Source organism: Nocardia sp. 852002-51101_SCH5132738 (assembly GCF_001665695.1).
GTDB classification, from domain to species: domain Bacteria; phylum Actinomycetota; class Actinomycetes; order Mycobacteriales; family Mycobacteriaceae; genus Nocardia; species Nocardia nova.
In genome coordinates, this window is record NZ_LZML01000024.1 from 115,344 (window position 1) to 173,014 (window position 57,671).

General features: G+C 68.8%; 53 protein-coding genes (2 of these 53 cut by a window edge). 29 read left to right on the forward strand and 24 right to left on the reverse strand.

From position 1 onward, the window contains the following. A protein-coding gene (locus A5789_RS03635; protein WP_064902663.1) for an amino acid permease crosses the window boundary here: on the forward strand, positions 1–1,370 show its 3' portion. Its footprint begins 100 nt before the window's first position; 1,370 of the gene's 1,470 nt are visible here — the last part of the coding sequence; its start codon lies beyond the left edge, outside the window; it ends in the stop codon at positions 1,368–1,370. 40 nt (positions 1,371–1,410) lie between these two features. Here the strand turns inward: A5789_RS03635 and A5789_RS03640 are convergent, their stop codons facing one another. Continuing rightward, entirely contained in the window at positions 1,411–1,824 is a 414-nt protein-coding gene (locus A5789_RS03640) for a DUF3291 domain-containing protein (RefSeq protein ID WP_063013358.1), read from the reverse strand. A gap of 100 nt (positions 1,825–1,924) precedes the next feature. Beyond that, positions 1,925–2,728 (reverse strand): ABC transporter ATP-binding protein, encoded by an 804-nt coding sequence (locus A5789_RS03645; RefSeq protein ID WP_064902662.1) that lies wholly within the window; start codon positions 2,726–2,728, stop codon positions 1,925–1,927. 245 nt (positions 2,729–2,973) lie between these two features. On the opposite strand from A5789_RS03645, the gene A5789_RS03650 reads away from it, so the two are divergent. Then, entirely contained in the window at positions 2,974–4,986 is a 2,013-nt protein-coding gene (locus tag A5789_RS03650; protein ID WP_082940440.1) for an MFS transporter, read from the forward strand. Between the two features lie 97 nt (positions 4,987–5,083). Here A5789_RS03650 and A5789_RS03655 read toward each other — a convergent pair whose 3' ends face one another. After that, positions 5,084–5,782 (reverse strand): haloacid dehalogenase type II, encoded by a 699-nt coding sequence (locus A5789_RS03655; RefSeq protein WP_063013416.1) that lies wholly within the window; start codon positions 5,780–5,782, stop codon positions 5,084–5,086. 169 nt (positions 5,783–5,951) lie between these two features. Between A5789_RS03655 and A5789_RS03660 the strand changes: the two genes are divergently transcribed. Together A5789_RS03660 and A5789_RS03665 are read left to right on the forward strand one after the other, a co-directional pair. After that, positions 5,952–6,671, forward strand: coding sequence for a hypothetical protein (locus tag A5789_RS03660; RefSeq protein ID WP_064902661.1), 720 nt, complete (start codon positions 5,952–5,954; stop codon positions 6,669–6,671). Positions 6,672–6,808: 137 nt separating this feature from the next. Beyond that, a complete protein-coding gene (locus tag A5789_RS03665) occupies positions 6,809–7,399 on the forward strand; it encodes a hypothetical protein (RefSeq protein WP_063013352.1) in 591 nt (196 codons plus the stop codon). On the opposite strand, the gene A5789_RS03670 is transcribed toward A5789_RS03665, so the two are convergent. Beyond that, entirely contained in the window at positions 7,396–9,066 is a 1,671-nt protein-coding gene (locus tag A5789_RS03670; protein ID WP_064902660.1) for an FAD-binding dehydrogenase, read from the reverse strand. The genes A5789_RS03665 and A5789_RS03670 overlap by 4 nt on opposite strands. 126 nt (positions 9,067–9,192) lie before the next feature. Here A5789_RS03670 and A5789_RS03675 point away from each other — a divergent pair, with 126 nt between their 5' ends. Then, positions 9,193–10,482, forward strand: coding sequence for a winged helix-turn-helix domain-containing protein (locus A5789_RS03675; RefSeq protein ID WP_064902659.1), 1,290 nt, complete (start codon positions 9,193–9,195; stop codon positions 10,480–10,482). Here A5789_RS03675 and A5789_RS03680 read toward each other — a convergent pair. Then, positions 10,460–11,500: a bile acid:sodium symporter family protein gene (locus A5789_RS03680; protein WP_082856951.1), complete on the reverse strand. Its 1,041-nt coding sequence runs from the start codon at positions 11,498–11,500 to the stop codon at positions 10,460–10,462. The two genes, A5789_RS03675 and A5789_RS03680, sit on opposite strands and share 23 nt — an antisense overlap. Positions 11,501–11,571: 71 nt before the next feature. Between A5789_RS03680 and A5789_RS03685 the strand changes: the two genes are divergently transcribed. The 8 genes from A5789_RS03685 to tpiA all read left to right on the forward strand — a co-directional run bounded on the left by A5789_RS03685 (position 11,572) and on the right by tpiA (position 21,238). Further along, entirely contained in the window at positions 11,572–12,426 is an 855-nt protein-coding gene (locus A5789_RS03685; RefSeq protein WP_063013346.1) for a LysR family transcriptional regulator, read from the forward strand. Between the two features lie 86 nt (positions 12,427–12,512). Beyond that, entirely contained in the window at positions 12,513–14,633 is a 2,121-nt protein-coding gene (gene uvrC / locus A5789_RS03690; protein ID WP_063013345.1) for an excinuclease ABC subunit UvrC, read from the forward strand. A gap of 104 nt (positions 14,634–14,737) precedes the next feature. Beyond that, positions 14,738–15,679, forward strand: a complete 942-nt coding sequence (gene rapZ, locus A5789_RS03695) for an RNase adapter RapZ (RefSeq protein WP_051042714.1) — start codon at positions 14,738–14,740, stop codon at positions 15,677–15,679. Next, on the forward strand, positions 15,676–16,764 hold the full coding sequence (gene yvcK / locus A5789_RS03700; RefSeq protein ID WP_063013342.1) for a uridine diphosphate-N-acetylglucosamine-binding protein YvcK: 1,089 nt from the start codon (positions 15,676–15,678) through the stop codon (positions 16,762–16,764). Before rapZ ends, yvcK begins: the two co-directional genes overlap by 4 nt. Beyond that, positions 16,755–17,738, forward strand: a complete 984-nt coding sequence (whiA, locus tag A5789_RS03705) for a DNA-binding protein WhiA (protein ID WP_030514031.1) — start codon at positions 16,755–16,757, stop codon at positions 17,736–17,738. Before yvcK ends, whiA begins: the two co-directional genes overlap by 10 nt. Positions 17,739–18,205: 467 nt before the next feature. Beyond that, entirely contained in the window at positions 18,206–19,225 is a 1,020-nt protein-coding gene (gap, locus tag A5789_RS03710; RefSeq protein WP_030514032.1) for a type I glyceraldehyde-3-phosphate dehydrogenase, read from the forward strand. Positions 19,226–19,229: 4 nt separating this feature from the next. Next, positions 19,230–20,450, forward strand: a complete 1,221-nt coding sequence (gene pgk / locus A5789_RS03715) for a phosphoglycerate kinase (protein WP_030514033.1) — start codon at positions 19,230–19,232, stop codon at positions 20,448–20,450. 2 nt (positions 20,451–20,452) lie between these two features. Next, the gene (gene tpiA / locus A5789_RS03720; protein ID WP_030514034.1) at positions 20,453–21,238 is read left to right on the forward strand and encodes a triose-phosphate isomerase; all 786 of its coding nucleotides are present in this window, start codon (positions 20,453–20,455) and stop codon (positions 21,236–21,238) included. Positions 21,239–21,332: 94 nt separating this feature from the next. On the opposite strand, the gene A5789_RS03725 is transcribed toward tpiA, so the two are convergent. After that, entirely contained in the window at positions 21,333–22,175 is an 843-nt protein-coding gene (locus A5789_RS03725) for an SAM-dependent methyltransferase (protein ID WP_063013332.1), read from the reverse strand. Between the two features lie 110 nt (positions 22,176–22,285). Here A5789_RS03725 and A5789_RS03730 point away from each other — a divergent pair, with 110 nt between their 5' ends. Beyond that, positions 22,286–23,461: a cytochrome P450 gene (locus tag A5789_RS03730; RefSeq protein WP_064902658.1), complete on the forward strand. Its 1,176-nt coding sequence runs from the start codon at positions 22,286–22,288 to the stop codon at positions 23,459–23,461. Positions 23,462–23,474: 13 nt separating this feature from the next. Here A5789_RS03730 and A5789_RS35280 read toward each other — a convergent pair whose 3' ends face one another. From A5789_RS35280 to A5789_RS03750, 3 genes are all read right to left on the reverse strand, one after another. After that, complete coding sequence (locus tag A5789_RS35280; protein ID WP_369817500.1) at positions 23,475–25,907, reverse strand: thiamine pyrophosphate-dependent enzyme; 2,433 nt, start codon at positions 25,905–25,907, stop codon at positions 23,475–23,477. Positions 25,908–26,041: 134 nt separating this feature from the next. Next, complete coding sequence (locus tag A5789_RS03745) at positions 26,042–26,722, reverse strand: FMN reductase (protein ID WP_030514038.1); 681 nt, start codon at positions 26,720–26,722, stop codon at positions 26,042–26,044. 51 nt (positions 26,723–26,773) lie between these two features. After that, positions 26,774–27,913: an LLM class flavin-dependent oxidoreductase gene (locus A5789_RS03750; RefSeq protein ID WP_063013330.1), complete on the reverse strand. Its 1,140-nt coding sequence runs from the start codon at positions 27,911–27,913 to the stop codon at positions 26,774–26,776. 166 nt (positions 27,914–28,079) lie between these two features. On the opposite strand from A5789_RS03750, the gene A5789_RS03755 reads away from it, so the two are divergent. From A5789_RS03755 to secG, 4 genes are read left to right on the forward strand one after another with little or no spacing between them, the layout of a single operon-like run. Next, on the forward strand, positions 28,080–28,709 hold the full coding sequence (locus tag A5789_RS03755) for a TetR/AcrR family transcriptional regulator (RefSeq protein ID WP_064902657.1): 630 nt from the start codon (positions 28,080–28,082) through the stop codon (positions 28,707–28,709). Positions 28,710–28,711: 2 nt separating this feature from the next. Beyond that, on the forward strand, positions 28,712–29,896 hold the full coding sequence (locus tag A5789_RS03760; RefSeq protein WP_063013328.1) for an NADH:flavin oxidoreductase: 1,185 nt from the start codon (positions 28,712–28,714) through the stop codon (positions 29,894–29,896). 32 nt (positions 29,897–29,928) lie between these two features. Then, a complete protein-coding gene (locus A5789_RS03765) occupies positions 29,929–30,675 on the forward strand; it encodes an SDR family oxidoreductase (protein WP_030518416.1) in 747 nt (248 codons plus the stop codon). A 20-nt stretch (positions 30,676–30,695) separates the two neighbouring features. After that, positions 30,696–30,929 (forward strand): preprotein translocase subunit SecG, encoded by a 234-nt coding sequence (gene secG, locus A5789_RS03770; protein ID WP_030518417.1) that lies wholly within the window; start codon positions 30,696–30,698, stop codon positions 30,927–30,929. Here secG and A5789_RS03775 read toward each other — a convergent pair. After that, positions 30,916–32,067, reverse strand: a complete 1,152-nt coding sequence (locus A5789_RS03775; RefSeq protein WP_227462762.1) for a YbfB/YjiJ family MFS transporter — start codon at positions 32,065–32,067, stop codon at positions 30,916–30,918. The genes secG and A5789_RS03775 overlap by 14 nt on opposite strands. On the opposite strand from A5789_RS03775, the gene A5789_RS03780 reads away from it, so the two are divergent. Continuing rightward, complete coding sequence (locus tag A5789_RS03780) at positions 32,060–32,980, forward strand: LysR family transcriptional regulator (protein WP_231956626.1); 921 nt, start codon at positions 32,060–32,062, stop codon at positions 32,978–32,980. The genes A5789_RS03775 and A5789_RS03780 overlap by 8 nt on opposite strands. Positions 32,981–33,013: 33 nt before the next feature. Here the strand turns inward: A5789_RS03780 and A5789_RS03785 are convergent, their stop codons facing one another. Both A5789_RS03785 and A5789_RS03790 read right to left on the reverse strand, forming a co-directional pair. Continuing rightward, complete coding sequence (locus A5789_RS03785; protein ID WP_064902654.1) at positions 33,014–33,505, reverse strand: flavin reductase family protein; 492 nt, start codon at positions 33,503–33,505, stop codon at positions 33,014–33,016. A 67-nt stretch (positions 33,506–33,572) separates the two neighbouring features. Next, positions 33,573–34,409: an SDR family NAD(P)-dependent oxidoreductase gene (locus A5789_RS03790; protein ID WP_064902653.1), complete on the reverse strand. Its 837-nt coding sequence runs from the start codon at positions 34,407–34,409 to the stop codon at positions 33,573–33,575. Positions 34,410–34,463: 54 nt separating this feature from the next. Here A5789_RS03790 and A5789_RS03795 point away from each other — a divergent pair, with 54 nt between their 5' ends. Beyond that, the gene (locus A5789_RS03795; RefSeq protein ID WP_064902652.1) at positions 34,464–35,456 is read left to right on the forward strand and encodes an alpha/beta fold hydrolase; all 993 of its coding nucleotides are present in this window, start codon (positions 34,464–34,466) and stop codon (positions 35,454–35,456) included. A 184-nt stretch (positions 35,457–35,640) separates the two neighbouring features. Here the strand turns inward: A5789_RS03795 and pgl are convergent, their stop codons facing one another. The 5 genes from pgl to tkt are packed head-to-tail and all read right to left on the reverse strand — an operon-like array spanning position 35,641 to position 42,116. Next, complete coding sequence (gene pgl / locus A5789_RS03800; RefSeq protein WP_064902651.1) at positions 35,641–36,372, reverse strand: 6-phosphogluconolactonase; 732 nt, start codon at positions 36,370–36,372, stop codon at positions 35,641–35,643. Beyond that, positions 36,365–37,273 (reverse strand): glucose-6-phosphate dehydrogenase assembly protein OpcA, encoded by a 909-nt coding sequence (gene opcA, locus A5789_RS03805; protein WP_174554966.1) that lies wholly within the window; start codon positions 37,271–37,273, stop codon positions 36,365–36,367. The genes pgl and opcA overlap by 8 nt, the downstream gene beginning before the upstream one ends. After that, positions 37,270–38,832, reverse strand: coding sequence for a glucose-6-phosphate dehydrogenase (gene zwf / locus A5789_RS03810; protein ID WP_063013310.1), 1,563 nt, complete (start codon positions 38,830–38,832; stop codon positions 37,270–37,272). Before zwf ends, opcA begins: the two co-directional genes overlap by 4 nt. Before the next feature lie 5 nt (positions 38,833–38,837). Further along, complete coding sequence (gene tal, locus A5789_RS03815) at positions 38,838–39,968, reverse strand: transaldolase (protein ID WP_063013308.1); 1,131 nt, start codon at positions 39,966–39,968, stop codon at positions 38,838–38,840. Positions 39,969–39,971: 3 nt separating this feature from the next. Continuing rightward, positions 39,972–42,116 (reverse strand): transketolase, encoded by a 2,145-nt coding sequence (gene tkt, locus A5789_RS03820; protein WP_063013306.1) that lies wholly within the window; start codon positions 42,114–42,116, stop codon positions 39,972–39,974. A gap of 438 nt (positions 42,117–42,554) precedes the next feature. Here tkt and A5789_RS03825 point away from each other — a divergent pair, with 438 nt between their 5' ends. Next, a complete protein-coding gene (locus A5789_RS03825) occupies positions 42,555–43,541 on the forward strand; it encodes a heme o synthase (protein WP_030518428.1) in 987 nt (328 codons plus the stop codon). A gap of 170 nt (positions 43,542–43,711) precedes the next feature. On the opposite strand, the gene A5789_RS03830 is transcribed toward A5789_RS03825, so the two are convergent. After that, positions 43,712–44,866, reverse strand: coding sequence for a hypothetical protein (locus tag A5789_RS03830; protein ID WP_064902649.1), 1,155 nt, complete (start codon positions 44,864–44,866; stop codon positions 43,712–43,714). Positions 44,867–45,150: 284 nt separating this feature from the next. On the opposite strand from A5789_RS03830, the gene A5789_RS03835 reads away from it, so the two are divergent. After that, positions 45,151–45,735, forward strand: a complete 585-nt coding sequence (locus A5789_RS03835; RefSeq protein ID WP_146098661.1) for a TetR/AcrR family transcriptional regulator — start codon at positions 45,151–45,153, stop codon at positions 45,733–45,735. A gap of 4 nt (positions 45,736–45,739) precedes the next feature. Here the strand turns inward: A5789_RS03835 and A5789_RS03840 are convergent, their stop codons facing one another. Further along, on the reverse strand, positions 45,740–46,705 hold the full coding sequence (locus A5789_RS03840) for a quinone oxidoreductase (protein WP_064902648.1): 966 nt from the start codon (positions 46,703–46,705) through the stop codon (positions 45,740–45,742). An 82-nt stretch (positions 46,706–46,787) separates the two neighbouring features. Here A5789_RS03840 and A5789_RS03845 point away from each other — a divergent pair, with 82 nt between their 5' ends. Genes A5789_RS03845 through A5789_RS03855 form a run of 3 tightly spaced genes read left to right on the forward strand, consistent with a single transcriptional unit; the run spans position 46,788 to position 48,817 of the window. Further along, positions 46,788–47,138, forward strand: a complete 351-nt coding sequence (locus A5789_RS03845; RefSeq protein WP_064902647.1) for a hypothetical protein — start codon at positions 46,788–46,790, stop codon at positions 47,136–47,138. A gap of 1 nt (position 47,139) precedes the next feature. Next, the gene (locus tag A5789_RS03850; protein ID WP_064902646.1) at positions 47,140–47,919 is read left to right on the forward strand and encodes a transporter substrate-binding domain-containing protein; all 780 of its coding nucleotides are present in this window, start codon (positions 47,140–47,142) and stop codon (positions 47,917–47,919) included. A gap of 25 nt (positions 47,920–47,944) precedes the next feature. Next, complete coding sequence (locus tag A5789_RS03855; protein WP_064902645.1) at positions 47,945–48,817, forward strand: SAM-dependent methyltransferase; 873 nt, start codon at positions 47,945–47,947, stop codon at positions 48,815–48,817. A gap of 6 nt (positions 48,818–48,823) precedes the next feature. On the opposite strand, the gene A5789_RS03860 is transcribed toward A5789_RS03855, so the two are convergent. Then, positions 48,824–49,042: a zinc ribbon domain-containing protein gene (locus tag A5789_RS03860; RefSeq protein WP_030518435.1), complete on the reverse strand. Its 219-nt coding sequence runs from the start codon at positions 49,040–49,042 to the stop codon at positions 48,824–48,826. Positions 49,043–49,251: 209 nt separating this feature from the next. Here A5789_RS03860 and A5789_RS03865 point away from each other — a divergent pair, with 209 nt between their 5' ends. Further along, complete coding sequence (locus tag A5789_RS03865) at positions 49,252–50,304, forward strand: ecdysteroid 22-kinase family protein (protein ID WP_227462761.1); 1,053 nt, start codon at positions 49,252–49,254, stop codon at positions 50,302–50,304. A gap of 66 nt (positions 50,305–50,370) precedes the next feature. Here the strand turns inward: A5789_RS03865 and A5789_RS03870 are convergent, their stop codons facing one another. From A5789_RS03870 to mptB, 4 genes are all read right to left on the reverse strand, one after another. Beyond that, complete coding sequence (locus A5789_RS03870) at positions 50,371–51,345, reverse strand: heme A synthase (protein ID WP_064902643.1); 975 nt, start codon at positions 51,343–51,345, stop codon at positions 50,371–50,373. Positions 51,346–51,434: 89 nt separating this feature from the next. Then, the gene (locus A5789_RS03875; RefSeq protein ID WP_063013293.1) at positions 51,435–52,223 is read right to left on the reverse strand and encodes an ABC transporter permease; all 789 of its coding nucleotides are present in this window, start codon (positions 52,221–52,223) and stop codon (positions 51,435–51,437) included. Continuing rightward, on the reverse strand, positions 52,220–53,152 hold the full coding sequence (locus tag A5789_RS03880) for an ABC transporter ATP-binding protein (protein ID WP_063013291.1): 933 nt from the start codon (positions 53,150–53,152) through the stop codon (positions 52,220–52,222). Before A5789_RS03880 ends, A5789_RS03875 begins: the two co-directional genes overlap by 4 nt. Then, positions 53,149–54,846: a polyprenol phosphomannose-dependent alpha 1,6 mannosyltransferase MptB gene (mptB, locus tag A5789_RS03885; RefSeq protein WP_063013336.1), complete on the reverse strand. Its 1,698-nt coding sequence runs from the start codon at positions 54,844–54,846 to the stop codon at positions 53,149–53,151. The genes A5789_RS03880 and mptB overlap by 4 nt, the downstream gene beginning before the upstream one ends. 163 nt (positions 54,847–55,009) lie before the next feature. Here mptB and A5789_RS03890 point away from each other — a divergent pair, with 163 nt between their 5' ends. The 3 genes in view from A5789_RS03890 to sufD are tightly spaced (each overlapping or abutting the next) and all read left to right on the forward strand, a layout consistent with a single transcriptional unit that may run on beyond the window. Beyond that, the gene (locus A5789_RS03890) at positions 55,010–55,834 is read left to right on the forward strand and encodes a metalloregulator ArsR/SmtB family transcription factor (RefSeq protein WP_082940442.1); all 825 of its coding nucleotides are present in this window, start codon (positions 55,010–55,012) and stop codon (positions 55,832–55,834) included. Further along, a complete protein-coding gene (sufB, locus tag A5789_RS03895) occupies positions 55,831–57,291 on the forward strand; it encodes a Fe-S cluster assembly protein SufB (protein WP_063013289.1) in 1,461 nt (486 codons plus the stop codon). The genes A5789_RS03890 and sufB overlap by 4 nt, the downstream gene beginning before the upstream one ends. Further along, positions 57,291–57,671, forward strand: partial view of a Fe-S cluster assembly protein SufD gene (sufD, locus tag A5789_RS03900; protein ID WP_063013288.1) — the 5' portion only. 813 nt of this gene lie beyond the right edge of the window; only the first 381 of its 1,194 coding nucleotides appear in the window; its start codon is at positions 57,291–57,293; its stop codon lies off the right edge, out of view. The genes sufB and sufD overlap by 1 nt, the downstream gene beginning before the upstream one ends.

Genomic DNA, 57,671 nt, shown 5'->3' on the forward strand with positions numbered 1-57,671 from the left:
CCATCGGCACCGGCCTGTTCCTCGGCGCCGGCGGACGGCTGGCCCATGCGGGGCCGGGACTGTTTCTCGTGTACGCGGTATGCGGTGTCTTCGTCTTCTTCATCCTGCGGGCGCTGGGCGAATTGGTCCTGCACCGGCCCTCGTCGGGGTCGTTCGTCTCCTATGCGCGCGAGTTCTACGGGGAGAAGGCGGCTTTCGTCGCCGGCTGGACCTATTTCCTGAACTGGTCGATGACCGGCATCGTCGACACCACCGCGATCGCCACCTATCTGCACTACTGGGGCGCGTTCGGCGCGATCCCGCAGTGGGTGCTGGCGCTGATCGCGTTGTGCCTGGTGCTGAGCGTGAACCTGATCTCGGTCAAATGGTTCGGTGAACTCGAGTTCTGGGCGGCGCTGATCAAGGTCGTCGCCCTGGTGTCGTTCCTGATCATCGGTATCGTCTTCCTCGGCGGGCGATTCCGGGTCGACGGGGCCGCGACGGGTCTCGGATTGGTCGCACACTCCGGTGGCTGGTTCCCGACCGGGGTGCTGCCGCTGGTGACGGTCGCCTCGGGCGTGGTGTTCGCCTATGCCGCGGTGGAAATGGTCGGCACCGCGGCGGGGGAGACCGAGAATCCGCAGCAGATCATGCCGCGCGCCATCAACTCGGTGATCCTGCGTATCGCGGTGTTCTATGTCGGCTCGCTGATCCTGCTGGCGCTGCTGCTGCCCTACACCGCCTACCACGCCGACGAGAGCCCGTTCGTCACCTTCTTCACCAAACTGGGTGTGCCGCATGCCGGTTCGGTGATGAACCTGGTCGTGCTCACCGCGGCCTTCTCGAGTCTCAACGCGGGTCTGTATTCGACCGGACGCATTCTGCGCTCGATGGCGGTCAACGGCAGCGCCCCGCGTTTCACCGCGCGGATGAACAGCCGCGGTGTGCCCTACGGCGGCATCGTGCTGACCAGTCTGATCGCCCTGGTCGGCATCTGGCTCAACTACATCGTGCCGGCGCGCGCGTTCGAGATCGTGCTCAACATCGCGTCACTGGGCATCCTGTCCTCGTGGGCGACGATCGTGCTGTGCCAGTTGGCGCTGTACCGGCGCTGGCGGCGCGGTGAGCTGGAACGGCCCGCGTTCCGCATGTTCGGCGCCCCCTATACCGGCATCGCGACCCTGGTGTTCCTGGCCGCGATGCTGGTGCTGATGGCCTTCGACCACCCCGTCGGCACCTGGACGGTGGCGAGTCTGGTGATCCTGATCCCGGCGCTGATCATCGGCTGGTTCGCCGCCCGCTCGCGAGTACTGGAGGTGGCGCGGCTGCGGGAACCGCCCGAGGACGAGCAGCCGGCCAAGCGCTCGGAATCGGTCCCCGTCGACGACTGACCGGCCCTCGGACCGTGCCGCCGATCCGAGGCCCGTACGGTCACAACGAGGTTGTGCTGCTTCGCTTTTCGCGCTCCTCGGCGATGCGGCGCTGCGCCTCGGACCATTCGATCGGCAGGTCGGCGGCCGGGACGGACCAGAAGACGAACGTCGATTCGCGCATCACCGTGCGGGCGCGCACGATGGCCGAGGCGTGCGGATCGGTCCGGGCGTAGGCGCTGATCGCCGCCTGGTCCGTCCAGGCCGACAGAGTCCAGAACGTGCGGCGGGTGAGATCGGCCTTCAGGGCGATGCCGAGTGCGCCGGGGGAGCGGCGGGCCTGGCGCCGCAGCACGATCGAGGTCGCGAGGAATCCGGGGACGTGCCGCAGTGACCGGACTTCGAGCCGCGAGGCCATGATCTGGACGGTATCGGTGGTGGGCCGCTCGACGGTGACCCAGGGCAGTGTGGGCATGGCGGTGAACTTTCGACGAGTCGGAGTGTGGTGCTGTCGCCTGCCCAACATCGCACGCTCACGCAATCTTGTCAATGACAAGATTGCGAGGTGAGCCGGCTCAGGCGCGCACGCTGCGCTCCGCACGCACATGCCAGCGGCCGTCCTCGGTGCGGGTCAGCCGGATGGGATGGTCGAAACAGGTGCTGATATTGCTGCTGGTCAGCACCTCGTCCACCGGTCCGCTCGCGACGCAGCGTCCCGCACGCAGCAACAGCACGTGGGTGGTGGCCGGGGGCAACTCCTCGAGGTGATGGGTGACCAGAACCGACGCCAGTTCGGGATGGGTGGCCTGCAGCAGATCGATGCGGTCGATGAGCTGTTCCCGGCCGCCGACGTCGAGTCCGGTGGCCGGTTCGTCGAGCAGGAGCAGCCGCGGTTCGGCGATCAGCGCCCGGGCGATGAGCGCGCGGCCGCGCTCGCCTTGGGACAGCGTGGGCCAGCGAGCGTCGCGGCGATGGGTCAGTCCCATCAGTTCGATGAGCCGATCCGCCTCGGCCTCCTGTTCCGGCGTCGGTGACCAGCGCTGCTTGATGTCGGCGGTATTGGTCAGCCCGGTCACGACCACCTCGTGCGCGGTGAGCGGGTAGGGCGGATTGTGCCGGGGGTCGACATGGCCGATGGCGGTACGCAATTCGCGCATATCCACCCGCCCCAGCCGATGGCCCAGGACGTGCACACTGCCGTGGGTGGGGTGTTCGAACGCCCCCAGCATCTTCAGCAGCGTGGTCTTGCCGGCGCCGTTGGGGCCCAGCAGTGCCCAATGCTCGCCGGCGCGCACGGTGAGCGACACCGCGGACAGGATCGGATTGCGGTTGCGCACGAAATCTACGGCGTCCACCTGCAGGATGGGGGAGTCGACCATGTGCCCACGGTAGCAAACTCCTCAGACAAGCTGATAGGTCGCGAAGCGCACACGGAACGCCGCGAATATCGGGCAACCGTGGACCGGTCGGTTTGTGCCACAATCGGGTCGGTCGGTTCGATCGAGTTGCCGGAAAAGTGATGTGGATCACGATTGGCCGCTACCCTTTTCCCACCCGGTGCTCGTGCGGAATCACAAGAGATCATCCCGCGACGAGATGCCGTGGCCAGAAAGGCATCTCGACCATGAGCTCGACCTCGACAGCAGCCGCTCCCACCCTGCTCACCGGATTGTGGCGGCGAAAACTACCGCACTATCCCGACACTCCCGCCCGCTCCTGGTACCTGACGCTCGTGGTGATCACCTCGGTCGTGCTGTACTACCAGCTCTTCGTCGCGGGCGCGGTCGGCAATCAGCTGATCGCGTACTTCCACCTCTCGTTCGCCTATTTCGTGTGGATCTTCATCATCGGCGCGGCCTTCGGCGCCGCGGCCTCGGTGGCGGCGGGCCTGCTCGACCGCTGGGGACGAGCCAATATCGTGGCCTACGGGGTGGTGATCTGTTCGCTGCTCACCCTGTTCGCGCTTCCGGCGACGACCACGAAGATGGCCTATCTCGTCGTCTACTGCGTGGTGAGCGTGGTCGAAGGCGCGGTGCTAGTGGCCACCCCCGCGTTGATCCGGGACTTCTCACCGCAGCTGGGCCGTGCCTCGGCGATGGGATTCTGGACCCTGGGGCCGGTGATCGGCGCACTCGTCACCAGCGAGATCACCGCCCGCACCCTCGACAGTCATCCGGACTGGCAGTTCCACTACCGCCTGTGCGGTGTGATCAGCTGTGCGGTCGCCGTGGTCGCGGTGATCGGATTGCGCGAACTGAGTCCGCGCCTGCGCGATCAGGTGATGGTGAGCTTGCGGGATCGGGCGCTGGTCGAGGCGCGGGCCAAGGGCCTGGACGTCGAGGCGCTCGAACACGGGCAGTGGCGGCAGATGATGCGGGTCGACGTGGTCGGCTCCGCCCTGGCCATCAGCATCTTCCTGGCATTCTTCTACACCATCGTGTCGTTCCTGCCGGTGTATCTGGCGACCAACTTCGGTTTCACACCGGCCCAGGCCAATGCACTGGGTAACTGGTACTGGATCGCGAACGCGGTGGCGCTGGTGGTGACCGGCATCGTGTCGGACATCCTCAAGGTGCGCAAACCGTTCATGATCCTCGGCGCCCTGATCAGCATCGCGGGGCTGTACGTCTTCCTGGGCTACACCGATCATCCCGATACCGGGTACTACTCGTTCGCGGGGGTGATGACGGTCATCGCGGTCGGCGGCGGCATCGCCTACGCCACCTGGATGGCGAGTTTCACCGAAACCGTGGAGCGCCGCAATCCGGCCGCGACCGCGGTCGGGCTGGCCGTGTGGGGCGGTGTGCTGCGCACGGTGGTGACCTTCACGCTGTTCGGTCTGCTGATGGTGGTCGACGCGGCCGGACCGCTGGTCAACAATGGTCCGCGATTGCAGGAGATCCAGGCGCAGCACGGAGCGCAGCTGGCGACCATCCAGACCGTCGGCGCCGAGACCATGACGCAACTCGGTCGCAATCCCGCCGATCCCGCCGCCCAGATGGCCGCGCTGACCAAGCTGACCGGCGCGTCACCCGCCGACATCCAGGCCACCATCGCGTTGAACGCGCGCTATCCGCAGGAGCTGGCGACACTGCAGGCCGTGGATCCGGCCACGCTCGGTGCTCTGGCGGTGAATCCGAACGACGCGCGGGCCGCGGGCGCCGCGGTCGGTCAGGTGGCGGCGAAATTCGGCATCAGCCCCGCCGAAGCGGTGGGGCGGCTGACCGCGACCCAGCAGATTCCGCGCGATCAGCTCGCGGTCGCCAGTACCGTCGGTCCGAAACTCGTGACCGCGCAAGCGCAGTTGCAGGCGGTGGCCACCGTGCCGGCCGATGATCTGGCCTATGTGGCCGAACACGGCGCCGAGGTGAAGCAGGCGGCCGCCGACTCGCCGGTGCAGTGGCGGCAGTGGTGGTGGATCTGCCTGATCGCGCAGGTGCTGTTCCTGCCCTTCGTCTTCCTGATGGCCGGGCGCTGGAGTCCGAAGCGGGCCGCCGCCGATGCCGCCGAACACGACCTGCGCGTGCGACAGGAACTGGTGGCGCTGGCGGAAACCGAGGCCGGGAAGGAGGCCTCTGCAGCGGAATCGGCGGCGGGGGAAGTGGCGCCGCCTGCCGAGCCGGCGCCTGCGGGGTAGTTCCGCGACGTGAATCGAGGTCCGGAACGCGCCTGCCGCCCGTTCCGGACCTCGAGTTCGCCCATCGGCACAGGCGGATGGCTTCGATCGCCGCGGTTCAGCATCCCAGCTGGTCGGCCAGGTCCTCGAAATCGGTTGCGTTGATATCGAATTCGTCGCTGAACGCGGTGTCGGCCAGGGCCGGATCGCCGAACTCGAGCGGCCGCGCGACGAAGGCGGTGCGGAAGCCCAGGGCGGCCGCGGCCCGGATGTCGTACTTGTGGCTCGCGACCATCATGATCTCGCCCGGCTGCGCGCCGAGATAGTGCGCGGCCATGCGGTAGGTGCGGGGATCGGGTTTGTGCGCACCTGCCATCTCGGCCGTGAACACGGCGTGCCACGGGAAATCGCAGTGCCGGGTGATGCCGACGACCGCGTCGACGTCGGCATTCGACAACGTCGCGAGGGTGTAGCGGCGTCGCAGCCGGGTCAGGCCGGGCACCGCGTCCGGCCACGGGTCCAGGCGCTTCCAGGCGGAATTCAGTTCGGCGCGGGCATCGGAGGGCGCATCCATACCGCGCTCGGTGAGGAGTTCGTCGAGTGCCGCGCGATAGATCGAATCGACACTCACCCAGTGGTCACCGACCGCGGCGGTGCCGCGGAAATACGCTGCGCGCCAATCGTTCACGAACGCCGACCAGTCCCGGCCGGGATAGCGCTGCCCGAGCGTCGCCGCAGCCGCCGCGACCACGGTGGAGTGAAAATCGGTGGCGGTGCCCTGTACGTCGAACAGCAGCGCCTTCGGCCGGTCGTTCATGATCGCGATGGTAGCGGCGGTCGTCCGGCGAGCCGCGCGGCCGGGCGGCGCGATCGCCCTCGTCGTGTGATCTGGATAACATTTGTTCCGGGGGTCGACGTCGGAGACGTGGGTCCGCGCCGCGGAGAGTGGTGCCGTCGGTGCGCGAGCCTCGGATGGGAGCGAGATCATGCAGACCCGTACCGATGAGATAGCCGATCGGATCTACCGGATATCCACCTTCGTGCCCGAGGTCGGGCCGACCGGGTTCAGCTTCAACCAATTCCTGATCGTCGACGAGGAGCCGCTGCTTTTCCATTGCGGCATGCGCGCGCTGTTCCCGCTGGTGAGCGAGCAGATCTCTGCGATCGTGCCGGTGGAACGGCTGCGCTGGATCACCTTCGGCCACGTCGAGGCCGACGAATGCGGGGCGATGAATCTGTTCCTGGCCGCCGCGCCGCACGCGCAGGTGGCGCACGGAATTCTCGGTTGTCAGGTGTCGATCGACGATCTGGCCGACCGGCCGCCGCGCCCGCTGGCCGACGGTGAGGTCATCGAACTGGGTGAGCGGCGCGTCCGCCACATCGACACTCCGCACGCACCGCACAACTGGGAGTCGCGGGTGCTCTACGAGGAGACCACGGGCGTGCTGTTCTGCGGTGATCTCATGACCCAGGTGGGCGACGGGCCCGCACTCACCGAATCCGATGTGGTCGGTCCGGCCGTACTCGCCGAGGACGTCTTCCGAGCCACGTCACTGGGCCCCGCGGTCCCGGCCGCCCTGTACCGACTGGCGGAGTTGAATCCGGCGACGCTGGCGGTGATGCACGGCTCCAGCTTCGCCGGCGACGGCGCCGCCGCACTGCGGGCACTGGCCGCGGATTACGAGAGACGCTTGCTTCCAGCCTGATCGGTTCCGCGCCGGATCGGAGCGACCGAAGGCCGCGCACGGGTGTACGCGACCGCGACACCGGGTATGCCGAAGGCGCGCCGAGCGGCGGGTGTGGCCCTAGACTCGGCACACACATTCGACGGAGGTGATCGGCGGTGCATCCCCAGGATCCGCGTGAGCAGCACACCACGCGGTACGAAAGCGGTTATCAGCCGGGCGGCTATCAGGACCCCGCCTACCGGCAGGATCCCGCTTACTACCAGCAGGATCCCGCTTATCAGCCCTACCGGGCGCCGGGTGGGCAGCAGCCCGCGCCGCGGCGGCGGCCCGAGGTCAACGTGGGCATGTTCGCGGGCGGGGTACTCGCCACCGCGATCGTGACCGCGCTGGCGGCCTGGCTGTGCGCGTGGATCATCGACGTCATCGCCACCCGCGCCACCGAGAGCGGCAAGTTCGGGGTCTGGAACCCGATGGCCGAGCAGGGGTACTGGTTCGCGGTGGTGGCCTTCTTCTGCGCCCTGCTCGCCGGCGTGCTCTGGTATCTGCTGCATCTGGGCACGCCGTCGCCGGATATGTTCTTCGCCTGGATCGTCGGGATTCTCATCGCCGCGGCGGTGGTCATCCCGCTGACGCTGTCCAGCGACATCTGGGTGGGAGTGACCACCGCCATCGAGCATCTGGTGATCGGCCTGCCGATCTTCAGCCTGACCCGCACCGTCGGGGCGAAGAGCCTGGAACGGCCTTAACGCGGCAGCCGGGCCATCGCGAGCCCGGCCGCGCGGCCGGAGAAGATGCACCCGCCGAGGAAGGTGCCTTCCAGGGCGTTGTAGCCGTGGACGCCGCCGCCGCCGAAGCCGGCGACCTCCCCCGCGGCATACAGGCCGGGGAAGGGGGAGCCGTCGGAGCGGATCACCTGCGAGTCCAGATTGGTCTGCAATCCGCCCAGCGTCTTGCGGGTCAGCACGTTGAGCCGTACCGCGATCAGCGGACCGTGTGAAGGATCGAGAATCCGATGCGGCGCCGCGACCCGGCCCAGTTTGTCGCCGAGTGAGCGACGCGCGTTGGCGATCGCCATCAGCTGCGCGTCCTTGCTGTATTTGTTGTCCAGTTCGCGGTCGCGGGCGACGATCTGGTGTTCCAGCGCGGCGACGTCCAGTTGCGGGCCGCGCGCGATCTCGTTCATGCCGCGCACGAGTTCGGGCAGGGTGTCGGCAACCACGAAGTCCACGCCGTGCCGCTTGAACGCCTCGACCGGGCCGGGCGCGCCCTTGGCGGCGCGGCTCTTGAGCGTGAGTTTGAGGTCCTTACCGGTGATGTCGGGATTCTGCTCGGAACCGGAGAGGGCGAATTCCTTCTCGATGATCGACTGGGTGAGTACGAACCACGAGTAGTCGTAGCCGGTGTCCAGGATCGCCTTCATCGTGGCATTGGTGTCGAAACCGGGGAAACACGGTGCGGGCAAACGCTTTCCGTTCGCGTCGAACCACAACGACGACGGGCCCGGAATGATGCGGATGGCGTGATCGGGCCAGATCGGATCCCAGTTGTGAATGCCCTCGGTGTAGTGCCACATCCGGTCGCGGTTCACGATTCGCCCGCCGGCCGATTCGGAGATCGCGAGCATGCGGCCGTCGACATGGGCGGGCACGCCGGAGATCATGGTCTGCGGGCAGGGGCCGAGCCGTTCGGTGGGCCAGTTCTTCCGGATCAGTTCGTGGTTGTGGCCGATGCCGCCGGAGGACACCAGGACCGCCGGGGCGCGGAATTCGAACTCGCCCACCGTCGTTCGCGACGAGGCCACGCCACGGTCCAGTTCGCTCGGTTCCAGGACGCTACCTCGCACGCCCACCACCGCGTCGTCCTCCACAATCAGATCGTCGACCCGGTGCCGGAACGCGAATTCCACCAGCCCGCGCTGCTCGGCGGCCAGTACCGGTTCCAGGAAGACGCGCAGCACCTCCGGGCCGGTACCCCAGGTGAGGTGGAAGCGCGGCACCGAATTGCCGTGCCCGTCGGCGGTGGCGCCGCCGCGCTCGGCCCAGCCGACCAGGGGCGTGACCCGCAACCCCAGATCGTGCAGGTACCGACGCTTTTCTCCGGCGGCGAACTCGACGTAGGCGCGTGCCCACCGGCGCGCCCAGTGGTCTTCGTCGTCGCGATCGAATCCGGCCGAACCCAGCCAGTCCTGCCAGGCCAGCGCGAAGGAGTCCTTGATGCCGAGGCGTCGCTGCTCGGGACTGTCGACGAGGAACAGTCCACCCAGCGACCAGAAAGCCTGCCCGCCGAGATTGTTGCGATTCTCCTGGTCGAGAACCAGTACCCGCCGTCCTGCCCGGGTCAGTTCATAGGTGGCCACCAGTCCGGCCAGCCCGGCTCCGACGACGATGACATCCGGCTGTTGTGACGGCGCCACGGGTACTCCTCCGCGTTCGGGCGATTTGGATACATTCGTGTATCGAACGTGTTCAAGGTAGCAGATTCGAGCCGTCGCGAGCCCGGCTCCGCCATATCTGTCGGTGGCCCATGGCAGATTCGGTGCGTGCGCACCATCACCTCCGCCGCGGCCCGCCGGGCCGCACTCGCCGCCCAGGGATTCGCCACCACCGACCGCGACCGGACGGACGGTGCGGGAGGTCCGTCGACGCGCCGCGCGGTGCTCGGAGTCGTCCGCAATACCAAACTGCTGCAATTGGATTCGGTCGCCGCGGTGGTCCGCGCGCATTACGCGCCGGTGTTCGCCCGGATCGGCGCCTACGATCGTTCGCTGCTCGACGAGGCGATATGGGATCACAGCGCGCGGCGGCCGCGGCGGCTCGTGGAGTACTGGGCACACGAGGCGGCGCTGATTCCGGTGGAGGATTGGCCGCTGCTGCGATGGCGGATGGCCGGGTACGCCCACGGCCGCTGGGGTGGGGCGCGCCGGGTGCTCGACGAGCATCCCGACCTGCCCGGGCGGGTGCTGAGCGTGATCGACCAGGTCGGCGCGTGCAGCGCGGCGGAGGTGGAACGCCGGCTCGAGTTGAATCGCCCTCGGCGCAAGGATCATTGGGGCTGGAACCACAGCGACACCAAGGTGGTGTGCGAGATGTTGTTCGCCACCGGGGAGCTCTCGGTGGACAAGCGCGTGGGTTTTCAGCGGCATTACGACCTCACCGAGCGGGTGCTGCCGCCCGAGGTCGTCGCCCGCCGCATCGACGAACCGGATGCGGTGCGCGAACTGGTCCTCCGGGCCGCCGAGGCCTTGGGTGTGGCCACCGAGACCGATCTGCGCGACTACTACCGGCTGCATCGGCGGCAATGTGAACCCGCGCTGGCCGAGCTGGTCGACGCGGGAGAGCTCGAGCCGGTGCGGGCGGACGGCTGGGACAAGCCGGCTTATCTGCGTACCGGGACGCGGATCCCGCGGCGGGTCGAGGGCGCCGCACTGCTGTGCCCGTTCGACCCGCTGATCTTCTTCCGGCCGCGCACCGAGCGGCTGTTCGATTTCCACTACCGGATCGAGATCTACACCCCGGAACACAAACGGGTGCACGGCTATTACGTCTTCCCGTTCCTGCTCGACGGCGAGCTGGTGGCCCGGGTGGATGTGCGCGCGGACCGTGCGACCGGCCGGCTGCACGTGCTCGGCGCCTTCGCCGAACCCGGTCGGCCGCACGCGCGCATCGCCCACGAGCTGGCCCGGCAGCTGGAGGCGATGGCCGGATGGCTCGAGCTCGAGACAGTCGTGGTCGGCGAGCGCGGCGACCTGGCCGCGGCGCTGGCCGTCGAGGTGGCTGCCCGCGAACGGGTTTCGGTGCCGGCCGGGGTCAGGTTCGCGGAGCCCGGGTGATCCCGGGGACCGCCGCATCGGGGGAGATGGTCGCGGTCCGGGCCGCCGCGGCCTCGTCCGCCGCGCGCCCCCACCGCCCGGCCAGCGCGGCGCAGGTGATCAGCTGAATCTGGTGGAAGATCATGAGCGGCAACACGATCAGGCCCACCGGATGTCCGGCGAACAGGACCGTCGCCATCGGCAGGCCGGTGGCCAGACTCTTCTTGGACCCGCAGAAGATCACCACGATGCGATCGGCCCGGTCGAATCCGAACAGCCGCGCCACCCCCGCCGTCACGCCCAGCACCACCGCCAGCAGGACGATCGCCACACCCACGACCGCCAGCAGACGACCCACGGCCAGCCCCTGCCAGACGTGTTCGACCATGCCCGCGCTGAACGCCGCGTAGACCACCAGATACACCGAACCGCGGTCGACGATCTTGGTGAGGGTGGTGTGCGCCAGTACGCGATGCAGCTTCGGCCGGAGCAGCTGACCGGCGATGAACGGCAGCAGCAGTTGCACCACGATCTGCACGATCGACATCGGCGAGACGGTGGCGTCGCCGGTGGTCTGCATCAGCAGCATCACCAGCAGCGGTGTCAGGAACACGCCCAACAGGTTCGACACCGATGCGCTGACCACCGCGGCCGCGACATTGCCGCGCGCGATGGCGGTGAACGCGATCGAGGACTGCACCGTCGAGGGCAGCAGGCACAGGTAGAGCATTCCCGTGTAGAGCTCGTCGCTGAGCACAGAGGGGACCAGCAGTCGCATCGCCAGGCCGAGCAGCGGGAACAGGATGTAGGTCGCGGCGAGCACCGTCGTGTGCAACCGCCAGTGCCGCAGGCCCGCGAGCGCCTCACGCGGTTCGAGCCGGGCGCCGTACAGCAGGAACAACACCGCGATCGCTACCTTGGTGCCCCACTCCAGTACGTCGGCCGCGCCGCCGCGAGCGGGCAGGATCAGGCCGATCGCCATCGCCGCGAACAAGCCCAGCAGGAACCCGTCGATACGGAGTTTGGCCAGCAACGTCACCTCGCCACGGTACGACGTCCATTACTGATCGCCAAAGTCGATGGAAGCGATATCTATGAACGAGTAGCGTGATGAATGTGTTCGATCCGGAATTACTGCGCACCTTCCTGGCGGTCGAACGCGCCGGCGGGTTCACCGCGGCGGGCCGCATCCTGGGCCTGCGCCAGTCCACGGTCAGCGGGCATATCGCCCGGCTCGAGCAGGCCGCCGGCCGCGAACTGATCCGCCGCGACACCCGCAATCTGGCGCTGACCGCCGATGGTGCCGCGATGGTCGGTTTCGCGCGCAACATCCTCGACGCACAGGCCGAGGCCGACCGCTACTTCTCCGATTCCCGGCTCACCGGATTGATCCGGCTGGGCGCCTCCGACGATCTGGTCGCGCGCGAACTGCCCGACGTCCTGCTGGAATTCCAGCGGTCGCATCCGGGGGTGGATCTGGAACTGATCGTCGGGCTCAGCGAGAACCTCAAAACGAGGATGGCGGCGGGCGAACTGGATCTGATGGTGGCCAAGCGGCTGCCGGGCGAGCGGCACGGAGAACTGCTGTGGCGCGACCGGCTGGTGTGGGCCGGGCGTTCGGGTGTCGGCGACATCGTCGACCCGGTCCCCGTGGTGACCTATCCGCCGCCGAGCCTGACCCGCCACGTGGCACTGCGCGCACTCGAGCGGGAAGGACGGACCTGGCGGATCGCCTGCGTCAGCGACAGCCAGCTGGGCCTGCGGGCCGCGGTGCTGGCCGGACTGGGGGTCGTAGCGCACGCCGAAACCCTTCTTCCCCCAGGACTTTTCGCGATCGACGACGAGAAGCTGCCGGAACTGGGCGAGCTGGAGTTCGTGCTGCTGCGCCGGCACAGCCGGCTCTCCGAACCCGAACAGGCGCTCTGCGACGCGATCATCGCCGGCGCCCACCGCATGCACCGATGACCACCGCGCGGCGCCTGTCACCGGCCGCACACCGTTCACGGTCACGGCGCGTATCCGCTGTCGGTGCCGGTCGTTAACCTGGTTCCGTGGCAGATCCCGCGACCTATCGGCCCGCACCGGGCACCATTCCCGTCGAACCCGGCGTCTACAAATTCCGGGATTCCTACGGGCAGGTGATCTATGTCGGCAAGGCCAAGAGTCTGCGCAGCCGCCTGAATTCCTACTTCGCCGATGTGTCCTCGCTGCATCCGCGCACCCGGCAGATGGTGACCACCGCCGCGAGCGTCGAGTGGACGGTGGTATCCACCGAGGTGGAGGCGTTGCAGCTGGAGTACAACTGGATCAAGGAATTCGATCCGCGCTTCAACGTGCGCTACCGCGACGACAAGACCTACCCCATGCTCGCGGTGAGTATGAACGAGGAATATCCGCGGGTGTTCGTCTATCGGGGCGCTCGCAAGAAGGGCGTGCGGTATTTCGGGCCGTACGCCCACGCCTGGGCCATCCGCGAGACGGTGGATCTGCTGTTGCGGGTGTTCCCCGTGCGGACGTGTTCGGCCGGAGTGTTCAAGCGCCACAGGCAGATCGGGCGTCCGTGCCTGCTCGGCTACATCGACAAATGTTCGGCGCCCTGTATCGGCCGGGTCGACGCCGACGAGCACCGCCGCATCGCCGAGGATTTCTGCGACTTTCTGTCCGGCCGCACCGATCGCATGGTGCGGGAGCTGGAACGCCGAATGCAGTCCGCCGCAGCGGATCTGGACTTCGAGACCGCCGCACGCCTGCGCGACGATGTGGCCGCGCTCAAACGCGCACTGGAGAAGCAGGCGGTCGTGCTGGGCACCGGCACCGACGCGGACGTGATCGCCTTCGCCTCCGACGAACTCGAGGTCGCGGTGCAGATCTTCCACGTGCGCGACGGGCGGGTGCGCGGCCAGCGCGGCTGGGTGGTCGACAAATCCGGCGACGCCGTCGACCTGAACTGGGCCGGTACCGAAGACGCCGCGGGCGCCGCGCCGATCGACCAGGGTGCCCGGGGGCCGAGTGAGCTGGCCGCGCTGGTGGAACAGTTCGTCACCCAGTTCTACGGCGAACAGGCCGCCTTCGCCGAGCACACCGATACGGAGACTCCCGCCACCGCGGTTCCGCGCGAGGTCCTGGTGCCGGAGCTGCCCGGCGATCCGGAGCAGGTGCAGGGCTGGCTGTCGGGGCTGCGCGGCTCGGCCGTGGCGCTGCGGGTGCCGCAGCGCGGCGACAAGAAGGCGCTGATGGAGACCGTGCAACGCAATGCGCAGGAGGCGCTGGCCCAGCACAAACTCAAGCGCGCCGGCGATCTGACCGCGAGATCGGCCGCGCTGCAAGGTATTCAGGACGCCCTCGACCTCGACAGCGCGCCACTGCGCATCGAATGTGTCGACATCAGCCACGTGCAGGGCACCGATGTCGTGGCCTCGCTGGTGGTGTTCGAGGACGGGTTGCCGCGCAAATCGGAATATCGGCACTACACGATCAAGGAGGCCGCGGGCGAGGGCCGCTCCGACGACGTGGCCAGCATCGCCGAGGTCACGCGGCGCCGGTTCTATCGGCTGCGCAAGGAACTCGACGAAATCAGTGCGGCGGCGACGGCGGAGGCCGATGCGGCCGAGCACGCGGGCGGAACCGGTGCTCCACATCCGCAGGCCGGCGCCGCGGCGATCGCCACCGCCGAGGCCGAACCCGCGGATCTACCGCCCGGCATCGATCCGGCCACGGGGCGGCCGCGCAAATTCTCCTATCCGCCGAATCTGTACGTCGTCGACGGCGGCGCCCCGCAGGTGGCGGCCGCGGCGGAGGTGCTCGACGAACTCGGCATCACCGACGTCGCGGTGATCGGGCTGGCCAAACGCCTGGAGGAGGTGTGGGTGCCGGGCGAGTCCGACCCGGTGATCATGCCGCGCACCAGCGAATCGCTGTTCCTGCTGCAGCGCGTGCGTGACGAGGCGCACCGATTCGCCATCACCTTCCATCGCAGTAAACGCTCGCGCCGGATGACCGCGTCGGCCCTGGATTCGGTACGGGGGCTGGGGGAAGCCCGCCGCACCGCACTGGTGACCCACTTCGGATCGGTGGCCAAACTCAAGCAGGCTACGGTGGAGGAAATCACGGAGGTGCCCGGTATCGGGGTGGCGACGGCCAAGGCCGTGCTCGCGGCCCTCAACTCCGAATGACGTCTCGGTCACGGCTCGGTTTCGCCGGCGGTGCGCGCTCCGCCGGGGCCGGTCGGGGCGGGCAGGATGATCGAATGGCAGCCACGGACGGAACCCGATAGGACATGACGAGCGTCGAATCGAACCCCAACGCGAGTACCGGCATCCGGCCGCAGCCCGATGCGCATCCGGTCGAGGTCGTCATCGTCACCGGCCTGTCCGGTGCCGGGCGCGGCACCGCCGCCCGAGTCCTCGAAGACCTCGGCTGGTATGTCGCGGACAATCTGCCGCCGGAACTGATCGGCCGGCTGATCGAGCTCGGTGCCGCCGCCGATCCGCCGATCACCAAACTCGCACTGGTCATGGACGTGCGCAGCCGCTTCTTCACCGGCGACCTGTCCGGGGTCACCGATCAGCTGCGGGCCAACGGGGTCGGCACCCGCCTGTTGTTCCTCGAGGCCTCCGACGATGTGCTGATCCGGCGCTTCGGCTTCGCCCGCCGCCGCCACCCGTTGCAGAGCGAGAGCGCCGACGGCACCCTCTCGGCCGGGATCGCCGCGGAACGCCGGGCCCTGTCGAAGGTCAAGACCGCCGCCGATCTGGTGATCGATACGACCGCGCTGTCGGTGCATCAGTTGCACCGCAAGTTGGAGGAGGCCTACGGCGGCGGCGCACCCGCGGCCCTGCAGGTGACGATCCAATCGTTCGGATTCAAATACGGTGTTCCGCTGGACGCGGACATGGTTTTCGACGTCCGATTTCTGCCGAACCCGCATTGGATCCCGGAATTGCGGGAACATACCGGGCAGGACGCCGTGGTCAGCGAGTACGTATTGTCACGGCCCGGCGCCGACGACTATGTGAATACGTGCCGCCATCTGGTCGACCTGACCACCAGCGGCTACCGCCAGGAGGGTAAGCGATATATGACCGTGGCAGTGGGGTGTACCGGTGGTAAGCACCGCAGCGTGGCGATCGCCGAAGAGCTGGGTGAACTGCTGGGCCGGCCCGACAGTGCCTCGACCGACGTCGTCCGCGTGGTCCACCGGGATCTGGGGCGCGAATGAACGACGCGGACCATAGCGACGACACCTCCGCGTCGGGAAAATCCGGCGATTCGGAAGAGCCCACTCTGGTGGCCCTGGGCGGCGGCCACGGTCTCTACGCCACCCTGACCGCCGCCCGCCGGCTCACCGAGCGCATCACCGCGGTCGTGACCGTCGCCGACGACGGGGGATCGTCCGGGCGGCTGCGTGCCGAACTGGGCATGCTGCCGCCGGGTGATCTGCGCATGGCTCTGGCGGCCTTGGCCGAGGATCCCGACGGGGTCTGGGCGCGCACCGCGCAGCACCGCTTCGGCGGCACCGGAGCGCTGGCCGGGCATTCGGTCGGCAACCTCGTGCTGGCCGGGCTGGCCGAGGTGCTCGGCGATCCGGTCGCGGCGCTCGACGAGATGGCCGCGATCCTGCGCTGCGTCGGCCGGGTGCTGCCGATGTCGCCGACCGCGCTGACCATCGAGGCCGACGTCTCCGGCCTCGAGGCCGACCCGCGGGTCAGCCGGTGTATCCGTGGCCAGGTCGCGGTGGCCACCACGCCGGGCAAGGTGCGCCGGGTCCGGCTGATCCCGTCCGACCCGCCGGCCAGCCCCGAGGCCACCTCGGCGATCGAGCACGCCGACGTGGTGGTGCTGGGCCCCGGATCGTGGTTCACCAGCGTCATTCCGCACATGCTCGTGCCGGATCTGCGGGAGGCGCTGATGGATACGCACGCGGTGAAAGTGCTGGTCCTGAACCTGGCGGCGGAGCCCGGAGAGACCACGGGATTCTCCGCCGAACGGCACCTGCATGTATTGTCCCAGCACGCACCGGATTTCGCTGTCGACCATGTGCTGGTGGACTCCGGCTCCGTACCCGAGGGTAGGGAGCGCGAACATGTGGCAAGAGCTGCCGAACAGCTGCGTGCACGAGTAACCTTCGCTGATGTCGCCGAGGCGGGGACGGACCGGCACCACCCTGGAAAGCTAGCCGCCGCACTGGATCAGGTGATCCGCCAACCTCGGCCGGAATTGGCAGGGCTTCGAGTCGAAGGACGGCATCCGGTCCAGCAGGTGCGGTCCGTGTTGGGTGGAAAGGAGCGGGTCTCGTGGCGATGACAGCCGAGGTGAAAGACGAGTTGAGCCGTCTGTCCGTCTCGCAGGTGAGTGCACGCAAGGCGGAACTGTCGGCCCTACTCCGGTTCGCCGGTGGCCTGCACATCGTCGGCGGTCGGGTGATCGTCGAGGCCGAGGTCGATATGGGCTCGATCGCGCGGCGACTACGGCGCGAGATCTTCGAGCTCTACGGCTACGGATCGGATGTGCACGTGCTGGGCGCGGGTGGTTTGCGCAAGACCTCCCGATATGTCGTGCGCGTGTCCAAGGAGGGCGAGGCGCTGGCCCGCCAGACCGGATTGCTCGATGTGCGCGGCCGGCCGGTGCGCGGACTGCCCGCGCAGGTCGTCGGCGGCAGCATCGGCGATTCGGAAGCGGCCTGGCGCGGGGCCTTCCTGGCCCATGGTTCGCTCACCGAACCCGGGCGTTCTTCGGCGCTCGAGGTGAGCTGCCCCGGCCCCGAGGCGGCACTGGCCCTGGTCGGCGCGGCCCGCCGGATGGGCATCTCGGCCAAGGCCCGCGAGGTGCGTGGCACCGATCGCGTCGTGGTCCGCGACGGGGAGGCCATCGGTGCCCTGCTGACCCGGATGGGCGCCCAGGACACGCGGCTGACCTGGGAGGAACGCCGGATGCGGCGGGAGGTCCGCGCGACCGCGAACCGTCTCGCCAACTTCGACGACGCCAATCTGCGCCGCTCGGCCCGGGCCGCCGTCGCCGCCGCGGCCCGCGTGGAACGCGCCCTCGAGATCCTCGGCGAGGACGTGCCCGATCATCTGGCCGCCGCGGGACGGTTGCGCGTGCAGCACCGCCAGGCCTCGCTGGAAGAACTCGGGCAGCTGGCCGACCCGCCCATGACCAAGGACGCCGTCGCCGGGCGTATTCGCCGCCTGTTGTCCATGGCCGACCGCCGCGCCAAGGAATTGGGCATTCCCGATACTGAATCGGCCGTCACCGCCGAACTGCTCGAAGACGCGTGAGCGGGACCGGTCCCGGGTGGTCGGCATCGGCCCGGGACCGTCCTCGTGATAACGGTCCCTCGGCCGTTTTCCCGGTCCGAGGGTGAATCGAGCGGTGCCGTGGTCGCGAATCCCCTTGTGCCGCACGAGCGACGGTTTGTCCACAGGTTCGTGGTTGTCCACAAGCTGCGTTCGTGGCGCCTTCGCTGGCGAGCGCGGTGCGATAGGCTCGTGCTACCGAACCCACCGGCACCGAAACAGCTGAGCCGGAACAGGTGAAAACCCTGGCAGATGGGTATCCCCGCCGCGAATGGGCAGGGCCGGCGGCCGTGGCCGCCACGGTTCGGTGCGAGAGGCGTGAACTCACGCTCACCGGCGCAGCGTCGGGCCGGTGAGGTCGCGGCAGGGGCGTGTCCGTGATGTTATGGCCGGGCATTAGGGTGGTCTGGCATCGGAATGAATCCGCTTGAAAGCTGAGGAGCGATAACGTGACTGTCCGGGTAGGCATCAACGGCTTCGGTCGTATCGGACGTAACTTCTTCCGGGCGGTGGAGGCGCAGAAAGCGCTCGGCACCACCGATATCGAGATCGTCGCGGTCAACGACCTCACCGACAACGCGACCCTGGCCACGCTGCTGAAGTACGACTCGATCCTCGGCCGGCTGCCGCAGGACGTCTCGCTCGACGGCGACGACACCATCGTGGTCGGCGACCAGCGGATCAAGGCACTGGCCATCAAGGAGGGCCCGTCCGCGCTGCCGTGGGGTGATCTGGGTGTCGACGTGGTCGTCGAGTCGACCGGCATCTTCACCGACGCCACCAAGGCCAAGGGACACCTGGCCGCCGGCGCCAAGAAGGTCATCATCTCCGCGCCCGCCAAGGGTGAGGATCTGACCGTGGTCATGGGTGTCAACGACAGCCAGTACGACGGCAGCCAGAACATCATCTCCAACGCGTCGTGCACCACCAACTGCCTCGGCCCGCTGGCCAAGGTCCTCAACGACGAATTCGGCATCGAGCGTGGTCTGATGACCACGATCCACGCCTACACGCAGGACCAGAACCTGCAGGACGGCCCGCACAGCGACCTGCGTCGCGCCCGCGCCGCCGCCCTGAACATCGTGCCCACCGGCACCGGCGCCGCGAAGGCCATCGGCCTGGTGCTTCCGGAGCTGCAGGGCAAGCTGGACGGCTACGCGCTGCGCGTGCCGGTGCCGACCGGTTCGGTCACCGACCTGACCGCGACGCTGCGCAAGTCGGCGAGCATCGACGAGATCAACGCCGCCTACAAGGCCGCCGCCGAGGGACCGCTGAAGGGCATCCTGAAGTACAACGTCGACCCGATCGTCTCCAGCGACATCGTGACCGACCCGCACTCCTCGATCTACGACGCGCCGCTGACCAAGGTCATCGACGACCAGGTCAAGGTCGTGTCGTGGTACGACAACGAGTGGGGTTACTCCAACCGTCTCGCCGACCTGATCGGCCTCGTCGGCAAGTCGCTGTAAACCCATGGCAGTCAAGACCCTTCAGGATCTCCTTGCCGAGGGCGTGGAGGGGCGGGGCGTACTCGTGCGCTCCGACCTGAACGTTCCCCTCGACAACGGCGTGATCACCGATCCGGGCCGGATCATCGCCTCGGTGCCCACGATCAAGACGCTGGCCGAGGCCGGTGCCAAGGTCGTCGTCACCGCCCACCTGGGCCGCCCCAAGGGCGAACCCGATCCGAAGCTGTCGCTGGCGCCCGTCGCCGCGAAGCTGAGCGAGGAGCTGGGCCGCAACGTACAGCTCGCCGGTGATGTGGTGGGCCAGGACGCGCTCGCGCGGTCCGAGGGCCTCACCGACGGTGATGTGCTGCTGCTGGAGAACATCCGCTTCGATCCGCGCGAAACCAGCAAGGACGACGCCCAGCGCCAGAAGCTGGCCCGGGCGCTGGTGGAGCTGGTCGGCGACGACGGCGCATTCGTCTCCGACGGCTTCGGGGTGGTGCACCGCAAGCAGGCCTCGGTCTACGACGTGGCGCAACTGCTGCCGCACTACGCGGGCACACTGGTGGCCGCGGAGGTCGACGTGCTGCGCAAGCTCACCACCGACACCGAGCGTCCGTACGCGGTCGTGCTCGGCGGTTCCAAGGTGTCGGACAAGCTCGCCGTGATCGAGGCGCTGGCCCCCAAGGTCGATACCCTCGTCATCGGTGGCGGTATGTGCTTCACCTTCCTTGCCGCCCAAGGTCTTTCGGTCGGCTCCTCGCTGCTTCAGGAGGAGATGATCGATACCTGCAAGGAGCTGCTGGAGCGTTTCGCCGACGTCATCCACCTGCCGGTGGACATCGTGGCCGCGGACAAGTTCGCCGCGGACGCGGAGTCGAAGACGGTGGCCGCAAACGAAATTCCCGAGGGCTGGATGGGCCTGGACATCGGGCCCGAGTCGGCCAAGCGCTTCGCCGCGCTGCTGACCGAGGCCCGGACGGTGTTCTGGAACGGCCCGATGGGTGTGTTCGAATTCGACGCCTTCGCCGCGGGGACGCGCGCGGTGGCCGAGGCGCTGGTGAGTGCGACCGGTAAGGGCGCGTTCACCGTGGTCGGCGGCGGCGATTCGGCCGCGGCCGTGCGCACGCTCGGCCTGCCGGAGGACGGGTTCTCCCACATCTCCACCGGCGGCGGCGCCTCGCTGGAATACCTGGAGGGCAAACAGCTTCCGGGTATCAGCGTGCTCGAGGACGGGGAGGGCTGATCATGGCACGCAAACCGTTGATCGCCGGCAACTGGAAGATGAACCTCAATCACCTCGAGGCCATCGCCCTGGTGCAGAAGATCGCGTTCGCCCTGCCGGACAAGTACTTCGACAAGGTCGATGTCACGGTCATCCCGCCGTTCACCGATATCCGCAGCATCCAGACCCTCATCGAGGGCGACCGGCTGCGGATCACCTTCGGTGCCCAGGATGTGTCGGTGCACGAATCCGGTGCCTACACCGGTGAGATCAGTGCGGCGATGCTGGCGAAGCTGTCGTGCAGCTACGTCGTGGTCGGCCACTCGGAGCGGCGGCAGTACCACAACGAGGACGACGCCACGGTGCTGGCGAAGGCCAAGAAGGTGCTGCAGTACGACATGACGCCGATCGTCTGCATCGGCGAAGGGCTGGGCGTGCGCGAGGCGCAGACCCATGTGCAGTACAACCTCGAGCAGTTGCGAGGTTCGCTCAAGGGACTGACGCCGGAGCAGATCGCGAAGGTCGTCATCGCCTACGAGCCGGTCTGGGCGATCGGTACCGGTCGCGTCGCCACCCCGGCCGACGCGCAGGAGGTGTGCGGTGCGCTGCGCGCCGAACTGGCGGAGCTGGCCGGCCAGGAGGTCGCGGCGGGTGTGCGCATCCTCTACGGCGGGTCGGTGAACGCCAAGAACGTCGGCGAGCTCATCGCGGCCGCCGATATCGACGGCGCGCTCGTCGGTGGCGCCTCGCTCAAGGGCGACGAATTCGCGACCCTGTCGGCGATCGCCGCGGGCGGTCCGCTACCCTGATCGCCACGGGCGGGTAATCGCCTGCAGCACAAAATGATTCGGCCCCGGTTTCCGCGTACTGCGGAACCGGGGCCGACGTCGTGGAGTAACCGGATCAGGGTTTGCGCGCCACCGCACCGAGCATCGACACCGCCTCCGGCCGGGGATGGGCACGCCGGGATTCGGTGGGCCAGTGGATGACCGATCCGATCCCGGGTTCGACGAGTTCGAGGCCGGTGAAGAATCGGCTGAACTCGGCTGTCGAGCGCAGCCGGAACGGGATACCGCTGCGCTTGTTGGCTTGTTCGCTGTCGGCGAGGTCTTCTTCGGAGAGGTGATCGCTGGTGGCATGCGACACGACCAGATAGCTGCCCGGCGCCAGCGCGTCGACCCACTGGCGCACCATGTCGTAGGGACGGTCCTCGTCGGTGAAGAAATGCACGACAGCAAGCATCATCAGCGCCACCGGTTGCGACAGATCCAAGGTGGCGAGCAGCTCCGGATGTGTGAGGATGCGCTCGCGGTCGCGCGCGTCGGCTTCCAGATAGGCGGTTGCCCCCTCGGGGGCGCTGTCTAGCAGGCTGCGGGCGTGCAGGGCGACGATCGGATCGTTGTCGACGTAGACGATGCGGGATTCGGGCGCGGCGGCCTGCGCGATCTCGTGCACGTTTCCGGCTGTCGGCAGGCCGGCCCCGAGGTCCAGGAATTGCCGGATACCGACCTCGGCCGAGAGATAACCGACCACTCGGTGCAGGAATGCCCGATTCTCCAGTGCGGAGATCTGCACGCTGGGAAAAGCCTCGGCGACCGCTTCCGCGGAGGCGCGGTCGGCCTCGAAGTTGTCCTTACCGCCGAGCCAGTAGTCGTAACGCCGGGCCGGATGCGGGGTGGTGACATCGATACCGGGTGGCGCCACGGGATCCGTATGCGGGCCGTGTGATCCGGTCACTGGTTCCATGACACCTCTTCCTTCTGTCGGCGGCGACGAACCATTATCGACTACTGTCATCCTGTCAGCTCGGATGGCGAACCGGCGCGGCCCCCGCCGTGCGGTCGGGGAGGTCGAAGATGTCAGTGCAATTCAGTCCGTACGATTTCGGCATTCACGACGATCCGTATCCGCTCTACGCGCAGTTGCGCGAGCAGGCACCGGTGTTCCGCAACTCCGACGACGACTTCTGGGCGCTGTCGCGCTACGCCGATGTGCTTGCCGCACTGCGTGATTCGGACCGCTTCTCGAGCGCCAACGGGCTGCGGATGGAGCCGGCCTTCTGGGGCCCGCAGGCCGAGCAGTTCTTCTCCTTCGTGGCGATGGACCCGCCGAAACACACTCGCATGCGCGGCCTGGTCACGCGCGCGTTCACCGCGCACCGGGTACAGGCGCTGGCGCCGCGGCTGCGCGAGATCGCCACCGGCCTGCTGGAGCCGCTGCTCGAACGCGGCAGTTTCGACCTGATGACCGAGTTCGCGGGCCCGTATCCGACCGAGGTCATCTCCGAACTGGTCGGCGTGCCGAGCGCGGATCGCGATCTGGTGCGCAAACTCGGCATGGAGATCATGTACACCGAGGAGGAGTCGACCGATCTGCGGCCGGAGGCGATGCAGGCGATCGGCGCCCTGGTCGGCTACTACACCGAGCTGACCATCGAACGCAGTAAGCACCGCACCGACGATCTGCTGTCCGGTCTGCTCGACGCCGCCGACGGGGACGACCGGCTCACCCCGGAGGAAATCGTGGGCGTGCTGATCCTGCTGATCGGCGCGGGGATCGAGACGACCATGCTCACACTGGGCAATATCTGGTACGCCGGATGGGCGCATCCGGACCAGCGGGCCGCGGCGCTCGGGCGCGTCGACGACTGGATCGCCGAGGGCATGCGCTACGACCCGGCGACCCAGTCGCAGTTGCGCACGACCACCGAGGCCGTCGAACTGCACGGCGTCACGATTCCGGCGGGTGCGCGGATGCTGTTGCTGACCGGTTCGGCGAACCGCGATCCCGAGGTCTTCGACCGGCCCGATGTCTTCGATCTCGATCGCGACACCTCCGATGCGCTGGTCTTCGGCAGCGGCCGCCACCACTGCCTCGGCTCGAATCTGGGCCTGCTGGAGTTGCGGACCGCGCTCGGGGAGATCACCGCCCGCATCGCCGACTACGACATCGACCCGTCCGGGCTGCGCCGCATCCACTCCTCGAACAATCGCGGTTTCGCCGCGCTGCCGACAACGGTCACACTGCGCTGATCATCCGCGGCCGCTAACCCTCGTGGCGCGGGCCGGATTTCAGTAACCGATGCGCCGCGGCCTCGATCGCCGCTTCGCTCAGCAGCACCAGTTCGGCGGCGGGTCCGAGCGGAACGAAACTGTCGGCGCTGGTGACGCGGGCGAGGCGGCCGTCGAAACCGCCGTCGAGCAGTGCGGTGCACACCGATTCCGAGACACCGCCGCTGCGGCGGGTCTCGTCGGCGACGAGAACGGCGCCGGTAGCGCGGGCATGGTGCAGCAGATCGTCGACGGGAAGTGGTGTGAGCCAGCGCAAATCGAGCACCCGCGCGCGAATGCCGTTGTCCGCCAGACGCTGTGCGACACGCAGGCTCATCGGCACACCGTTGGCGAAGGTGATGATCGTGAGATCCGTTCCGTCGCCGTGGATTCGGGCCCGGCCGAGCGATACCGGATCGTCATCGGGGGTGGCGAGCCAGCCCCCGTCGCCGGGGCGGTGCAGGTCGCGGGTGTGGTACAGGGCGATCGGTTCGAGGTAGAGACACACCCGGCCCTCGTTGCGAGCGGCCTCGACGCACCGGCGCAACATCGCGGCGGCGTCGTCGGCCCGGGCTGGCGCCGCGACCACCACGCCGGGGATATCACGCAGCGCCGCAACGGAATTGTCGTTGTGGAAGTGCCCGCCGAAACCGCGCTGATAGGCGAACGAGGCGATCCGCACCACCATCGGGTTGTGGTACTGCCCTGCGGAGAAGTACGGCAGGGTCGCCGCCTCACCCCGGATCTGATCCAGCGCATTGTGCACGTAGGCGAGATACTGGATCTCCGGAATCGGTACGAATCCGGCGAGTCCGGCGCCCAGCGCGGTACCGAGCACGCTCTGCTCGTCCAGCAGGCTGTCGAACACCCGCCGCGCCCCGAACTGCCGCTGCAGCCCCTTGGTCACGCCGTAGACGCCCCCCTTGCGGCCGACGTCCTCCCCGAAAACCAGCACATCGGGGTCGTGGTCGAGCAACGACGCCAGCGTGTGGTTGATCGCCTGCGCCAGCGTCATCGGCCCGGTGCGGTCGGCGGTCTGCTCCGAGGCCCCGGCATGCGAGCGTGGCGCCGGGCTCGTCTCACCGTCCGTCGAGGTGCCGGTGGAATCCGCGGGTACCGCGGGGGAGCCACCGAAGTCGGTGCGGTGTGCCGGTTCGGCGGCCGGCGCGGACTCGGTCCGGGACGCCGGATGCTCGAAAGTATCTGTCCGCGTAGCGCTCTCGGACTGCTGCGGCGAGGCCGTGGTGGCAGCGGCCGGCATGCGGTCTCCGGCGCGGGGGCCCGGCTTCGGATTCGGCGAAGGTTGTCGGGCACGCCCGAATTCCAGGGGCGCCCGGATCGCCTCGGCCGAGTCCAGATGCGGTTCTTCGGCCACCTGCGCCGCCGTCGCCGCCACGCGGGCGCCGATCGCGTCGTAGTGGGCGAGAACTTCTTCGGCGGTGGCGGCACCGATCTCGACGAGCAACCGGGCCGTCGCGGCGACCGGATCGCGGCGGCGGTCGGCCTCGATGTCCTCGGGCCGGCGGTACGCCGACTCCACGTCGGATCCGGCGTGCCCGAGCAGCCGCACCGTGCGCAGCCGCAACAGTGCGGGACGCCGCCGGGCACGCACGGATTCCGCGGCCGCCGACGCCACCGACAGGGCCTGCCGGAGATCGGATCCGTCGGCGTCGAAATACCGCAGCCCCGGTCGCGATCCGAAGGCCGCTTCGATCCAGTCCGGGGGAGTGGGCACGCTGATGCCGAGCCCGTTGTCCTCGCAGACGAACAGCAGCGGCATCGGAATACCCTGGTGCGCGGTATGGATCGCGGCGTTGATCGCACCGGTCGCGGTGGAGTGATTGGCCGAGGCGTCGCCGAATGTGCACAGCACCACCGCATCTCGCGGCCACGGCGTGTCCCGGCCCAGCCGGCGGGCCCGATCGAGCGCGAAGGCCAGACCCATCGCGCGGGGGAGATGGGAGGCGATGGTCGAGGTCTGCGGTATCACCGACGCGGGCGCATTGCCGAACACCTTGTGCCGCCCGCCCGAGATCGGATCGGCGGCCGCCGCGACGACTCCCAGCAGCACGTCACGGATCGGGTCCAGTCCCGGGATCTGCCGGCAGCGGTGCACGAAGAACGCACCGGACCGGTAGTGCAACAGCGCCGGATCGGTGCTGCGCAATGCCTGCGCCAGCACCACATTGCCCTCGTGCCCGCTGGACCCGATGCTGTAGTACCCGCGCTTGCTCGCGCCGAGCCGCCGTGCCGCGAAATCCAGATGCCGGCTCGTGGCCTGAGCGTCGAACAAGTCCAGACACGTCCCGACGGTGATCGGACTGCCGCTGCCGATCGGATCGGTGGCGGCGCGTCGCGATCCCGGCCGCACCTCCGCCAGGGATACACGCAACCAGTCGTCGAGAAGCTCTTCCGGGCCCGCAGTCACCTCTCCATCATGTCGCGTGCGACCGCCCGCGCACCGGATTGGGTGTGCGGGCGGTCGAAGCGAACCCGCCGGCCTACCCCGAGCGAGTCGATCGGAGCGTGGGCCGGGCCGGCAGGGGAGAGAAGCGCGGTGTCCTACCGCTGTTCGGCCGGCCGGTGGGGACGTTCGGTGTGTCCGGTGTGGCCCGCGAGCAGCTTGGCGAACGGCGTCACCTCGCCGACGTGGTTACCCGACTGCCGGGTCCGGGCCGGTTCGGGGAGGAACCCGTCCACGCCGGTCGGTACCGCGACCACCAGGGTGGCGAATTCGGCCGCGGCGCGGTGGATCCGCTCACCCAGTCCGGCCGAACCGAAATCCTCGGTCGCGGCGAACACGCCGGTCGGAACGACGACCGCGCGCAGGTAGGTGAACAACGGCCGCATCGCATGCTCGAGCACCAGCGCGTGCCGGGCGGTTCCCGCCGTGGCTGCGATGAGCACCGGCATGGCGTTGAGCGCCTCGGTGTCGAGCACGTCGACGAACATCTTGAACAGCCCGGAGTAGCTCGCGGCGAACACCGGGGTGACGGCGATGAGGCCGTCGGCCGCGGACACCTTCTCCCGCGCCGCCGCCACCGCGGGCGTCGGCAGGCCGCCGGAGACCATCGTGGCGGCGAGATCGCTTGCCAGATCCCGTAATTCGATGACCTCGATGGTCACGGCCTCACCGCGGGCGCCGACGGCCGAGGCCACCGCATCGGCGAGCTGATCGGCGAGCAGGCGGGTGCTCGACGGCTGCGACAACCCGGCGGTGAGTACGACAACGGTGTGCGACATGGGTTTTCGTCCCTCGTTCGATGCGGTCGGATGAATACGCGGTGGAATGAATCAGGCCTGCTCGGCCGCGGCCAGCAGCCGCTCGCGCGCCGGCTCCACCAGATGATGCGGCGCCTCCGGACCGGCCGCCACCAACGACGCGTGGGTCGGCGGATCGCTGGGAACGTGCGCGGGACGGCGCAATTCGAATTCCTTGCGCAGCACCGGCACCACCTCGCGGCCCAGGATCTCGACCTGTTCCAGGGCGACGTCGATGGGCAGGCCGGCGTGGTCGATCAGGAACAGCTGGCGCTGGTAGTCACCGGCGTAGTCGGCGAAACCGAGGGTGCGCTCGATGACCTGCTCGGGAGTGCCGACGGTCAGCGGCGTCATCTCGCTGAAATCCTCCAGCGACGGACCGTGCCCGTAGACCGGCGCGTTGTCGAAGTACGGCCGGAAGAACTTCTTGGCCTCCGCTTCGGTCTCGGCCATGAACACCTGCCCGCCCAGACCGACGATCGCCTGGTCGGCCGAGCCGTGACCGTAGTGCTCGAACCGCTGCCGGTACAGCCGCACCATCTCCTCGGTGTGTTCCTTGTTCCAGAAGATGTTGTTGTGGAAGAAGCCGTCGCCGTAATAGGCGGCCTGCTCGGCGATCTCCGGCGAACGGATCGAGCCGTGCCACACGAACGGCGGCGTGCCGTCCAGCGGTGCGGGAGTCGCGGTGAATCCCTGCAGCGGCGTGCGGAACTGGCCCTGCCAGTCGACCACCGGTTCGCGCCACAGCCGGCGCAGCAGGTGGTAGTTCTCGATCGCGAGCTCGACGCCCTTGCGGATGTCCTTGCCGAACCACGGGTAGACCGGCCCGGTGTTGCCGCGGCCCATCATCAGGTCGACCCGGCCGCCCGACAGATGTTGCAGCATCGCGTAGTCCTCGGCGATCTTCACCGGGTCGTTGGTGGTGATGAGCGTGGTCGAGGTCGACAACTGCAGTTTCTCGGTGCGCGCCGCGACCCAGCCGAGCATGGTGGTCGGCGAGGACGGCACGAACGGCGGATTGTGGTGCTCGCCAGTGGCGAACACGTCCAGCCCGACCTCCTCGGCCTTCAGGGCCAGTCGCATCATCGCGTCGATGCGCTCGCCCTCCGTGGGCGCGATGCCGGTGGTCGGATCGACGGTGACGTCGCCGACGGTGAAGATGCCGAACTGCATGGCCGCCTCCTGAGATCTGATCAAAAGTTCAATCACCTGAACGAGGGCAGATGTCCCAGTATTCCTTGACATGTCCACTACTCGAGAAACGGCCGGTGCGCAGCACTTTGTCTCACTGATTCAATCAGTGATTGAAACCTGTTCTGTGTCGTGGTTCACTAACGGCATGGGCGAGAAGGTGTCAGCCGGGACCCGGGCCAAACTGCTGGCGGCGGCGGAGCGGTTACTGCTGACCGAGCGCTACGAGGACGTCTCGGTGCGGTCGATCTGCGTGGCCGCGGGCGCCAACCCGGCCGCGGTGCACTACCACTTCGGCTCCAAGGAGGCGCTGATCGCCGCGCTCATCGAGGATCGGCTCGGACCGCTGTGGGCCGAGGGGCTGGCCGCGGCCACCGCCACCGAGCCGAGCTCGGTCCCGGCGGTGCTCGACGCGGTGCTCGCGCCGTTCGTCGAGCTCGCCGCCGACCCGATGGGCCGGTTGCATCTGCGGCTGCTGGCCGGATTGATCCTGCGCCGGCGGCCGATGTCCTGGCAGCACCAGTGGTTCCGGATGGAGTCGTGGTCACAGCTGCTGCCGGAGCTGACCTCCGGTGAGGCCCGCCGCCGCTGGCAGCTGGCCTTCGACCTGATCATCATGCGCTTCGGCAGCACCGAGGACTACGACATCGCGCCGTCCGCGGTGGCGACGCTGCGCGAATTCGTCATCGCCGGGTTGAGCGCACCGCCGCCCGCTACCGATACCCCGCATCCCGCCGTGCCCGCCTCCACCGCTTCGCATACCGCCGTACAGGAGTAGTAGTGAACGATATTTTCGAACCCGTCGATCTGGGCCCGATCACCCTGCGCAACCGGGTGATCAAGGCCGCCACCTTCGAGGGCCGGACCCCCGACGCGCTGGTCACCGACGAACTGATCGAGTTCCATCGGGAGATCGCGGCCGGCGGCGTGGGGATGAGCACCATCGCCTACTGTGCCGTCGCCCCGGGCGGGCGCACCGACCGCCACCAGATCTGGATGCGCCCCGAGGCGCTACCGGGACTGCGGCGGCTCACCGACGCCATCCACGCCGAAGGAGCCAAGGTCAGCGCGCAGATCGGCCATGCGGGCCCGGTCGCCAACGCGGCCTCGAACCGGGCACCGGCGCTGGCGCCGACGCGGTTGTGGTCGCCGTTGAGCATGAAGATGATGCGGTCGCCCTCGGTGGCAGAGATCCAGGATGTGGTGGCCGCGCACGTGCGGGCGGTGTTGCTGGCCGAGGAGGCCGGATTCGATGCCGTAGAACTGCATTTCGGCCACAACTATCTGGTCAGCTCGTTCCTCAGTCCGCTGCTGAACCGCCGGAAGGATGCCTACGGCGGGCCCTTGGAACATCGCGCCCGGATGGCCCGTGAGATCGCGCTCGCGGTGCGCGATGCCGTCGGCGGCCGGCTGGCGATTCTGGCCAAGCTGAATATGGAAGACGGTGTGCGCGGCGGATTTTCGCTGGCCGAGTCACTCCAGGTGGCCTCCTGGCTGGAATCCGACGGCGGACTCGACGCCCTCGAACTGACCGCGGGTAGTTCGCTGCTCAACCCGATGCTGCTGTTCCACGGCGATGCGCCACGGCAGGCTTTCGCCAAGACGCTGCCCGGCCCGACCCGGTTGGGCTTCAAGGTCGTCGGCAAGGCGTTCCTGCGTGAGTACCCATATCACGGCACCTACCTGCTCGAACGGGCCCGCCAGTTCCGCCGCGAGCTGTCGATGCCGCTGGTGCTGCTGGGCGGCATCACCGATATCGACGATATGCGGCGGGCCCGGCGTGAGGGCTTCGAATTCATGGCGATGGGCCGCGCCCTGCTCCGCGAGCCGGATCTGCTGCAGCGCATCGGCTCCGACGCCGAGACCCGTTCGGCCTGCATCCACTGCAACGAATGCATGCCCACCATCTACACCGGCACCCGGTGCGTGCTGCGGCTGGACGGCCCGCCCATTCCCGCATCCTGACCCCCGATAGACGAGAGAAGAGAGACGATGTCATGAGTGGACGTTTGACGGGCCGGGTCGCCCTCATCAGCGGCGGCGCCTCCGGCATGGGCGCCTCGCACGCGCGGGCCTTCGTCGCCGAGGGAGCGCGGGTGATGCTCGGCGACATCGCCGACGACGCGGGCCAGGCGCTGGCCGCGGAACTGGGTGAGCAGGCCGGCTACGTACATCTCGACGTCACCGAGGCCGCCGGCTGGCAGGCCGCGGTCGCCGCCACCGTCGAACGATTCGGGCTGTTGAATGTGCTGGTCAACAATGCGGGCGTGCTGGACGGCGGCCCGCTGGGCACCTACACCGAGAAGCAGTGGCAGCGGGTCATCGACATCAATCTGACCGGTCCCTTCCTGGGATTGAGCGCCGCGCGCGACGCGCTGGTCGCCGCCCGCCCGGCCGCGGTGATCAATATTTCCTCCGCGGCCGGTATGCAGGGCGTGAGCGGCATGCACGCCTACACGGCCTCGAAGTTCGGCGTGCGGGGGCTCACCAAGTCGGCCGCGCTGGAACTCGCGCCCGAGGGCGTGCGGGTCAACTCGGTGCATCCCGGCGGAATTCTGACGCCGATGATCGGGGTCACCGAGGAGATCGCGGTCGATCGCGGCGAGAATGTGCGTGCGCGGCTCGGCCTGCCCGCCGAGGTGTCGGATCTGGTGGTCTTTCTGGCGAGCACCGAATCCAGCTACTGCACCGGTGCGGAATTCGTCGTCGACGGCGGGATGACGGCCGGTTCGGTGGTGGGCTGAGCATCCCATAAACTGTCGGCATGCAAATGTTCCTGGATATCCTCCTGGTCATCACCAGCGTCCTGCTGGTGTTGCTGGTGTTGCTGCACCGCGCGAAGGGTGGAGGCTTGTCCAGCCTGTTCGGTGGTGGTGTGCAGTCGAGTCTGTCCGGATCCACGGTGGTCGAGAAGAACCTCGACCGCATCACCATCTTCGTCGGCCTGATCTGGTTCATCGCCATCCTCGGTATCGGCTTCGAGATCAAGTTCGCCTGATCGTCGCGGCGGCGTCACGGCGCCGCCGCGAGCAGATCGCGATCGCCGATACCGCGGCCACGGCCAGGATCGCCGCCGCGATCGTGAACGCGGCGGCGTAGCTGTCGCCGAGCACCGGCGCCACCGCCAGAGGTCCGAGCATCTGGCCGAGCCCGTATCCGGCGGTCAACGTCGCCGCCGCACCCGGACCGGCCAGATCGTCGCCGATCTCGAGGGCGAGCAGGGTGATTCCCATGAAGGTCGCGCCGAACAGCGCGGCCGACGCCACCGCCGGCCAGACACCCGCCGACAGCGTCGGCAACAGGGCTGACAGACATTGCAGCACCAGGGCGGCCACCAGGGCGATCACCGGAGTAGCCCGCCGGGCGATCAGGCTCCACACCACGGTCGCGGGGGCGGCCGCCACTCCCACGACGATCCAGATCGCGGTGCCCGCGGTCCGATGACCGGTGGCGTCCACGGCGGCGACCAGGAACGTTCCCAGGACGATGTAGCCCAGCCCCTCCAGGAAATAGGTCAGCTGAAGCAACCGCCAGGAGCGTGGCGACCGCACTGTCGCCGCACCGGTACGGCTACCGGCGACGACTTCCAGCCGCAGGGCCGGCCACAGCAGCAGCGCGGTCAGCGCGGCCGCGGCGAGCCACAGCGCCTGCCAGGACAGCACCGACTGCGCGACCAGTACCAGCGCACCCGTTGCCGCGATTCCCGTGCCCACTCCGGCGAAGGCGATACCCGCTGCGCGCCTTCGGTTTTCGTGCCGGGCGGCGATCTGCGCGCAGCCGATGAAAAGGACCGCGCTCGCGACGCCGGCCACCGTCCGCAGGATGATCGGCAGGATCGCCGGCGCAGGGATCGCCATGGCCGCCTCACTCGCCACCAGCGCGGCGGCCGACAGCCGAAATGTCGTGCGGCCGTTGTATTCCGGAAACCGCGCCAGCGCGACCGCGCCCAGCAGATAGCCCGCATAGTTGGCCGCGGCCACGACCGCGCCGGTATGTGCGCCGAAGCGTCCGGCGTCGATCATCACCGGAAGCAGCGGCGTGTAGACGAAGCGACCGATGCCCATGGCGGCGGCCAATCCGGCCGAGGCGCGCAGCGCGGGCGCGAGCGATGCCTGTCGAGGAAGTGCGATGGTCACGCCGACCAACGCTACGGATCCGGCGCGGCCCCGTGAAATGCTTCCTGTGCACGATGTATACGCTGAGCGTATGGATCTGGAATTGCGGCATCTGCGCGCGTTCCTGGTGCTGTGCGAGGAAGCCAACTACACCCGCGCCGCAGCGCGGCTGCACACCACCCAGCCCTCGCTGACTCGCACCGTGCAACAGGCCGAACGGATTCTGGACTGCCGGCTGGTCGAGCGCAGTGCGCGGCGCTTCGTCCTCACCGCGGAAGGGGAGTATCTGCTCGCGGCCGCGACCCGGATCGTCGCCGATATCGATGCCGTCACCGCCGATCTGCGGCTGCGAGCCCGGGTATCGGTGGGGTTTTCCTGGCTGTTGCCCGACGACTGGTTCACCGAGGTCCGCACGCGCTTCGAGGCGCGCGGCGGGCGGGTCGGCATCCATCGCATCGACGATCCGGTGGCCGCCGTCGCGGCGGGAAGTATCGATATCGCGCTGTATCGCAAGGATATTCGGCTGCCTGCCGCCATGACCGGGCGGATCATCGGCACCGAGCGGCGGGTGGCGGCGGTGTCCGTCCGCTCGCCGCTGGCCAACGCGGCGGCGCTGCGGTGGCAGGATCTGGCGGCCTATCCGCTGGTGGTCAATACCGTCTCCGGCACCACCGACGAAACCAGTTGGCCCGCAGCCGAACCCGGCCGCGAGATCGTCACCTGCACGAACTTCGACGAGTGGATCGAGTTGATCGCCGCCGACCGGGGGATCGGTGCCGTTCCCGAGCTGGCACGCACCCGAGCGCCGCATCCCGGCGTGGCCTACCTCGATATCCCGGACGCCCCGCCGTCGGCCCTGCGGCTGGCCTGGCGGACCCGGCCCGCGCCGGCCAGGTCGGTGCGGAGCTTCCTCGACCTCGCAGCGAACGGCTGAGGGTCTCGAACGCCGGAGGCCCAGGGGGAGCCTTCAGGCGGGGTGGCCGGGAGTGAGACCGGCGAGGTCGCTGTAGCGCAGCCCGGTGATGCCCTCCGGCGGGGTCGGGCCGCCCAGCGGTTCCAGCAGCAGACCCACGTGGTCGCCGAAATCGTGGCGCTCGAGGATCCGGCCGGAGAACCAGGCCGCCGCCTCGTCGAGCACCACCACTCCGTCGGGCCCGTGATGCCAGCGGCACCAGGTGAACTTGTCGACATCGTCGCCGGTCTCCGCACCGAACAGCTGGGCCAGGGCCCGCGAACCGGAATCGACGAGATGCACCGCGACGTGGGTGGCGCCCGCGGCCACCCGGTAGGTGTAGTTGAGTTCGGACAGGCACACCAGGAATCGGCGCGGTTCGATCCCGACCTGGGACGCGAAGCCCACCACACACCCGGCGCGCTCGGATTCCGTCGCCACCGTCACCACGTAGATCGGAGCGTCCGCCGTCGCCACCAGCGCGTCGAAATTCGCGATCGCGTCCATCCACCCTCCTTCACTGCCGGCGTCGCGGGATGCGAGCCGCCGCCTCAGGCTAAGGGAACAGCGCCTGTCACGTGCGCGGCACGCGACCGTCGATATCGGTGAAGCCGTAGGCCTCGGCCAGATCGGCCACCCGCCACGGCCGGCCGGTGCGTGAGCGCCGGCCCGGATCCGCGGCGAGCGCGACCACCGCGCGCCCGGCGAAATGCGGAGTCTCGGCCTCGTTCAGATCGAAGGTGCCCTCACCGGGCAGCGTGATCAGGCGTCGGCCCTGCGCATCGGCCGGAACCAGCTGCAGCAGTTCGGTATTCACGATCCCCGGCCACAGCGACACGACCGTGACCTCGGTGCCGGCCAGATCGTGCGCCATATCGGCGGTCAGCCGGTCGACGGCGGCCTTGCCCACGCCGTAGACGACGTTGTGGGTGAAATGTTCGGCGCCCGGCGAGGAGATGTCGACGATCAGCCCGCCCGATTCGATCAGCAGCGGCGCCGCGAAATGGGCGGCGGCGTAATGGGAGCGCACGCCGATATCGAAGCCCTCGTCCCAGGCCTTCGGCGGCACCTTCCAGAACGGTTTGCCGAGCCAGCGCGCCGAGGCGGGGGAGTTGTAGACGTTGTTGACAAGCACATCCAACCGGCCGTGATCGGCGCGCACGGTTTCGAACAACCGTGCCACCGCCTCGTCGTCGCGGTGGTCGCAGACGAACGGCACCCCGCGCCCGCCGAGCTCGTCGATCTCGCCGGCGGTCGCGGCCACGGTGCCCGGCAGCTGCCCGGGACTTTCGGAGCGCCCGGTCACGTACACCGTCGCGCCGGCCGCACCCAGCTCGAGCGCGATGCCCTTGCCGATACCGCGGCTCGCACCGGTGACGACGGCGACTCGATCGGTCAGTATTCCGTTCACGACTCCGGGACACTACCGTGAAACGAGAACGTGTTCTAGTACCTGGGAGGCGCAGTGGGGCCGACGCATCGGTTCGTGGAGACCAACGGGATTCGGCTGCATATCGCCGAAGCGGGACGCGGGTATCCGGTCATCTTCTGCCACGGATTTCCGCACGGCTGGTACGTGTGGCATCGGCAATTGTCGGCGCTGGCGGCAGCCGGATATCACGCCATCGCCCCGGATCTGCGCGGCTACGGCCGGACCGAGGCGCCCGGCGGGGTGGAGGCGACCACCAATCGGGCCGTGATCGGCGATCTGCTCGGGCTGCTCGACGAGATCGGCGCCGAGCGAGCGGTTTTCGTCGGCCTGGACTTCGGCGCGCAGCTGGTGTGGGAGCTGGCACTGCGGGCGCCGGAACGGGTAGCGGCGATCATGGTGCTGAACAATCCGTACGCGCCCCGGCCGCCGATGGCGCCGTCGGAGTTCTGGACGCGCGCCGCACAGCGTCATTTCCTGCATCTGTCGTATTTTCAGGAGCCCGGTGTCGCCGACGCCGAACTCGCCGCTCGCCCCCGCGAATTCCTGGCCCGCGTGTACTACGCGCTCAGTGGCGAGTTCCACTACCTCGACACCTGGAAGAATCCGCCCGGTATCGGTTATCTGGACGCACTGCCGCAGGCGCCCGCACTGCCCTGGCCGTGGCTCTCGGAATCCGAATTCGACACCCTGGCAGCCGAATTCGAACGGACCGGCTTCACCGGCGGGCTGACCTGGTACCGGGCGCTGGACCGCAACTGGGAGCTGACCGAGGGCCTGCCGACGACGGTGCCGGTGCCGACCTGCTTCCTCTACGGCGAAAACGACCCGGATATGGAGGGTTTCAGCGGCCGCGACCCACTGGCGGTGCTGCGTGCGCACGTACCGGATCTGCGGGCCGTCGAAAAGGTGCCCGGCGCAGGACATCTCGTCCAACTCGAGCGCACCGATGCGGTGAACGACTTCCTGTTGCGTCACCTCGCCGAACTCGTCGCCGGCGACGCGTCGCGAAATGCGGTGCCGCGGTAGGGATTCGCCCACTCCCCGCGCCGGTAGCGACAGGAGGGCGTCTACGCGCACCGCCGGGCGGGCCGTATTCACGACGAGGTGGCCCGCATCCTGCCCGCGGGCCACCTCGTCGGTGTGTATCTGAGCCTGCCTGTCGCCGCGTGGGCGCAGACGGAGGACGATCAGCCGGGATTCCGTCCCGGCCTCAGGGCAGCTTCGCGGCCGCCGCTTCGTCGACCATCCAGGTGGTGGTTTCGCTGCCGTGCGCCCCGGCCGCCGGGATCTCGAGCGGGGAAGCGCCGCCCACCGCCTGGGCCACCGCCTCGGCCTTGCCCTCGCCGCCGACCACCAGAACCACGTGCCGCGCGCGGGCGACCGCGGGCAGGGTCAGGGTGACACGCACCGGCGGCGGCTTCGGCGAATCGGTTACGGCGAGAACGAGTTCGTGCTCCTCCGCGACAGCCGCGGAATGCGGGAACAGCGAGTTCACATGAGCGTCGCCACCCATGCCGAGCAGATGCAGGTCGAATGCGCCGTGCTCGGCCAGATGCGCGTGCACCGTCGCCGAATACTCGGCGGCGGCCTCGACCGGATCCGGATACTCCCCGTCGGAGGTCGCGACCGGATGCACCCGCGCCGGGTCGACCGCCACGTGATCGAGCAACGCCTCGCGCGCCTGCAATTCGTTGCGTTCGGCATCGCCCGCCGGGACGAACCGCTCGTCGCCCCAGAACACATCCAGGCGACCGAAGTCGATCGCGCCGGGTGCGTGCCGCACCTGCTCCAGCAGGGCGATCCCGGTGCCGCCGCCGGTGAGAACCACCGACGCCGAACCACGCTCGGCCTGAGCCCTGGTCACCACCTGCACGAACCGCACGGCAGCCGCCTTCACCAGTTCGTCGTGATCGGCAAAAACCGCGATTTCCGGCTTATTCATAGATCACCTTCCCGATTCCGGCCAGTGCCTCGGCGTAGACCTCGTCGGCATCGAGCCGCCGCAGTTCCTCCGCCAGGCAGTCCTTGGTCTCACGACGGGCGAGCGCGAACCGCTGATCGGGCTCGCCGGTCCGCGTCAGGGTCGCGGTGCGGCCCGTCTGCGGACGTTCGATGCCGACCGACACCGACGCGCGGTGCAGGACGACCTTCAACTCTCCGGTCCGACGGTGGATCGGGCACGCCAATTTGGCCGCCAGCCATCCCGCCAGAATGTCGAGCGCGGGTTCTTCGGCCAGCCCCGAAACCGTTACCGATTCGATCGGGTCGTACGGCGGCACGTCGAGTGCCGAGGCCAGCAGCGCCCGCCAGAACGTGATCCGGCTCCACGCCAAATCGGTGTCGCCCGGTGCGTAGGAATCCAGCCGCCGGGTGATCGCCGCACGCGGGTCCGGGGCATAGGTCGAATCGGTGATCCGGCGAATGGCCAAGCGTCCCACCGAATCCCGCGACGGAAACTCCGGCGCGCCGCGCGGCCACCACGCCACCACCGGAGTGTCCGGCAGCAGGAACGGGATGACCACGCTGCTCTCGTTGTTGACCAGCTCGCCCTGCAGTCGCAGCACTATCACCTCGGCCGCCCCGGCGTCGCCGCCGACCCGGATCTGGGCGTCGAGTTTGGTCTCGGAGAACCGGTCGCCGCGCGCGAGCACGATCACGCGACAGGGGTGTTCGCGGCTGGCGTCGTTGGCCGCGTCGATGGCGTCCTCGGCCTCCGAGGAATCCAGCGTGCACACCACCAGCGTGAGCACCCGGCCCATGGCGATCACACCGTTGGACTCGCGCAGGCTGACCAGTCGTTTGGTCACCTCGCGGGTGCTGGTGTCGGGCATGTCGACGATCATGGCCGCCGCCATTCGCGCCCGGTGCGGGCGAGCATTTCGTCGGCCGAGGCCGGACCCCAGGTGCCGGACTCGTATAACTCGGGCTTACCGCCCTCGGCCCAATGATCGAGTACGGGATCGAGGATGCGCCACGCCAATTCGACCTCCTCGTTGACCGGGAACAGTGACGGCTCGCCCAGCAGCACGTCCAGGATGAGCCGCTCGTAGGCCTCGGGCGAGGATTCGGTGAACGATTCGCCGTAGCTGAAATCCATGTTGACGTCGCGGACTTCCATACTGGATCCGGGCACCTTCGAACCGAACCGCATGGTGATGCCCTCGTCCGGCTGCACCCGGATGACGAGCGCGTTCTGGCCCAGCTCCTCGGTCATGGTCTGATCGAAGGGCAGATGCGGGGCCCGCTTGAACATGACCGCGATCTCGGTGACCCTGCGCCCCAGGCGTTTTCCGGTGCGCAGATAGAACGGCACGCCCGCCCAGCGGCGCGTGTCGACGTTCAGCGTGATCGCGGCGTAGGTCTCGGTGCGCGAATGCGGATCGAAACCCTCCTCCTCGGCCAGGCCCACCACGCGCTCGCTGCCCTGCCAGCCGGCCGCGTACTGGCCGCGGGCGGTGGTCTCCTCCAGCGGTTCGACCAGCTTCGTTGCCGAGAGCACCTTGATCTTCTCGATCTGCAGCTGTCGCGGCTGGAAGTTGACCGGATCCTCCATCGCCGTCAGCGCCAGCAGCTGCAGCAGATGGTTCTGGATGACGTCGCGGGCGGCGCCGATGCCGTCGTAATAGCCTGCGCGCCCGCCCAATCCGATGTCCTCGGCCATCGTGATCTGCACGTGGTCGACGAAGTTGGCGTTCCAGATCGGCTCGAACAGTTCGTTCGCGAACCGCAGCGCCAGCAGGTTCTGCACCGTCTCCTTGCCGAGGTAGTGGTCGATACGGAAGACCGTCTCCTCGGGGAACACCCGGTTGACCAGGGCGTTGAGCTCCTGGGCGCTCTGCAGGTCGTGACCGAAGGGCTTCTCGATCACCACCCGCCGCCACGGCTGCGGTTTACCCGGCCCCGGATCCGGCGGCTTCGCCAGCCCGGTGCGCGAAAGCTGTTCCAGCACAATCGGAAACGCGTTCGGCGGGATCGACAGATAAAAGGCGTGGTTGCCGCCGGTGCCGCGTTCGGCGTCCAGCTTCTTGAGCGTCTGCGCGAGCGTGCCGAAGGCGGCGTCGTCGTCGAAGGTGCCCTGCACGAAGCGGATACCTTCCGACAGCTGTTCCCACACCTCCTGCCGGAACGGAGTGCGCGCATGCTCCTTGACCGCCTGGAGGACGACCTGAGCGAAATCCTCGTCGGCGTAATCGCGCCGGGCGAACCCGACCAGCGCGAAACCCGGGGGCAGCAGCCCCCGGTTCGCGAGGTCGTAGATGGCCGGCATCAGTTTCTTGCGTGACAGGTCCCCTGTCACCCCGAAGATCACCATGCTGCACGGGCCGGCGATCCGGGGAAGCCGCTTGTCGCGCTCCTCGCGCAGCGGATTCCCCGGGGCGGCCGTCTTCTTCTGGCCGGCCATCGCGGTCAGTTGCTTCCGGTGCTCTTCAACTCGGCGGTGGTCGCCGTGAGCAGCTCGTCCCACGACTTCTCGAACTTCTCGACACCTTCGCGCTCGAGGACGGCGAACACGTCGTCGAGATCGACTCCGACGCCGGTGAGCGCGTCGAACACACCCTGCGCGTCGGCCGCCGTGCCCGACACCGTGTCCCCGCGCAGTTCGCCGTGGTCGGCGAACGCCTCGAGGGTCTTTTCCGGCAGCGTGTTGACCGTATTCGGCGCCACCAGTTCGGTGATGTACATGGTGTCGGGGTAGTCCGGGTTCTTCACGCCCGTCGACGCCCACAGCGGCCGCTGCCGGTTACCACCGGACGAGGCCAGATGCGAGTAGGTCGAGGTGTGGTCACCCCCGTCGAACACGTCCTGGTAGGCGGCATAGGCCAAGCGCGCGTTGGCGATTCCGGCCTTACCGCGCAAGGCCAGCGCCTCGTCCGAACCGATCTGCTCGAGCCGCTTGTCGATCTCGGTGTCCACGCGGGAGACGAAGAACGACGCGACCGAATGGATGCGGGCCAGGTCGTGGCCGGCGATGCGCGCCTTGCGCAGGCCGTCCAGATAGGCGCCCATCACGCTGAGGTAGCGCTGCACCGAGAAGATCAGCGTGACATTGACGCTGATCCCTTCGGCGATCACGCGCGTGATCGCGGGCAGGCCCTCCTCGGTGGCCGGAATCTTGATGAACAGATTCGGCCGATCGACGATCTTCCACAGCTCGACCGCCTGCGCGACGGTCTTGTCGGTGTCGAAGGCCAGTCGCGGGTCGACCTCGATCGAGATCCGGCCGTCCACGCCGCCGGTCGCGTCGAAGACCTCGGCCAGCACGTCGCAGGCCGAGCGGACGTCGTCGGTGGTGATCGTGCGGATGGCGGCGTCGGCGTCGGCGCCCTGGGCGGCCAGCTCCTTGACCTGGTCGTCGTAGGCGTGGCCCTCGCTCAGGGCCGCCTGGAAGATGGTCGGGTTGGTGGTCACGCCGACGATGCTGCGGGTGGCGACGAGGTCGGCGAGATTGCCCGAGCGGATCCGGTTGCGTGACAGATCGTCGAGCCACACCGACACGCCTGCGCGAGACAGTGCGGCGAGATTCTCGTTCTGTGCCATTGGTTATCCCTTCACCTTGTCGAGTGAGCGCTTCGCGGCATCGACGACGGCTTCGGCGGTGATGCCGAATTCGCGGAACAGGGTCTTGAAGTCGGCCGAGGCACCGAAGTGCTCGATCGAGACGTTCTCACCGTCGCTGCCGGTGAAGCGGTGCCACGGCATCGCGATACCGGCCTCGACCGTGACGCGGGCGGTGATCTGCGGCGGCAGCACCTCGTCGCGGTAGGACTGTTCCTGCGCGTCGAACCATTCCACGCACGGCATGGACACCACGCGGGTGCCGATGCCCTGCTCCTCCAGCGTAGTGCGCGCGGCGACGGCGAGCTGAAGTTCGGAACCGGTGGCGATCAGGATCACCTGCGGTGTGCCGGTGGAGGATTCGGCCAGGATGTAGCCGCCGCGGGAGACGCCCTCGTAGCTGGTGCCCTCCAGGGTGGGCACGTCCTGGCGGGTCAGCGCCAGCGCCGACGGGCCGTCGGTGTGCGGGTGGTCGGCCGGCACGAAATGCGAATGCTGCTCGGCGCTTTCGAGCTCCAGGATGGTGCGCCACGCGTACACGGTCTCGTTGGCGTCGCCGGGGCGGACCACGTTCAGGCCCGGGATGGCGCGCAGCGCGGCGAGGTGCTCGATCGGCTGGTGGGTCGGGCCGTCCTCACCCAGGCCGATGGAGTCGTGGGTCCAGACGTAGATGGCCGGCACACGCATGAGCGCGGCCAGCCGGACCGCCGGGCGCATGTAGTCGGAGAACACCAGGAAGGTGCCGCCGTAGGGCCGGGTCGGGCCGTGCAGGGCGATGCCGTTGAGAATCGAACCCATCGCGTGCTCGCGCACACCGAAGTGCAGGGTGCGGCCGTAGGGCTCGGCCTTCCACATACCCGTGGAGATCGACGCCGGGCCGAAGCTCGGCACGCCCGGCATGGTGGTGTTGTTCGATTCGGCCAGGTCGGCCGAACCGCCCCACAGCTCCGGGAGCACCGGGGCCAGCGCGGCCAGGACCTTGCCCGAGGCCTTACGGGTGGCCATGCCCTTGGCGTCGGGCTCGAACGAGGGGAGCCCCTCGGTCCAGCCCTTCGGCAGCCGGCGCTCGCGCAGCCGGTCGAACAGCTCCTTGTTCTCCGGGTTGGCCTGCGCCCACGCGTCGAACTGCTCCTGCCAGGCGGCGCGGGCCGACTTGGCGCGTTCGGCGGCGTTGCCGCGGGTGTGGGCGATGACCTCGTCGTCGACGACGAAGCTCTGGCCCGGATCGAAGCCCAGGATCTCCTTGGTGGCGGCGACCTCGTCGGCGCCCAGCGCGGCGCCGTGCGCGGCGCCGGTGTTCATCTTGTTCGGCGCGGGATAGCCGATGATCGTGCGCAGCAGGATGAACGACGGCTTGTCGGTGACGGCCTTGGCGGCCTCGATCGCCTCCAGGATGCCGGTGACGTTCTCACCGCCCTCGACGACCTGCACGTGCCAGCCGTAGGCGCGGTAGCGCTCGGCGGTGTCCTCGGTCAGCGCGATGGACGTGTCGTCCTCGATGGAGATCCGGTTGTCGTCGTAGAAGACGATCAGATTGCCCAGCTGCTGCGTGCCGGCCAGCGAGGAGGCCTCCGAGGTGACGCCCTCTTCGATATCGCCGTCGGAGGCGATGACGTAGACGAAGTGGTCGAACGGGCTGGCGCCGGTCGCGGCGGACGGGTCGTAGAGACCGCGCTCGCGCCGGGCCGCCATCGCCATGCCGACCGCCGAGGCCAAGCCCTGGCCGAGCGGGCCGGTGGTGATCTCCACGCCCCTGGTGTGGCGGAACTCCGGGTGGCCCGGGGTCAGCGAACCCCACTTGCGCAGGTGCCTCAGGTCGTCGAGCTCCAGGCCCAGTCCCGACAGGTACAGCTGGATGTACTGGGTCAGGCTGGAATGCCCGCACGACAGGATGAACCGGTCGCGGCCCGTCCAGTCCGGATCGCTCGGGTCGTAGCGCAGGACCCGCTGGTAGAGGGTGTAGGCCAGCGGCGCCAGGCTCATCGCGGTGCCGGGGTGGCCGTTGCCGGCGGCCTGCACCGCGTCGGCGGCCAGGACACGGACGGTGTCGACGGCTCTGGTGTCCAGTTCGGTCCAGTCGGCCGGATGTGCGGGCTGGGTGAGGGCGCGGATGTCGTCTGTGACTGACACGACCGAGGTTCTCCTGACCTTCTCGTGTGTGTACAACGGCTGCTTGCGGGCTGTACCCACCACCCTAGAGGTCGCCTGATCGCCGCGAGTGGGGAACCCTTCGCCCGCACCCCGTGCGGGTGCGCGGGATTACGGTGAATGATGACAGCCGCCGAGGTGCCGAGCCGAAGCTGTTCCGCACAGCGGCCGACGGCGGATATGTGACGTGGCACTCGCGTCGGGACCGGCCGGGGCCGATCGCCTGCGGCACGGGCGCTTTCGCGGCGGGTGGGTGCCGGAGTACAACACGCGGGGGTCTACCATCGTCTGTAGTAGAGGCTGCGCCGCCCGCGCCGCGCTCTGCGGTGACAGCGGAAACGGCTGCGCGCGGGAGGCCCGCCACGCCGCCGAAACCGTTGCTTCCCTACCGGATCGATGCACCACCTGCGAGGAGAGACAGTGCGGATTGGGCAACAGCCGGGTGATGCGCATGGCTCCTCCGCGACGGCGCTCGCCGACCGTGTCCAGGGCAGCGGCCCGCTGTCGAAGCTGACCCGCCGGGTACTCGCCTACATCGCGCTGACGAAACCGCGGGTCATCGAACTGCTGCTGGTGGCCACCATCCCGACGATGCTGCTGGCCGACCGTGGCCATGTCGACATCCGGCTGATCGTGGCCACCCTGTTCGGCGGCTGGATGGGTGCGGCCAGTGCCAACACCCTCAACTGTGTCGCCGACGCCGATATCGACAAGGTCATGAAGCGCACGTCGAAGCGTCCGCTGGCGCGCGAGGCGGTGCCGACCCGCAACGCGTTCGTCTTCGGTGTCGCTCTCGGTGCCGGCTCGTTCGCGTGGTTGTGGTGGCAGGCGAATCTGCTCTCGGGCCTGCTCGTGGTCGCGACGATCCTGTTCTACGTCTTCGTCTACACCCTCGGCCTCAAACGCCGGACCTCGCAGAACGTGGTGTGGGGCGGCGCGGCGGGCTGTATGCCCGCACTGGTCGGCTGGTCGGCGGTCACCGGAACCATCGGCTGGCCCGCGGTCGCGCTGTTCGCGGTCATCTTCTTCTGGACGCCGCCGCACACCTGGGCGCTGGCCATGCGCTACAAGGACGACTACCGCGCGGCCGGCGTGCCGATGCTGCCGGTGGTGGCGACCGAACGCGCGGTGACCAAGCAAATCGTCATCTACACCTGGCTGACGGTGCTCGCCACCCTGGCGCTGATTCCGGCGACAGGTGTCGTGTACGCGGCGGTCGCCATCGTCGCCGGTGCCTGGTTCCTGCTGATGGCGCATCAGCTGTACTCCGGCGTGCGCCGGGGGGCGTCGGTCAAGCCGCTGCGGCTGTTCCTGCAGTCCAACAACTACCTCGCCGTGGTGTTCTGCGGTCTGGCCGTGGACTCGGTGCTCGGCTGGCACACCATCGGCTCGACGCTGTTCGGCTGAGATCGCTGCGGGCCCGGCCCTGGGCCCGCAATCCGCCACATCGAATAGACGCGCGCCTCACCGGTAATCCGATCCGGTAGGCGGTCCCGATGCGCCGCGCTTCCGGGGTGGGGAGTCGAGCTGTCGGGCCACCTACGCCCGTAGTGTCCGGCGGCCCGTAGGTTCGCGACTCAGGGGCAGCCGGGCTGGAACGGGTAGCACGCGTGCCCGGGCGTCGAGGGCGGCACGGTGCGCTCCGGCGCCGGGGTGTAATGCGAGGTGGTCGTCGTGGTGGTGCGACCGGAAGCTGGAGCGTGGCTGGGGCCGGACCCGGACCCGCCGCCCGCGGTACACATGGCCGCCAACGCCAGCACGACGACCAGAACGCCCAGCAGAACCAGTGGCACCAGGCTGCGGTTGCGGTTGCGCCGAGGCGGAGCCGCGGGCGGGCGCGGATCGAAGGGCACCGAATAGGGTTGCTGGTTCTGCCCGTAGGCCGGCGCCGGCCCTGCAGGAACCGGACCGGCCGCGGCCACGGGCTGGGGGACCGGACCAGGCGCGGGCTGCGGCGCCGGATTCGGGCGAGCCATCGATACCGGCGCACCACCCGGCGACATCGGGGCAGCGGCGGCGACCGGGACACCGGCCGGACCCCGCCCGGGAATCGGCGCCCCCGCCGGCGGTGTGGGGCCACGGGACGGGACGGGGTTCGGCGGCGGGGGAGTGCGGTCCAGCCGCGCGGGAAAGCCCTCCGCGGTGAGATCGGAATGGGTTGCGGCCGCGGCGAATCCGATCGCGGCCAATGCCTGGCCGACCTGCGTCGCATCCCAGGTGTCGGGTGCGTCCGCGGTGATCCGGCTGAAGTAGTTGCGCAACGCCGCGGGCCCGTCGCCGAGGACGACATCGATCCCGTCCGGGAGATCACCCTTGTCCAATGCGACCCGGCTGCTCAACTGCGGCATGACCAGCACCATGCCGGTCACCCCGACCCGCTCCCGGCCGGGCGCACCGCGCAGCAGCTCGGCCATCTCACCGGTGCGGGCGCGGATCTCGGTCATCGGTTCGGTGCCGGCCTCGGTTCCGGCCAGCGGCGCGATGCGGTCGTCGATGGTCCAGGGCCGGTAACCGGAGACGGTGAGCGTGCCGCTCGCCCGTTCGGTGAAGTCCTTGATCACGATGACCACGCAGGTCTTCGGCGTCCAGACGATCGCATCGGCGCCACCGGCCGCGACCACCGCGATACCGGGTAACGCGTGCGCGCCGGTCCAGGTCTTCAGCCAGTTCGCCACCGTCCGTTCGGAATTGGACAGCCGCGACGGGTCGTCGTTGCGAACCTTCACCAACATCTGGATCAACCCCTGACCGATGCCTGTTCTGCCGGCCGCCCCGAGCGACCGCCCGACCACCGTACGACGGTACGGCGAAGCGGGCGAATCGGCTTGGGCGGCAGCACAGATCATCCACCATCGGCGTGGCCGGGTCGTCGGCGGGTCACCCCTGCCGATGCCATGCCAGATATCCGTCCGGCCGCACCTGTACCTGCGTGCCCGCGGCGGCCGCGTACTCGGTGAAGGCGTGGCCGTCGACGGCGATGAGCTGACCGGGGCCGGGCCGGTCGCGAGGATCGAATATGCCCGCACCCCGGGGGGCTTCCGTGGCCGAGGCCGGCGCACCGAAGGTCAGGCGGGTCGCGTGCGGGCCCCGGTACCAAGATTACCGACATCACCGCGGCGGCCGGACGGTCGGCGGGATCGTTCTACAACCACTTCGAGGGAAAGAACAGCTACTCCGGGCGCTGCTGGAAGACTTTGCGGCCGAAGGGGATACGTCGGCCGAGGCGAGTGCGCACGATCCGGATTTCACCAAGCCGGCGGCCGTCGAATTCCATATCGAGCAGTACTGGACCTTCGCTCGCCGCAATTGGCCGGTACTGCGGGCGGTGACGCAGGCGGCGCTGGTCGACGAGGAGCTCGCGCGGCTGGCCAACCGGTTCACGGCCGGTCAACTCGAGGAGGTCGTCGACCACGTCGACGGTTTCGGCGCGGCCGGACTCCGCCTGCCGAGCACCCCGGACGTCAGCGTGGCGATGATGTTCCTCCTGATCCGCGCACTGCTGGAGGCGGTCGAGGAGGGCGTGGTCGCCGTCGACGACGAGCAGGCGGTAGCTGGGCTGACCCGATTCGTCTACCGGGGGCTCACCGGCCGCGACTACTGACCGCTCAGGGCACCAGCACGATCGACCCGGTGGTCTTGCGGGCCTGCAGATCTCGATGTGCCTGCGCGGCCTCGGCAAGGGGATATTGCGCGCCGATCCGCACCCGCAGCGTCCCGTCGGCGACGGCGTCGAGGACATCGCCTGCGCGCCAAGTCAATTCGGCGCGATCGCGGGTGTAGTGGGCCAGTGTCGGGCGGGTGACGAACAGCGAGCCGGCCGGATTGAGCCGCTGCAGATCGAACGGCGGCACCTGACCGCTGGCGGCGCCGAACAGCGCCAGCATGCCGCGGATGCGCAGGGCCGCCAGGCTCGCCTCGAACGTCGCCGCGCCCACCCCGTCGTAGACCGCGGCCACCCCGACCCCGTCGGTGAGGTCGCGTACGCGCTGGGCGAGATCGTCGCCGTAGCGCAGCACATGTGCGGCGCCGGCCTCGCGGGACAACTCTTCCTTCGCGTCGGTGGACACCGTGGTGATCACCCGGATATCGCGGGCGGCGGCCAGCTGGGTCAGCAGGAGCCCGACGCCGCCGGCGCCGGCGTGGACCAGAATCGTCTCGCCCGGCTGCGGCGTGTAGACCGATTCGATCAGGTAGTGCGCGGTCATGCCCTGCAACAGCGCCGAGGCCGCCACCGCCGGCGGCACCCCGTCCGGCACGGCCACCGCCACCGCCGCATTGACCGCGACCTTCTCCGCATAACTTCCGGGGGCGGCGGCCCACGCGACCCGATCGCCGACGGTGAATTCGGTCACCTCGGAACCGACTTCGGCGACCACACCCGTGCCCTCGGAACCCGGGATGTAGGGCACCTCCTGCGGATAGGTGCCGGTGCGGATATAGGTGTCGATGAAATTGACACCGGCCGCCTCGGTATCGACGAGCAGCTGATTCGGCCCGATGACCGGATCGTCGACCTCGGTCGCGACGAGAGCTTCGGGACCGCCGTGTTCGCTGACCTGAATGGCGCGCATGGCTTTCAGTTCTACACCCCCTCGCGCCACGAACACCGGTAGGGCGGTTGGGCCGTCCCTACCGGACGGTAAACTCCACGCCATGAGCGAAACCGCCACCGCGGCCCCGGTCACGCCGTCGTCCGCCGTCATCGAGTCGGTCAAGAAGTTCGTCGCCGCCCACGGTGGTTCGGGTACGGCCGTACTGCAGCCGATCGGGCGCATCGGGGTCCGCATCACCCTCGTCGGCGCCGACGGTGTGCTCGGCGATCGAGTCGTCGCGGATCTGGCCACCGCCAAGGCGGTCGTCGATGCCGTCGACGGCCTCGCCGAAACCGAGCACTGGGATCGCGATCTGAGTTCGGTCGCCACCCCGGCGAAGGGACACTGGGCGCGGATGGCCGGCTGGGTCGCCCACCAGGCCCGGTTCCCGAAGGCGCGCAACGAGAACTGAGATGGCTCTGCGGCATCGGCTGATCGCCGCCGCGACGGCCGGTGCGGCCGCGGTCCTGACGATGATCGCCCCGGCGCGCGCCGAGGATCCCGCGGCCCTGCGGGTGTGCACCACCGGTGACTACCCGCCCTATTCGGTGACCGACGGCCACGGCGGCTACCGGGGCATCGACGTCGACCTGGTCCGCGATATGGCGCAGCTGCTGGGGCGCCCGCTGCGATTCGTGCCGACCACTTGGGCGTCGATGGGCAGCGATTTCTCGGCGCACGCCTGCGATCTCGCGGTCGGCGGAATATCCGACGCCGCGGCCCGGCGCGCCTACGCCGACTTCTCGCTGAGCTACGGCACCGACGGCAAGACCCCGATCGTGCGTGCCGCCGACGCCGGCAAGTACGCGACGATCGAGCAGATCGATCAGCCCCAGGTGCGGGTGATCGTCAACCGCGGCGGCACCAACGAACAGTTCGCCCGCGCCCATTTCCCGCATGCGCAGCTGACGGTATGGCCCGACAACGTCACCATTTTCGATCAGATCACCGCCGGTCGCGCGGACGTCTTCGTCACCGATTCGGTGGAGGGCCGCTACCACGTGCGGCAGCATCCCGACCTGCGGGTCCTGCATCCGGAGACACCGTTCGACTCCTTCGGCAAGGTGTTCCTGCTGCCGAAGAACGATATGCCGACCGCGCTGATGGTAAACGCCTGGCTGGCGAGTCAGCTGGCCACCGGGGGAGTCGACCGGCGTGTCGCGGAATGGATCGGGCCGCACGCCACCGCCTGAGCGACGCCCGACCATAATCGACGGTGTGACGGATAAAGCGGCGAGCCGGACCGCGGTGCTGGTCTGTCAGGGCCGGGCAGTGGCCGACGGGCGACTGGCGGTCGGGCGATTCTCGGATCCCATTGCGGCGCAATTACTTCACGACGACGAACTGGCGGCGGTGCGGCGCGCCCGAGCCGAGCATCCCCCCGGCGGCTGGCGGGAGCGGCTCGAATACGAGATGCTCACCGCCACGGCCGCCGTCCTCGCGACCCGCACCGTCGTCATCGACAAGGCGATCCGCGAGGCGTCCGCCGCGCAGTTGGTGCTTCTCGGCGCCGGACTCGACGGGCGGGCCTGGCGGACGGATCACCCCGCGGCCGACGTATTCGAGGTGGATCATCCTGCCTCGCAACGGGATAAGCGCGAACGGGTGGGCACACTGGTGCCGGTCGCGAAGTCGCTGACCTATGTGCCGGTGCAATTCGGCCGCGACGACCTGGGGGCGCGACTGACCGAGGCGGGCCATCGCGCGGAGGCGACGACCACGTGGGTGTGGGAGGGGGTCCTGCCGTATCTGACGCAGCCGCAGGTCGAATCGACGCTGGCGGTCGTCGCCGCCCGCAGCGCGCCCGGCAGCCGGCTGATCGCGACCTATCCCACCCCGAACCGCCTCGCCGGACTGGGCCGGGCCGGTATGCGCCTGTTCAGCAAGCTGTCCGGTGGCCAGGATCCGCTCGCGGACGAACCGCACGTATCGGCGTGGTCGCCGGCGGATATGGCCGCGCTGACAACGCGTTACGGGCTCACCGTCACCGCCGATGTGGAGTTGATCGAGGCGGCGCGCCGGCTCGGCGTACCGGCCCGCCAGTCCCGTGCCTACGGATTGGGGCGGGCGCTGATCGCCGACCGCGCCTGACCGCGATCAGCCGCAGCAGCCGCCCCCGCAGCAACCGCCGCCGGTCGGCGCGGGCGGTGCGGCGGCCGACCCCGCGGCCTTACCGGTCAAGGCGACCGTGGTGAGCAGTTTGACGGTGTCGCTGTGGCCACCCGGGCAGAGAGCCGGGTCGCCGGATTCGCTCATCGGCCGGGTCAGTTCGAACGATTCCGTACATTCCCGGCAGCGGTAGGCGTAGGTCGGCATGAGGAAATTATGTCGCGTCCGCGGCGGACCGGATCGCCAGGGTCCGGCCAGCTTCGCTCGAAATCCGGCCGTGATCGTCGGTGAGCGCCCGGCCTGGGTGGGTCATGACCGCATCATCTGCCTCCCTCATTCCGGTATCCGAGCCGCCCGGCCGTGTTACTGTCCTGGACACATGTCCGGCATCGTGTCCGGGTGAAGGGAGTCCGCGGATGACGGCAATGGCGGAGGTCGTGGTGGACGCCGAGCGGATCACCCCACAGTGGTTGAGCCGGGCGCTGTCGACGCCGGTGCGCGCGGTCACCGCGACGCCGGTGGGCACCGGGCAGATGGGTTCGGTGTTCCGGCTCGAGATCGACGGCGAATCGGCGCCCCCGCGGTTGATGGCGAAACTGCCCGCCGCCGACCCGGCCGCGCGTGCCATGGTCGCGGGCGCTTATCGGCAGGAGATCCGCTTCTACCGCGAGATCGCACCCACCGTCTCGGTGCGGGTGCCCACCTGCCATTTCGCCGAATTCGCCGGTGACGGAGCGGAATTCACCCTGCTGCTCGACGATCTCGCGCCGGCGCGCCAGGGCGATCAGATCGCGGGATGCACGGTGGCGCAGGCGAACGCGGCGGTCCGGAATCTGGCGGGACTGCACGGTCCCCGCTGGTGCGATCCCGGCTTGTCCGCGATCGAAGGGCTGAACTTCAACGGTGCGGCCGAGGCGCAGGCCCTGTCGGAGTTGTACGGTCCGGCGACGGAGATCTTCCTCGAGCGCCTGGGAGAGCGGCTGTCCCCGGCCGACCGCGACACCTTGCGCGCCTGTGTTCCCGGCATCGCCGACTGGCTGCTGGCGGCGCCCGATCGTTTTGCGCCGGTCCACGGCGACTACCGCTTGGACAATCTGATGTTCTCCGAGGACAGTGGCGAGGTCGAGGTGTGGGCGCTGGACTGGCAGACGCTCGGTCTCGGATTGCCGGCGCGTGATCTGTCGTATTTCGTCGCCACCGGTCTCGAACCGGACCTCCGGCGGGCGCACGAGGACTCCATCATCGAAACCTATTGGCGCGCACTGTGTTCCTACGGCGTCGGCGATTACACACTGGATCAGTGCCGGCGCGACTACGGTTTCGCCCTGGTGCAGGGGCCGCTGGTCGCGGTGTTCGGCGCTGCCTACGGCACGGTCACGCCGCGCGGGGACGAGATGTTCGCCGCGATGGTGCGGCGCAGTTGTGCCGCGATCCGCGATTGGGACGCACTCGATCGGACACCGGCGTAGTGCACTTGCTCAGCGGAGGCAGGAGTTCGCGCGGCCGGGCGTGACGACGGCAGCGCGCGCCCCGGTTCAGGCGGCGCGGGCGGCTGCTTCGGGGGCAGGCGCGGTGACCTGTTCGCGGGTGCGCATCGAGGCCCACAACGCGGCCGTCGCGACGATGCACGCGGTGGCGCCGCCGACGTGCACGACCACCAGCGCCGCGGGAACGTGTGTGAAGTACTGGACGATGCCGACGAGCGCCTGGGCGCAGACCGTGGCGATCACCACGATCAGACGCATCCGGATCGCGCGGGTCATCCCCACCGCGGCCAGTCCGAAGCCGAGGCCGACGAGCAGCGCCAGATACGCCACGAGCAGTTCGGCGTGGGCGTGCACCAGGGTGACGATCTCGATCTGCAGGCGCGCCACCGGCCGTTCGGTGCTCTTGTCCCCGGCGTGCGGTCCGGCGCCGGTGACCAGGGTGCCGGCGATGAGTGTGCCGGTCATCGCGACCGCGCTCAGTGCGGTCAGCCAGCGCAGGGGTGCCGGGACCTGCACGACGTCGACCCCGTCGTCGGGTTCGCCGACCTTGGCGAACAGCAGCGTCGCCAGCCACACCATCAGCATCGAGGCCAGCAGGTGGACCGACACCGTCCACCACAGCAATCCGCTGCGCACGGTGATTCCGCCGATCACGGCCTGCAGCACGGTGCCGCCGGGCATCAGCCAGGCATAGACGACGACCTCGCGCCGCCGCCGGGCGCGTACCACGGCGAGCACGATCAGCGCCGCGCACAGTGTCACCGCGAAGGTGAGCATGCGATTGGAGAATTCGACCGCCTGGTGGAGCGCCGGAACTTCGGCGTGGGCGGTGGGGGTGAAACTGCCGGGGAAGCACTGCGGCCAGGTCGGGCAGCCCAGGCCAGAGGAGGTGACACGCACGATCGCGCCCGTCACGGAGATGCCCGCCTGGGACAGGATCACCGCCAACGCGAAGATGCGCTGCACCCGCAGGGAGGGCAGCGGCAGAAAGTCGACCAGTCGCACAAACGCGCGTGACAGCACGAAACGATGGTAGACGCAGCCGGAGCCGCGCCCGCACCGGGGCTACTACGTTGTGTCGTTGCCGTCACACCCGGGTCGGGTCCGGTGATTCAGTCGAAGCGGAACCAGCGCGTCGCGAGCCAGCCCGTCACCGCGCCCCACACCACGAGCACCGCGATGCCGTACCAGTCCACGCTGGTGTGCAACGCCTGGTCCAGTGCCTCGGCCAGCGCTCCGGACGGGATCAGTCGCGCGATCAGCGTCACCGCGTGCGGGAGGTTGTCGGAAGCGAAGACCAGGCTCGCCACTCCCAGCATCACGAACCACAGGATGTTGGCGAGCGCGAGCACGATCTCGGCCTTGAGGGTGCCGCCCAGCAGCAGTCCCATCGCGACGAAGGCGGCGGTGCCCAGCATGATGACGAACGCGCCCAGCAGCAGGCCGCCGATCGAGGGCCGCCAGCCCAGTGCGACGCCGATCAGGCCGAGCAGAACCGATTGCAGGACCACCACGATCAGCACCGCCGCGCATTTGCCGCCGACGATGCCCCAGCGCGGTAATGCCGTGGCGCCCAAGCGTTTCAGCGCACCGTAGCGGCGGTCGAAGCCGACCGCGATGGCCTGGCCGGTGAACGCGGTGGACATGATGGCCACCATCATCACCGCCGGCACGATCCGGTCGACCTTGTGGTGTTCGCCGAGGCTCGAGCCCAGCGGCAGCAGAGTCAGCCCGATCAGCAGCGTGATCGGGATGAACATGGTGAGCAGGAGCTGTTCGCCGTTGCGCAGCAACAGGATCAGTTCCATGCGGGTCTGCGCGGTCAGCATCGCCAGGCGCGGGGCCGGCCGCGGTGCGGGGCTGAAGGTGCCGGGGGTGAAACGAGGGGCGGTCCGGGTCATCCGCGCAGCTCCCGTCCGGTCAGTTCGAGGAACACATCCTCCAGGCGGCGCTGGTCGATGCGAATGTCGGTGGGCAGCACGTCGATTCGCGCGCACCAGGCGGTCACGGTGGCCAGCACCTGCGGGGTGATGTCGCCGCACAGCAGATAGGAGCCGGGCGCGGTCTCGCTGGGCGCGAAACCTTCCGGCAGTGCGCTCTCCAGCAGCGACAGGTCGAGTTTCGGCGGCGCGCTGAAACGTAGTTGGCCTTCCGCGCCGGCGGAGGTCACCTCGGCCGGGGTACCGGCGGCGACGATGCGGCCGTGATCGATGATCACCAGCCGGTCGGCCAGCTGTTCGGCCTCGTCCATCATGTGCGTGGTGAGCAGAATGCCGACGCCGTCGCGGCGCAGCGCATCGATCAGCTCCCACACCAGATGCCGGGCCTGCGCGTCCATTCCGGCCGTGGGCTCGTCGAGGAAGACCAGCTCGGGTCGCCCCACCAGCGCGCACGCGAGCGCGAGGCGCTGCTGCTGACCACCGGAGAGCCGCCGATACGGGGTGCGGCGAGCGTCGTGCAGGCCTAGGGTGTCGAGCAGCCATTGCGGATCGAGCGGATCGGCGGCGTAGGAGGCGACCAGATCGAGCATCTCGCCGGCCCGCGAACCCGGATAGGCCCCGCCGCCCTGCAGCATCACACCGATGCGCGGGCGCAGGCGATCCGAATCGGCGACCGGATCCAGCCCGAGCACTCGCACCGAACCGGCGTCGGGGGAGAGGAACCCCTCACACATTTCGACTGTAGTGGTCTTCCCGGCGCCGTTGGGCCCCAGCAGCGCCAGCACCTCCGCACGTCCGACCTCGAAAGCGATCCCGTCCACGGCGGTGGTGTCGCCGTAGCGTTTCACAACACCGTCGATACAGACAGCGGGTTCCGAGGCTGCGCTCACGATGAGACACCGTATGCCGGGCCCGGCTGTGACGGAGCAGACACCCCTGTCCGGTTACGCCAGGGCAGCAGGTTCCGGGTCACCGCGATGAATCCGAGCGCGACGATGACCACGGCGACCGCCGCCTCGATGATCTGGAAGACCCCGAAATCCGCGCCGCGCGGCATCAGGATCACGCTCACGACCGCGGAGAACACCACGGCGGGGACTCGGAACGCGGGAGTGGTCGCCCACGCCGCGAGCGGCATGATCGCCCACAGCAGATACCACGGCTGCACGACCGGGAACAGCAGCACTATCGCCGCGAGCGACACACCCATCGCGCCGACCGGCTGCAACCGCCCGGTCCACGTGGCGATGAGCATGCGCATGGTGATCAGCGCCGCCACGACCGCGGCGATCGGGCGGGTAATGCTCAGCAGCGCGGTGGTGTGGTCGCCCAGTCCCAGCAGCACGCCGCCGAATCCGGTGACGATGCCGACCGCGGTGGGTAGCGACATCCAGCTGCGCACGGTGCTGGCGGCATTGAGGGTGTGTGTCCAGCCGAAACCGAGCCCGGAGGTGTAACTGACGAACAACGTGGTGACCACGGTGATCGCGCCGAGGACCGCCGCGGCGGCCAGCAACGGCCGCCAGCCGCGCCCCCAGCGCCGGGCCAGGGCCATGCCGACGAATCCGAGCGCGATGATCGAGGGGATCTTCACCGCCGACGACAGCGTGATCACCACGGCGCCGAAGGTCAGCAGGAGCCAGCCGCGCTGGTCGAACCCGCCCAGCCCGGATGTGTGCTCGGTAGCCAGCGCGCGCAGGCAGAACTCCACCCCGGCCAGCATCAGGCCCAGCATCAAGGCTTCGTTGTGCACGCCGCCGACCAAATGGAACAGCACCAGCGGATTGGCCGCGCCCAGCCACAGCGCGCTGACCGGCGCGACTCCGCAGCGCCGCGACAGGCGCGGCAGCGCCCAGACGATCAGAGCCACCCCGGCCAATGCCAGCAACCGATGCGCCCATACGCCGACGATGATGTTGTCGCCGGTCACATGGGCGATCCCGCGACCCATCCAGACGAACAGCGGTCCGTACGGGGCGGGAGTGTCGCGCCAGATGTTGGGCACGTTGTAGGTCAGCACGTTGTGCAGGCCCAGGCCGGTGGCCGGGCCGACGGCGTACGGATCGAGGCCGCGGGCCGCGATCTCGCCCTGCGCCAGATACGAATAGACATCGTTGGAGAACAGCGGCGGCGCCACCGACAGCGGGATGATCCACAGCAGCAGCGTGCGATCCAGCTGCGAGCGGCTGAGCCGATGGACGGGGGAGCCGCCGAAACCGCCGACCGCGAAGCGGCCGAGCAGCAGCCACGCCATCACGACGAAGACCGTGCCGATCATGCACAGCGCCAGCGACGAGGTCTGCCAGCGTGCGAAGACGCCGATCACCCGGACACCGGAGACCGGATTCTGCAGTACCGGCTGGGCGGCGACGCCCAGCGCGCTGATCGCCATGAGCACCGAGCCGGTGGCGCCGAGCAGACGAATTCGTTTGAACTGCGCGGTTTCCCGGCTGTCCAGCCCCGGCGCGTCGGCTTCGACGGTGTGTAGTACCGCGATGGTGTGATCGGCGGGCGGGACGTCCAGGCCCAGGGCCCGGCGTCCGATCTCGATGCTCCTACGCCATGCGCCTTCCACAACCGCCACGGAGGTCAAGCGTAGCCGGGGTGGGAGCCGCGGCCGTCGCAACGTCGCGGCGCGGGCCGTGACATATTGCACCGGCGGTCGATGCCCAGGTCGGAGCCGCATCCGGCTGCGATTCAGGGCACCCTTACTAGAATGCGGGAAATAATTCCGTCACACTGATGTTGTGAAAACCGTGGGTTTGCGGGAGAACGAGGTGAATACCGAGCGTCAGCAGGGCGCCCGGCCTTCCGCCGCGCCCGCGGCCGCCGCCGGTGAGGGGCATACTCGCGCGGCCGTCGTCCAGCTGCTGCTGGAGGAGGGGCCGATCACCGCGACGGCCATCGGGCAGCGGCTGGGTCTGAGCCCGGCCGGCGTGCGTCGTCATCTCGACGCGCTGATCGAATCCGGCGAGGCCCGGGCCATGCGCTCGGCACCGTGGCAACAGCAGGGCCGCGGTCGTCCCGCCAAGCAGTTCCAGCTGACCGCGGCCGGTCGCGGCCGGCTCGGCCACGCCTACGACGATCTGGCGGGAGCCGCGATGCGGCAGCTGCGCGAGATCGGCGGCGAGAACGCGATCATGGATTTCGCTCGCCGTCGCGTCGGTGTGATCGTCGCCGGTATCGATCGCCTGGCTCAGCACACCCCGGCCGCCACCTCGGAGAAGGCGGAGGAGATCGCCGAGGCGTTCAGCGACGCCGGATTCGCCGCCACCACTCGCAAGGTCGGCTCCGGCGTCCAGATATGCCAGCATCACTGCCCGGTCTCGCATGTGGCCGAGGAGTTCCCGGAACTGTGCGCCGCCGAACTCGAGGCGTTTCGCGAGCTGCTCGGAACCCACGTGCAGCGGCTCGCGACCATCGCCAACGGTGATTGCGCCTGCACCACCCACGTACCCCTGTCCGTTCCCCCGACGAGCAATCCCCCGACGAGCAATGCTCAGCCCGCCACCCGCGCCGTTGCACAGCCCGCAACGGCAGCTCGAAACGACTCCGGAAGGAGTGCCGAATGACGTCGACCACCGCGGCGAGCCGTGAATCCGATGCGCCCCAGAACCAGCCCCTGACCCAAGAGGAGACCATCGCCTCGCTGGGTACCTACGGCTACGGCTGGGCGGATTCGGATATCGCCGGCGCCAGCGCCAAGCGCGGCCTGTCCGAGGACGTCGTGCGCGACATCTCGGCGAAGAAGAACGAGCCCGAGTGGATGCTCAACGCCCGCCTCAAGGCGTTGCGGATCTTCGACCGCAAGCCGATGCCGAGCTGGGGCTCCAACCTCGAGGGCATCGACTTCGACAACATCAAATACTTCGTGCGCTCGACCGAGAAGCAGGCCGAGAGCTGGGAAGATCTGCCCGAGGACATCAAGAACACCTACGACAAGCTGGGCATCCCGGAGGCCGAGAAGCAGCGCCTGGTCGCCGGTGTGGCCGCCCAGTACGAGTCCGAGGTGGTCTATCACCAGATCCGCGAGGATCTCGAGGCCCAGGGCGTCATCTTCCTCGACACCGACACCGGCCTGCGTGAGCACCCGGAGATCTTCCAGCGGTACTTCGGCTCGGTGATCCCGGCCGGCGACAACAAGTTCTCCGCGCTGAACACCGCCGTGTGGTCGGGTGGCTCCTTCATCTACGTCCCGCCGGGCGTGCACGTCGACATCCCGCTGCAGGCCTACTTCCGGATCAACACCGAGAACATGGGCCAGTTCGAGCGCACCCTGATCATCGTCGACGAGGGCGCTTACGTGCACTACGTCGAGGGTTGTACCGCGCCGATCTACAAGTCCGACTCGCTGCATTCCGCGGTCGTGGAGATCATCGTGAAGAAGGGCGGCCGCTGCCGCTACACCACCATCCAGAACTGGTCGAACAACGTCTACAACCTGGTCACCAAGCGGGCCAAGGCAGAGGCGGGCGCGACCATGGAATGGATCGACGGCAACATCGGCTCCAAGGTCACCATGAAGTACCCGGCGGTCTGGATGACCGGCGAGTACGCCAAGGGTGAGGTGTTGTCGGTGGCGTTCGCGGGCGAGGGCCAGCACCAGGACACCGGCTCGAAGATGCTGCACCTGGCGCCGCACACCTCCTCGACCATCGTGTCGAAGTCGGTGGCGCGCGGTGGCGGCCGGGCGTCCTACCGCGGCCTGGTTCAGGTCAACAAGGGTGCGCACGGCTCCAAGTCGACCGTGAAATGCGATGCGCTGCTGGTGGATACGATCAGCCGCTCCGACACCTACCCCTACGTCGACATCCGCGAGGACGACGTGACGATGGGCCACGAGGCCACCGTCTCCAAGGTGTCCGAGGATCAGCTGTTCTACCTGATGAGCCGCGGCATGACCGAGGACGAGGCGATGGCGATGGTGGTGCGCGGCTTCGTCGAGCCTATCGCCAAGGAACTGCCGATGGAATACGCGTTGGAGCTGAACCGGCTCATCGAGCTGCAGATGGAAGGAGCGGTCGGCTGATGCCGGTCGAGAATGTGGCTGTCGCGGGCGAGGCCCGCATCCCGGCCGTCAACAAGGGTGAGCTGTTCGCCTCGTTCGACGTGGGCGCCTTCGAGGTGCCCTCGGCCCACGACGAGGCCTGGCGGTTCACCCCGCTGCGCCGGCTGCGTGGCCTGCACGACGGCACCGCGGTGCGTGACGGCCGAGCGGGTATCGAGGTCGCTGCCGTCGACGGCTCGGTGATCGACGGTGTGACGGTCGAGACTGTCGGCCGTGACGACGCCCGGCTCGGCGAGGGTGGGGTGCCCACCGATCGTGTTGCCGCCCAAGCCTATTCGGGTTTCGAACAGGCCACCGTGGTGTCGGTCGGCGCCGAGACCGAGGTCGGCCGCCCGGTCGTC

Bases quoted from the DNA above. Each gene is read 5' to 3' on its own strand.
- A5789_RS03850 (WP_064902646.1), top strand. From the start codon at position 47,140: ATGGCTCTGCGGCATCGGCTGATCGCCGCCGCGACGGCCGGTGCGGCC.
- tpiA (WP_030514034.1), top strand. From the start codon at position 20,453: ATGGCACGCAAACCGTTGATCGCCGGCAACTGGAAGATGAACCTCAAT.
- pgl (WP_064902651.1), bottom strand. From the start codon at position 36,372: ATGAATAAGCCGGAAATCGCGGTTTTTGCCGATCACGACGAACTGGTG.
- A5789_RS03875 (WP_063013293.1), bottom strand. From the start codon at position 52,223: ATGACCCGGACCGCCCCTCGTTTCACCCCCGGCACCTTCAGCCCCGCA.
- A5789_RS03780 (WP_231956626.1), top strand. From the start codon at position 32,060: ATGGTCACGCCGACCAACGCTACGGATCCGGCGCGGCCCCGTGAAATG.
- A5789_RS03745 (WP_030514038.1), bottom strand. From the start codon at position 26,722: ATGTCGCACACCGTTGTCGTACTCACCGCCGGGTTGTCGCAGCCGTCG.
- A5789_RS03840 (WP_064902648.1), bottom strand. From the start codon at position 46,705: ATGCGCGCCATTCAGGTCAGCGAACACGGCGGTCCCGAAGCTCTCGTC.
- A5789_RS03860 (WP_030518435.1), bottom strand. From the start codon at position 49,042: ATGCCGACCTACGCCTACCGCTGCCGGGAATGTACGGAATCGTTCGAA.
- sufB (WP_063013289.1), top strand. From the start codon at position 55,831: ATGACGTCGACCACCGCGGCGAGCCGTGAATCCGATGCGCCCCAGAAC.
- A5789_RS03730 (WP_064902658.1), top strand. From the start codon at position 22,286: ATGTCAGTGCAATTCAGTCCGTACGATTTCGGCATTCACGACGATCCG.
- A5789_RS03725 (WP_063013332.1), bottom strand. From the start codon at position 22,175: ATGGAACCAGTGACCGGATCACACGGCCCGCATACGGATCCCGTGGCG.
- A5789_RS03755 (WP_064902657.1), top strand. From the start codon at position 28,080: ATGGGCGAGAAGGTGTCAGCCGGGACCCGGGCCAAACTGCTGGCGGCG.
- opcA (WP_174554966.1), bottom strand. From the start codon at position 37,273: ATGATCGTCGACATGCCCGACACCAGCACCCGCGAGGTGACCAAACGA.
- A5789_RS03835 (WP_146098661.1), top strand. From the start codon at position 45,151: ATGCCCGCACCCCGGGGGGCTTCCGTGGCCGAGGCCGGCGCACCGAAG.
- A5789_RS03830 (WP_064902649.1), bottom strand. From the start codon at position 44,866: ATGTTGGTGAAGGTTCGCAACGACGACCCGTCGCGGCTGTCCAATTCC.
- A5789_RS03655 (WP_063013416.1), bottom strand. From the start codon at position 5,782: ATGAACGACCGGCCGAAGGCGCTGCTGTTCGACGTACAGGGCACCGCC.
- A5789_RS03660 (WP_064902661.1), top strand. From the start codon at position 5,952: ATGCAGACCCGTACCGATGAGATAGCCGATCGGATCTACCGGATATCC.
- A5789_RS03640 (WP_063013358.1), bottom strand. From the start codon at position 1,824: ATGCCCACACTGCCCTGGGTCACCGTCGAGCGGCCCACCACCGATACC.
- A5789_RS03765 (WP_030518416.1), top strand. From the start codon at position 29,929: ATGAGTGGACGTTTGACGGGCCGGGTCGCCCTCATCAGCGGCGGCGCC.
- A5789_RS03785 (WP_064902654.1), bottom strand. From the start codon at position 33,505: ATGGACGCGATCGCGAATTTCGACGCGCTGGTGGCGACGGCGGACGCT.
- A5789_RS03650 (WP_082940440.1), top strand. From the start codon at position 2,974: ATGAGCTCGACCTCGACAGCAGCCGCTCCCACCCTGCTCACCGGATTG.
- pgk (WP_030514033.1), top strand. From the start codon at position 19,230: ATGGCAGTCAAGACCCTTCAGGATCTCCTTGCCGAGGGCGTGGAGGGG.
- A5789_RS03750 (WP_063013330.1), bottom strand. From the start codon at position 27,913: ATGCAGTTCGGCATCTTCACCGTCGGCGACGTCACCGTCGATCCGACC.
- A5789_RS03685 (WP_063013346.1), top strand. From the start codon at position 11,572: ATGAATGTGTTCGATCCGGAATTACTGCGCACCTTCCTGGCGGTCGAA.
- A5789_RS03645 (WP_064902662.1), bottom strand. From the start codon at position 2,728: ATGGTCGACTCCCCCATCCTGCAGGTGGACGCCGTAGATTTCGTGCGC.
- A5789_RS03845 (WP_064902647.1), top strand. From the start codon at position 46,788: ATGAGCGAAACCGCCACCGCGGCCCCGGTCACGCCGTCGTCCGCCGTC.
- yvcK (WP_063013342.1), top strand. From the start codon at position 15,676: ATGAACGACGCGGACCATAGCGACGACACCTCCGCGTCGGGAAAATCC.
- rapZ (WP_051042714.1), top strand. From the start codon at position 14,738: ATGACGAGCGTCGAATCGAACCCCAACGCGAGTACCGGCATCCGGCCG.
- tal (WP_063013308.1), bottom strand. From the start codon at position 39,968: ATGGCACAGAACGAGAATCTCGCCGCACTGTCTCGCGCAGGCGTGTCG.
- secG (WP_030518417.1), top strand. From the start codon at position 30,696: ATGCAAATGTTCCTGGATATCCTCCTGGTCATCACCAGCGTCCTGCTG.
- A5789_RS03865 (WP_227462761.1), top strand. From the start codon at position 49,252: ATGACGGCAATGGCGGAGGTCGTGGTGGACGCCGAGCGGATCACCCCA.
- zwf (WP_063013310.1), bottom strand. From the start codon at position 38,832: ATGGCCGGCCAGAAGAAGACGGCCGCCCCGGGGAATCCGCTGCGCGAG.